Annotated in this window: 38 protein-coding genes; 23 read left to right on the top strand and 15 right to left on the bottom strand. The window is 61.8% G+C overall.

The annotated features are described in order from the left end of the window. The 3 genes from GX181_02235 to GX181_02225 form a co-directional block, all read left to right on the top strand. Nucleotides 1-872 (top strand): tryptophanase (locus tag GX181_02235; GenBank protein ID NLM70766.1); only part of this gene is annotated, 872 nt, incomplete at its 5' end. A gap of 332 nt (nucleotides 873-1204) precedes the next feature. Continuing rightward, nucleotides 1205-2881 carry a right-handed parallel beta-helix repeat-containing protein gene (locus GX181_02230; GenBank protein NLM70765.1) on the top strand — a complete coding sequence of 559 codons (1677 nt, stop codon included), beginning with the start codon at nucleotides 1205-1207 and terminating at the stop codon, nucleotides 2879-2881. Nucleotides 2882-2959: 78 nt separating this feature from the next. Continuing rightward, a complete protein-coding gene (locus GX181_02225) occupies nucleotides 2960-5035 on the top strand; it encodes a hypothetical protein (protein NLM70764.1) in 2076 nt (691 codons plus the stop codon). Nucleotides 5036-5084: 49 nt separating this feature from the next. On the opposite strand, the gene GX181_02220 is transcribed toward GX181_02225, so the two are convergent. Together GX181_02220 and GX181_02215 are read right to left on the bottom strand one after the other, a co-directional pair. Continuing rightward, nucleotides 5085-5552, bottom strand: a complete 468-nt coding sequence (locus GX181_02220; GenBank protein ID NLM70763.1) for a redoxin domain-containing protein — start codon at nucleotides 5550-5552, stop codon at nucleotides 5085-5087. 9 nt (nucleotides 5553-5561) lie between these two features. After that, a complete protein-coding gene (locus tag GX181_02215) occupies nucleotides 5562-5705 on the bottom strand; it encodes a redoxin domain-containing protein (protein NLM70762.1) in 144 nt (47 codons plus the stop codon). Nucleotides 5706-6054: 349 nt separating this feature from the next. Between GX181_02215 and GX181_02210 the strand changes: the two genes are divergently transcribed. The 8 genes from GX181_02210 (at nucleotide 6055) to GX181_02175 (ending at nucleotide 14979) form a co-directional block, all read left to right on the top strand. Then, a complete protein-coding gene (locus GX181_02210; GenBank protein ID NLM70761.1) occupies nucleotides 6055-6282 on the top strand; it encodes a hypothetical protein in 228 nt (75 codons plus the stop codon). Beyond that, the gene (locus GX181_02205) at nucleotides 6252-7640 is read left to right on the top strand and encodes a PTS transporter subunit EIIC (protein ID NLM70760.1); all 1389 of its coding nucleotides are present in this window, start codon (nucleotides 6252-6254) and stop codon (nucleotides 7638-7640) included. The genes GX181_02210 and GX181_02205 overlap by 31 nt, the downstream gene beginning before the upstream one ends. 147 nt (nucleotides 7641-7787) lie before the next feature. After that, entirely contained in the window at nucleotides 7788-8945 is a 1158-nt protein-coding gene (gene nagA, locus GX181_02200; GenBank protein NLM70759.1) for an N-acetylglucosamine-6-phosphate deacetylase, read from the top strand. After that, nucleotides 8917-9642 (top strand): glucosamine-6-phosphate deaminase, encoded by a 726-nt coding sequence (gene nagB, locus GX181_02195; GenBank protein NLM70758.1) that lies wholly within the window; start codon nucleotides 8917-8919, stop codon nucleotides 9640-9642. Before nagA ends, nagB begins: the two co-directional genes overlap by 29 nt. Then, nucleotides 9639-10643 carry a haloacid dehalogenase-like hydrolase gene (locus GX181_02190; GenBank protein ID NLM70757.1) on the top strand — a complete coding sequence of 335 codons (1005 nt, stop codon included), beginning with the start codon at nucleotides 9639-9641 and terminating at the stop codon, nucleotides 10641-10643. The genes nagB and GX181_02190 overlap by 4 nt, the downstream gene beginning before the upstream one ends. A 5-nt stretch (nucleotides 10644-10648) precedes the next feature. Next, nucleotides 10649-11128 carry a PTS glucose transporter subunit IIA gene (locus tag GX181_02185; protein ID NLM70756.1) on the top strand — a complete coding sequence of 160 codons (480 nt, stop codon included), beginning with the start codon at nucleotides 10649-10651 and terminating at the stop codon, nucleotides 11126-11128. A gap of 55 nt (nucleotides 11129-11183) precedes the next feature. Beyond that, nucleotides 11184-13523 carry a hypothetical protein gene (locus GX181_02180; GenBank protein ID NLM70755.1) on the top strand — a complete coding sequence of 780 codons (2340 nt, stop codon included), beginning with the start codon at nucleotides 11184-11186 and terminating at the stop codon, nucleotides 13521-13523. Between the two features lie 79 nt (nucleotides 13524-13602). Beyond that, nucleotides 13603-14979 carry a DUF3754 domain-containing protein gene (locus GX181_02175; GenBank protein NLM70754.1) on the top strand — a complete coding sequence of 459 codons (1377 nt, stop codon included), beginning with the start codon at nucleotides 13603-13605 and terminating at the stop codon, nucleotides 14977-14979. 50 nt (nucleotides 14980-15029) lie between these two features. On the opposite strand, the gene GX181_02170 is transcribed toward GX181_02175, so the two are convergent. Then, nucleotides 15030-17924 carry a calcium-translocating P-type ATPase, PMCA-type gene (locus tag GX181_02170; protein NLM70753.1) on the bottom strand — a complete coding sequence of 965 codons (2895 nt, stop codon included), beginning with the start codon at nucleotides 17922-17924 and terminating at the stop codon, nucleotides 15030-15032. A 188-nt stretch (nucleotides 17925-18112) separates the two neighbouring features. On the opposite strand from GX181_02170, the gene GX181_02165 reads away from it, so the two are divergent. The 4 genes from GX181_02165 to GX181_02150 all read left to right on the top strand — a co-directional run bounded on the left by GX181_02165 (nucleotide 18113) and on the right by GX181_02150 (nucleotide 22572). Then, nucleotides 18113-19714 (top strand): right-handed parallel beta-helix repeat-containing protein, encoded by a 1602-nt coding sequence (locus tag GX181_02165; GenBank protein ID NLM70752.1) that lies wholly within the window; start codon nucleotides 18113-18115, stop codon nucleotides 19712-19714. 213 nt (nucleotides 19715-19927) lie between these two features. After that, entirely contained in the window at nucleotides 19928-21649 is a 1722-nt protein-coding gene (gene ptsP / locus GX181_02160) for a phosphoenolpyruvate--protein phosphotransferase (GenBank protein ID NLM70751.1), read from the top strand. A gap of 6 nt (nucleotides 21650-21655) precedes the next feature. Next, the gene (locus GX181_02155; protein NLM70750.1) at nucleotides 21656-21976 is read left to right on the top strand and encodes a hypothetical protein; all 321 of its coding nucleotides are present in this window, start codon (nucleotides 21656-21658) and stop codon (nucleotides 21974-21976) included. Beyond that, the gene (locus tag GX181_02150; GenBank protein NLM70749.1) at nucleotides 21934-22572 is read left to right on the top strand and encodes a nucleotidyl transferase AbiEii/AbiGii toxin family protein; all 639 of its coding nucleotides are present in this window, start codon (nucleotides 21934-21936) and stop codon (nucleotides 22570-22572) included. Before GX181_02155 ends, GX181_02150 begins: the two co-directional genes overlap by 43 nt. A 39-nt stretch (nucleotides 22573-22611) precedes the next feature. On the opposite strand, the gene GX181_02145 is transcribed toward GX181_02150, so the two are convergent. From GX181_02145 to GX181_02130, 4 genes are all read right to left on the bottom strand, one after another. Continuing rightward, the gene (locus GX181_02145; protein ID NLM70748.1) at nucleotides 22612-24894 is read right to left on the bottom strand and encodes a response regulator; all 2283 of its coding nucleotides are present in this window, start codon (nucleotides 24892-24894) and stop codon (nucleotides 22612-22614) included. Continuing rightward, nucleotides 24895-25944: a methylcobamide--CoM methyltransferase MtbA gene (locus GX181_02140; GenBank protein ID NLM70747.1), complete on the bottom strand. Its 1050-nt coding sequence runs from the start codon at nucleotides 25942-25944 to the stop codon at nucleotides 24895-24897. Continuing rightward, nucleotides 25941-26585: a cobalamin-binding protein gene (locus GX181_02135; GenBank protein ID NLM70746.1), complete on the bottom strand. Its 645-nt coding sequence runs from the start codon at nucleotides 26583-26585 to the stop codon at nucleotides 25941-25943. The genes GX181_02140 and GX181_02135 overlap by 4 nt, the downstream gene beginning before the upstream one ends. 102 nt (nucleotides 26586-26687) lie before the next feature. Continuing rightward, nucleotides 26688-29141, bottom strand: a complete 2454-nt coding sequence (locus GX181_02130; GenBank protein NLM70745.1) for a diguanylate cyclase — start codon at nucleotides 29139-29141, stop codon at nucleotides 26688-26690. A gap of 229 nt (nucleotides 29142-29370) precedes the next feature. Between GX181_02130 and GX181_02125 the strand changes: the two genes are divergently transcribed. Beyond that, nucleotides 29371-30639, top strand: a complete 1269-nt coding sequence (locus tag GX181_02125) for a 6-phosphofructokinase (GenBank protein ID NLM70744.1) — start codon at nucleotides 29371-29373, stop codon at nucleotides 30637-30639. Here GX181_02125 and GX181_02120 read toward each other — a convergent pair. Continuing rightward, a complete protein-coding gene (locus GX181_02120) occupies nucleotides 30633-31589 on the bottom strand; it encodes a D-alanine--D-alanine ligase (GenBank protein NLM70743.1) in 957 nt (318 codons plus the stop codon). The genes GX181_02125 and GX181_02120 overlap by 7 nt on opposite strands. Nucleotides 31590-31731: 142 nt before the next feature. Between GX181_02120 and GX181_02115 the strand changes: the two genes are divergently transcribed. The 4 genes from GX181_02115 to GX181_02100 all read left to right on the top strand — a co-directional run bounded on the left by GX181_02115 (nucleotide 31732) and on the right by GX181_02100 (nucleotide 34658). Next, the gene (locus GX181_02115; protein NLM70742.1) at nucleotides 31732-32163 is read left to right on the top strand and encodes a hemerythrin family protein; all 432 of its coding nucleotides are present in this window, start codon (nucleotides 31732-31734) and stop codon (nucleotides 32161-32163) included. Beyond that, nucleotides 32160-32798, top strand: coding sequence for a chemotaxis protein CheC (locus GX181_02110; GenBank protein ID NLM70741.1), 639 nt, complete (start codon nucleotides 32160-32162; stop codon nucleotides 32796-32798). Before GX181_02115 ends, GX181_02110 begins: the two co-directional genes overlap by 4 nt. Continuing rightward, on the top strand, nucleotides 32785-33273 hold the full coding sequence (locus GX181_02105) for a chemotaxis protein CheD (GenBank protein ID NLM70740.1): 489 nt from the start codon (nucleotides 32785-32787) through the stop codon (nucleotides 33271-33273). Before GX181_02110 ends, GX181_02105 begins: the two co-directional genes overlap by 14 nt. Before the next feature lie 107 nt (nucleotides 33274-33380). Further along, nucleotides 33381-34658: an MATE family efflux transporter gene (locus GX181_02100; GenBank protein NLM70739.1), complete on the top strand. Its 1278-nt coding sequence runs from the start codon at nucleotides 33381-33383 to the stop codon at nucleotides 34656-34658. 175 nt (nucleotides 34659-34833) lie between these two features. Here the strand turns inward: GX181_02100 and murB are convergent, their stop codons facing one another. From murB to GX181_02085, 3 genes are read right to left on the bottom strand one after another with little or no spacing between them, the layout of a single operon-like run. After that, nucleotides 34834-35790, bottom strand: a complete 957-nt coding sequence (gene murB, locus GX181_02095) for a UDP-N-acetylmuramate dehydrogenase (GenBank protein NLM70738.1) — start codon at nucleotides 35788-35790, stop codon at nucleotides 34834-34836. 1 nt (nucleotide 35791) lies between these two features. After that, the gene (locus tag GX181_02090; protein ID NLM70737.1) at nucleotides 35792-39034 is read right to left on the bottom strand and encodes an AAA family ATPase; all 3243 of its coding nucleotides are present in this window, start codon (nucleotides 39032-39034) and stop codon (nucleotides 35792-35794) included. After that, complete coding sequence (locus GX181_02085; protein ID NLM70736.1) at nucleotides 39031-40335, bottom strand: DNA repair exonuclease; 1305 nt, start codon at nucleotides 40333-40335, stop codon at nucleotides 39031-39033. Before GX181_02085 ends, GX181_02090 begins: the two co-directional genes overlap by 4 nt. A gap of 248 nt (nucleotides 40336-40583) precedes the next feature. Between GX181_02085 and GX181_02080 the strand changes: the two genes are divergently transcribed. The 3 genes from GX181_02080 to GX181_02070 all read left to right on the top strand — a co-directional run bounded on the left by GX181_02080 (nucleotide 40584) and on the right by GX181_02070 (nucleotide 43904). Beyond that, the gene (locus GX181_02080; protein NLM70735.1) at nucleotides 40584-41597 is read left to right on the top strand and encodes a ketoacyl-ACP synthase III; all 1014 of its coding nucleotides are present in this window, start codon (nucleotides 40584-40586) and stop codon (nucleotides 41595-41597) included. 95 nt (nucleotides 41598-41692) lie between these two features. Beyond that, nucleotides 41693-42844: an iron-containing alcohol dehydrogenase gene (locus tag GX181_02075; GenBank protein ID NLM70734.1), complete on the top strand. Its 1152-nt coding sequence runs from the start codon at nucleotides 41693-41695 to the stop codon at nucleotides 42842-42844. Further along, nucleotides 42834-43904 carry an HD-GYP domain-containing protein gene (locus tag GX181_02070; protein NLM70733.1) on the top strand — a complete coding sequence of 357 codons (1071 nt, stop codon included), beginning with the start codon at nucleotides 42834-42836 and terminating at the stop codon, nucleotides 43902-43904. Before GX181_02075 ends, GX181_02070 begins: the two co-directional genes overlap by 11 nt. 68 nt (nucleotides 43905-43972) lie before the next feature. Here GX181_02070 and GX181_02065 read toward each other — a convergent pair whose 3' ends face one another. From GX181_02065 to GX181_02050, 4 genes are all read right to left on the bottom strand, one after another. Further along, a complete protein-coding gene (locus tag GX181_02065; protein NLM70732.1) occupies nucleotides 43973-44275 on the bottom strand; it encodes an STAS domain-containing protein in 303 nt (100 codons plus the stop codon). A gap of 27 nt (nucleotides 44276-44302) precedes the next feature. Further along, nucleotides 44303-44770 carry an MOSC domain-containing protein gene (locus GX181_02060; protein NLM70731.1) on the bottom strand — a complete coding sequence of 156 codons (468 nt, stop codon included), beginning with the start codon at nucleotides 44768-44770 and terminating at the stop codon, nucleotides 44303-44305. Nucleotides 44771-44992: 222 nt separating this feature from the next. Then, nucleotides 44993-45400: a hypothetical protein gene (locus GX181_02055; protein NLM70730.1), complete on the bottom strand. Its 408-nt coding sequence runs from the start codon at nucleotides 45398-45400 to the stop codon at nucleotides 44993-44995. 185 nt (nucleotides 45401-45585) lie between these two features. Then, nucleotides 45586-45679 (bottom strand): HNH endonuclease (locus GX181_02050; protein NLM70729.1); only part of this gene is annotated, 94 nt, incomplete at its 5' end.

The raw sequence follows: 45679 nt of genomic DNA, 5'->3' as shown, positions 1-45679 counted from the left end.
GCCGTATTCCGTTCATAATGATAACCGTCACGAACAACTCCGGCGACGGACAGCCGGTAAGCCTGGCCAACATCAGGGAGGTCGGGGCGGTCGCTAAGAAGCACGGCATACCGCTGCTATTCGACGCGGCCCGCATGGCGGAGAACGCCTGGTTCATCAAGAGCCGCGAGAGCGAGTGCGCGAACATGTCCATAGCGGAGATCCTGCTCGCCATGATGGAGAACGCCGACGCCATAACGGTCTCCTGCAAGAAGGACCCGCTTGTGAACATCGGCGGGCTCGTCGCCTGCCGCACCGAAGAGATGTACTACAAGCTAGCCCCCAGGGTCATCCTGTTCGAAGGCTTCGCGACGTACGGCGGCCTGGCCGGACGAGACCTCGAAGCGCTGGCGGTCGGACTGCGCGAGATGACCGACGAACAGCACCTGACCCACAGGATAGCCCAGGTGCGCTACCTCGGCGAGCTTCTGGAGGAAGGCGGGGTCCCCTGCATCCAGCCGATCGGCGGACATGCGGTGTTCATCGACGCCGCCGCATTCCTGCCGCACATACCGCAGGCCTCCTACCCCGCCGACGTGCTGTCGGTGGAGATCTATCGAGAGGGAGCGATACGGGGCGTTGGGCTTGGCGCCCTGGCCTTCGAGAGCAAGGACGAGAAGACCGGCGAGAGGATCTTCCCGAAACTGGAGCTCTACCGATTGGCGATCAATAGACGCACCTACACCAACGGCCACATGGAGTACACGGCGGAGAGTATAGTCAACGTCTTCAAGCGCCGCGACTCCATACGATGGAGACTGGAGATGGTCTACGAGCCGCCGGTGCAGGGGCTTAAGCACTTCCTGGCCCACCTGAAGCCAAAGGACCTGTAGGAACGGTAATCCGAAACAGCCCCCGGACCTCTCAGTCTCGGGGGCTGTTTTTTTCCGACAAATACCATCGGGATATCGATCGACTAGCCTCGCTTCGCGTCGCCTGTCGCCTGCTTACCTCCCGTTGGTCGTTCGGGACGACGGGTATTTGTCATCCCGAGCGCAGCGAGGAATCTCCCGCCGAAGGCGGTCCGCTAATGGGTTCCCTGGTCGCAAGCTCCTTGAGATATCGGCTTTGTAGTATAATCGTATGCATAGGAAAAATCGGACCATCACAGGGGGTTGGACTCCTGTCGGTTGTCCGTTACTCTCTTTTGGAAGGTGGTCTTGGCATGATGAGGTCGTCGATCGGAACCCATAAACGCGCAACTCTGATAGCGCCGCTTCTGGCAGTCTTGCTCTGCCTATTCTCCGCTTCTGCGGTGCAGGCCTACGTTTACAAAGTCAAACCCGGAGGGACGGGCGATGGCTCCTCCTGGGAGAAGGCACTGGGAGAGCGCGGATTCATCGAGACCCTGGAAAAATCCGGAAACGGGCACGAGTTCTGGCTCGCAGCTGGGAGCTACCGCCCCTACTCGGTTCCCGACTCCTCCGAGGATCAAAGAGCGAAGGACGACGATACGCCCGAAAAGACGCCCAGGGAACACTCTTTCTTCTTGAACCCCGGTGTAGCGCTTTTCGGAGGCTTCGCGGGGAACGAGACGGCGCGCAGCCAACGTGACTGGGAGAGAAACCCCACGATCTTGAGCGGAGTCATCGAACTGCCCGAAGGCACTTTATCCAACAGCTACAGCGTGGTGGTGGTCAGCGACGACTTCGGCATCCCCTCCACAATGGACGGCCTAACCATAACGGGCGGCAGGGCAAACGACGAGGGCGATCTGGGCTGCGGCGGAGGGATGAGGATAAACAGCGGCTACACAAGGATAACGAACTGCCATTTTCATGACAACCGAGGCGATCACGGAGGCGGGCTTTATGTAAAAGACGGCGCCCCGATGATAAGGGACACTCTCTTCTCGGACAACGAGGGGAACTTTGGAGGCGGCGTTTATGTCGAGGACAGCAGCCTTTCGATATCGGACTGCTCCTTCGCTAACAACAGGGCGAGGTCGGGGGGAGGGCTTCTAACCTACTGTGCCAAGGAGGACGAGAGTGCCGCTCAAACCGCTGCCCCGTCCATAGAAAAATCGGCTTTCTACGGAAACGTCGCGCTGGAGTCCGGCGGTGGGATGGCAAACTGGAAGAGCAGCCCCGTGATCAAAGATGTCTCCTTTTCAGCCAACAGGTCCATGATCGAGGGAGGAGGGCTGTTCAATTCGGAGTGTTCTCCCAGGATAACCGCCTCCACATTCGACTCCAACAGATCCGAGAACGGGGGAGCTATCACCAGCTTTGACAGCGACCCGGTCATAATCAACTGCACTTTCTACTCGAACAGCGCCGCTGCAAACGGAGGAGCGATTCTGAACGACAAGAGCAGCGTTATAATCGTCAACTCCACATTTACCCTCAACAGGGCGGCCGTTGGAGGGGGGATGTTCAACTTCCAGTGCAGCCCCGTAGTGGCAAACTCCATACTGTGGAGGGACAGCAGCGAGATTCGCTCCGAGGGCGGGACCATGACCGTCTCCTACAGCATCGTCGAGGGCGGTTTCGGAGGCGACGGCAACATAGACGAGGATCCAAGACTCGGCGCTCTGCTCAACAACGGAGGTCATACAGATACCTGCCTGCCCGACCCCGAGAGCCCCGCCATCGACTCGGGCCTTGCCGTTGGAACAAGGATCTCGGGCAATGTGGCGATCCCGGCCACTGACCAGCGCGGAATGGCGAGGCCCAGGGGAGAAGGCGTCGACATCGGTGCCTGCGAGTACTCCGACGAGCCTCCCGGCCCCGACCCAAGACCCGGAGGGGACGGCGGTGGCGGTTGCAACGCCCTTGGCGGAGGCGCGTCAGTCTTGTTCTTCCTCCTGCCCTTGGCTTTCGGACTGACTGGCAGAAAATAGCGCTTAAAACCAGTAAATCGTTGACATATCGACTCTTGCAACCTACACTTGTGAAAAGAAAAAAGGGGGTGCGGACAGGTGTTTCGTACAGTGACTAGAATCTGCATCGTAATAATCGCGGCCGTCTTTCTGCTGCCGATGGGCTGTGTACCCGCGACCGCTGATATCCTCCTTGAGGGAGTGGAAATGGCGCTTGATACGGCAGAGACACCGGATCCCCCCTCTTCGGACGAGACACCCGCGACCAGCTGGGGCAGCCTGTCCGTCGCACTCCTTCCCGAAGACGCCGAGTCCGCGGGAGCCAGGTGGAGCATCGATGGAGGAAAGACGTGGAGGCGCCCGGAGGATACGCTAGTCCTTGAGGAGGGAGATGTAAACATCACCTTCAGCGGAATAATCGGCTGGAAGACTCCCGACCCCATGCAGGTGACTATCTCCGGGGACAGCGAAGCCAGGGCCGCGGGGGTCTACGCTCCTCTGACCGCATCCGTCAAAATCGCGATAGACGGGCCGGCGGAGGCCGAATGGAGCCTGAACCCGGGAAAACCGGGCGGGTACACCAAGTCGGACGGGCTTTTGGAGGGACTTCTTCCGGGCGATTACGTAGTATCGTTCACCGAGGTCGTCGGATGGCTGAAACCCTCCGACATGATGGTCTCCCTTGCCCCCGGCGGCACTGAAGAGCTGTATGCGGCGTACATTCCCACCGGATCGATCACCATCGAGATCGACGGTCCCGAGGAGGCCGGGTGGAGGCTGGACGGACCGTGGCTGAAAAGCGGCGCATCCCTTGACGGGCTGGCCCCGGGCGAGTACACTGTCTCCTTCCGGGCGACCAGCGGATGGAACACCCCCAACGCGGAGACAGTCGTAATCGACGCCGGAGAGGGCATCTTCATATCGGCCTTCTATGCCCGCATCGGCGGGGCCGCCAGGGCCGGCACCAGCACAAGGATCGAGACGCCGGAAGAACAGACTCCTCCCGGGCCGTCTGGTGGATATGTGGTCGTCCCGGATCTTTACGCCTCTTCGCCTCATACTGCTCACATGCCTCCCGACGATGGGCCTGCCATGCCCACGCCTCCCGATCCATTCATACAAGAGACGGACGAGGACCCGGACGTCCCCGAACCCGTCGAGACCGAAGAAGACCAGGTGATCGTCGATGACGAAGCAGAAGTTGACGACCCCGGTAAGATCGAGGACCGACTGGTCGGAAATCCGGGCATCGGGCCCATACAGGAGCCGGAACCTCAAGAGGACGACGAGGACCCGGCCCCCGGCGAGGCGGCGGAGCCGGTCTTCTCTTTGCTCGACTTCAACAAGACAGAAAATGCCAGGCTTGCAAGCTTGATATCCAATAGACGAAGAATCCTCGATCTCGGACCGGGCCAGCGCTCCCAGATACGAGTACTCACGGCTGATCCCATACCTGCTCTTGAATCCAGAGGCATCACGGACGAGGAATTGCTTGTCTTGTCCGGCAAGCTTGCGTCCCTTATCACAAGAGACGCGGAGGGCAACGAGGCGTCGCCTCTGACTCTCATCGCGGACAGCTTCAAGTTCCAGCCCGTAGAGGAAGACCTTGCAGGCAGATTCCTGACCGTCAGCTACACATTGACGGTGTACCACTCCTCTCTTTCGGCCGCCGACCCGAAGCTGGCAGAAAGAATCAAAGAGGCGATAGAGTCCGGAGAGCCCATGAACGAGGTTCTGCTGCGTGAGATCAGGATATTCAAGGCCGTGGGCGAGGGAGAGAACATTCGCCTGTTCGACTTGGTCAAGTGCGCAACGAGATCCGGGCATCCCTTGGGGGCGTTTTTCACCTCGCACACGAGCGGCCCCGGGGTCGAGGGCTTCTTCGACGCGAGGGAGAGAGACTCCGCCTACGTGATCAACTTCCGTGCACTCCTCTTCGACGGCGCGGCGCGCAACCCGGATAAAGCGGTACAGCCGTTCCAAGAGGGATGGTTCATATTCCTGGACGGCCTCAAGGACGGGATCTTCTCGGATCCGATAATCCTCGCCGTCCCCTCCCCGAATTCCGACCCGGAGGAGAATACCAACGGATGCCAGCTCCTGCCCGGGGGCACGGGCACGGGGACGCTTTTGCTGCTTCTGCCCCTCCTGATCGTCGTGCTCCGCCGACCTTGATGAAAAAGACGCCCCTTTGCAAAGGGGCGTCTTTTTTTTCGTGCCGTCTCTACTTCTTTTTGTAGACGTCCTTCGGGGTCCACTCCTTCCAGACGTTGCCGACAAGCTCCGGCCCCGGCTTGAGAACCTTTCCTCCCGGAGTCCAGCCCGACGGGGTGACCTCTCCCCCGCCAGTCTTGCGCACAAGCTGGAACGCCTGGATCTGGCGCAGGGTCTCGTCCACGTTGCGCCCGACCGGAGGGGTAAGCACCTCCATCGCCTGGATCACTCCGTCCGGGTCGATTATGAAGCGCCCGCGAACGTCCACTCCGTGCGCAGCATCGTACACCCCGTAGATCGTCCCTATCGCCCCGCCGCCGTCCGAACCCATGTGGAAGGGAACTCCCCCGGCCTCTATCATCTTGGAGAGCTCCACGTCGTTCCACACCTTGTGGACGAACTGGCTGTCGACGCTCATGGATATAACCTCGGTTCCAAGAGCCTGAAACTCCGCGTAACGGTCGGCGACCGCCGACACCTCCGTCGCTCATACGAAAGTGAAATCGCCCGGGTAGAAGCAGAGCGACACCCACTTCCCCGCGAACTGCGACAGCTTTACGGTCGTGAAACCACCCTTGTAAAACGCAGGCGCGGTGAAATCAGGCGCCTTCATCCCGACTGTTACTCCCATCCGAACGACCTCCTTCTTGATAGTCTCGCCATGGGCGGCGTCCTTTCCGACGCCCTCCACCTCAGGGGCGGGAACAGTGCAACCTGCCTTAGCCTCGCTCACGACTAATCCCCCTTTCTTTTGAATGCAATACTTGTGCCTGCACTAAAGATACCACATTGAAAGTCCATGCGCACGTATTTACGATGGTTAGTATATGATAATTCATTTAAAAGTCAAGGCATTTTAGTTTTTTGCTCCATATTCAAAGTACCGGTCGTATCTGATTGACGCGACCCCGGCCAAGTAGTATAGTCCGCATGACATGTATATGACTATGTGTCGTGGAGGGAGTCCGCAGATTCGCCTGTTGCCTGTTGGAAAAGGCGAGCCCTTCTCTCCCGAGAACGTCCGGACGCCCAAGCGCCGCCCGGCGTTCGTGGAGCCTCGGATAACGGTAGAGTACTCCAAGTGCATCTACAGGGAAAAGAGATTCAAGTACGAGATCTTGTTCGGCATCCAGTGTTTCAAGGGGGCGTCGCCCTCGATAACAATACAGGGAAGGTGTTGCAGATGCTCAAGGGTCTACAGAAACTAGGCAAGGCTTTAATGCTTCCGGTGGCAGTGCTGCCGGCGGCCGCGCTGCTTCTCAGGCTGGGCGCGGACGACGTTTTGGATATTCCTTTTGTGATGCAGGCGGGGGCGGCGATCTTCGACAATCTTGCGCTGCTGTTCGCGGTCGGCATCGCGGTGGGAGTGGCTTTCGACGGGGGCGGCGCGGCGGCCCTCGCGGGAGCTGTAGGCTATTTCACCCTTACCAAGGCGGTCGTCACGATCAACCCCGATATCAACATGGGGGTGCTGGCGGGGATCATCTCCGGAGTGACGGCGGGTCTGCTCTACAACAAGTACCACGACGCCAAACTGCCGGACGTGCTGGGCTTCTTCGGAGGGAAACGGTTCGTCCCGATAGTGGCCTCCATTGCCAGCATCGTGCTGGCCCTCGTGTTCGGCTACGTCTGGCCGCCCGTTCAGGACGCCATCCACAGGGTAGGCGAATGGCTGCTGGGCGCGGGGCTGATGGGCGCCTTCACCTTCGGCACTCTTAACCGGCTGCTCCTGCCGCTCGGGCTGCACCACGTGCTGAACAGCATGGTCTGGTTCGTGTTCGGCGAGTTCACCAACGCGGCGGGTGCCGTGGTAACAGGCGATCTTCACCGTTTCTTCGCGGGCGACCCGACGGCAGGGATCTTCATGACCGGCTTCTTCCCGATCATGATGTTCGCCCTTCCTGCGGCCGCTCTCGCCATGTACACAACGGCCAAGGAAGAGAACAAGAAGGCCGTGTCCGGGATCCTGCTCAGCGTGGCTCTGACATCCTTCCTGACAGGCATAACCGAGCCGATAGAGTTCGCCTTCATGTTCCTCGCGCCCGTTCTCTACGTGGCCCACTCCCTGCTAAGCGGCGTCGCACTGGCAGTATGCACGATGCTGGGGGTGCACCACGGCTTCGGCTTCTCCGCCGGGGCCATAGACTACGTGCTGAACTACGGACTGTCGACCAAGGGGTGGATGATCATCCCGATTGGTCTTGCCTTCGCGGCCGTCTACTACTTCCTCTTCGTCGCGGTTATCAGGGGCCTCAACCTGCTCACTCCGGGTCGCGAGGAGGAGGCGATCGGCGCCACGGCGGCGGCAGTGTCGAAGTCAGACCTCGAGAAGCTGGCCCTGGACTACCTGGCTACCCTGGGCGGCGCCGACAACATCGAGGAGATAGGCGCGTGCATCACTCGCCTTCGCCTCGTGGTTCGCGACGGCAAGCTGGTCCAGGAGGCAAAGATAAAGGCCCTTGGCGCCACCGGCCTGGTTCGCCCAAACTCCACTACTCTGCAGATCGTCATAGGCACGAAGGCCGAGCTGCTGGGCGACGTCATGAAGAGGCTCATGAAGAAGTAGGGAGGCTTCGCCCGTACCGGATGGCGCGGCGACCACCGCGCGGACCGGTAAAATGCCGGAACTTGGGCGGACCGCCCAAACCGGTCGCTATGACGAGCCCTCCCTTCGCGAGCCGGAGGGAGGGCTCTTTGGCGCGGAGGTGGTGGAATGAAGGCGCTTGCAGGGAGTAGAATAGTCGCCGGCAGATCCTGGTTTGACGGTCTGGCGCTGCTGTTCGACGAACGAGTGATCGACTTCGTCCCGGAGGCGGAGATCCCGTCCGGGGCGGAGCTGCTGGACGCAGGCGGTGCATGGATCGTCCCCGGCTTCATAGACGTCCACGTCCACGGGGGGCTCGGATCGGACGCGATGGACGCGGAGGCCGGCTCGCTCGAGACCATCGCGGCGGGCCTGGCGGCTCATGGTGTCACGGCCTTCTGCCCCACCACGATGACGATGTCCTCGGAGCGTATCGAGGCCGCTCTCGACGCGGTGAAGGTTGCTAAGGGGGCGGTATGGAACGGCGCGACAGTGCTGGGGGCCCACCTCGAGGGACCGTTCATCAGCCCCGGTCGCGTCGGTGCCCAGGACGGCACCCATGTTCGACGGCCCGATCCGGGGTTCGTCCGGAGGTGGAGCGATGTCCTTCGACTGGTGACATTCGCCCCCGAGGAAGATGAGGCTTTCTCCCTCCTCAAGGCCCTGCGGGAGGAGGGCATAGTTCCATCTATAGGGCATTCGCAGGCGACCTACGAACAGGCCATGCAGGCATTCGACCGGGGAGCGAGCAGCGTGACCCACCTGTTCAACGGCATGCCACCATTCCACCACAGGGAGCCGGGACTGGTGGGAGCGGCCCTCGACGCCGACGTCTTCTGCGAGCTTATCGCCGACGGAGTCCACTCTCACACGGCGGTCTTCCGCCTGTTGCACAAGATAAAGGGCCTTGACAGGGTCGTGCTGGTGTCGGACGCCATGCGCGGCGCAGGGCTGGGCGACGGGGAGCGGGACCTTGGAGGGCAGAGGGTGATGGTGCGAGGAAGGAGGGCGTTGCTGGCGGACGGGACGATCGCCGGAAGCGTGCTGACTCTCGACGTCGCCATGAAGAATTACGCCTGCTCGGTCGGGCTGCCCCTTTGGGAGGCGGTCAGACTCGTTTCGGCCAACCCCGCGAAGCTTATCGGGGAGAGGCACAGGGGCAGGCTAGAGCCCGGCTATTACGCCGACTTCGCGCTGCTCGACGACGACTGGAGCGTTATAGGGACTTATATCGGAGGCAAGGAGGTCTTCAACCGAAATGCGCATTGTAATCGCAAAGGACTATGACCGGATGAGCCGCATGGCGGCCTGCATACTGGTCTCTCAACTAATTCAAAGGCCGGAGAGCGTGCTCGGGCTGCCGACCGGAGAGACGCCCAAGGGACTCTACAGGGAGCTTGTACGGCTGCACGGGGAGGGGGTCGCGGATTTCTCGCACGCGATCTCGTTCAACCTGGACGAGTACGTCGGCCTGAGGCCCGACGACCCTCAGAGCTACCGCTTCTTCATGCAGGAACACCTCTTCTCCCACGTAAACATCAGGCCGGAGAGCACCCACATCCCCGACGGCACCGCGAGCGACCTGGAGGCGGAGAGCCTGCGCTACGAGGAGGCCATCCGCAAGGCGGGCGGAATCGATATCCTGGTGCTCGGACTGGGGCGCGACGGACACATAGGCTTCAACGAGCCGGGGAGCGAGCTTAGCGTCCACACGCACCTGGCCCGGCTAAGCGACAGCACTATCGAGGCGAACTCGCACTTTTTCGCCGACGGGGAGGTGCCGACGACCGCGATCACGATGGGGGTAGGGACGATAATGAACGCGCGCCGCATACTCCTCCTCGCGTCTGGCCAGTCGAAGGCCGAGCCTGTCCTTGGAATGACGCGCGGGCCGATAACGCCGGAGCTTCCCGCATCCCTGCTTCAGCTCCACCCGGACACGACTGTCATTCTGGACGAGGCCGCGGCCGCCCTCCTGGGATGAGAAAGGAGAAACAGGTGACAAGACGCATTCTGGACGCGAACGCGTCCGACCTGCTCGCCATGAGCGGGCGCGAGCTTCTGACCAGCATAAGGTCCGCCGAGGGGCGCACCCTCGCCGCGGAGGTGATAGCCCCGGCGGCGGCGCTGCTGGGCGACGTGACCAACGCCGAGGTGGCGAGGGCCTTCGGCGCGGACATCATCCTGCTGAACATGTACGACGTGCTCGCCCCGAATATCGAGGGCCTGGAGATAGGCAGCGACGAGGAGTTCTTCCTGAGGACCTACGGGCAGGGGCGTGCGGCGAGCGTCCGGGGCGACGGCGCTCCCTCGGCCATATCGGCCCTGAAGCGGCTCGTCGGACGGCCGATAGCGATAAACCTGGAGCCGGTGGACACGGCGGAGCGCCTCTCCGGGCCGCAGGTCGCACTTCCGGAGGGACGCAGGGCGACGCCCGGGATCGCCAAACTCGCTATAGAGCAGGGAGTGGACATGCTCCTGATAACCGGGAACCCGGCCACCGGCGTGACGACATCCTCGATAGCCGAGTCCATCAGGGGCATACGAGAGGCGGTGGGGGCAGACCCGATCATCGCGGCGGGAAAGATGCACGCGGCCGGGTCGCTCGCGGACGCGGGTGCGGACCTGGTGGACGAGTCTATCATAGAACGCTGGATTGATGACGGCGCGGACATAGTCCTCATCCCCGCCCCCGGCACAGTGCCGGGCATCACGCCCGAGCTGGCGCGTTCGCTCGTCGAGATGATACACTCGAAGGGCGCCATGGCGATGACCTCCATCGGCACGTCGCAGGAGGGAGCGGACGAGAGCACCATCAGGCGTATCGCCCTCTGGTGCAAGTGCAGCGGGGCGGATATCCACCACATCGGTGACTCGGGCTACAGCCCGGGCGTGGCAGTGCCGGAGAATATCCTCGCCTACTCCATCGCGATCCGCGGCAGGCGCCACGCCTGGCGCAGGATGGCGGCCTCGATAGCGAGGTGACGGACTTGTTCGGGCTGGAAGGAAAGCGACTCGAACTGCTGGCTCCCCTCAGCGGGAAGGTCGTGCCGCTGGAGCTGGTTCCCGACCCGGTCTTCGCAGAGAGGATGATGGGCGACGGGGTCGCTCTTATGCCGGACGAGGGGGGGAACGTGCTCGCCCCTTGCGACGGCGAGCTGGCGGCCCTCTTCCCAACCGGGCATGCCTTCGGTATCAGGGGGGCGCACGGCCTGGAGATACTTGTGCACGTGGGGATAGACACTGTCTCCCTCGAAGGCGAGGGCTTCGCCCTGCTGGCCTCCGCGGGGGACACTGTAAAGGCTGGCGAGCCTATAGTCCGCTTCGATCTCGCACTTGTCGCCTCGAAGGCCCCCTCCCTGCTCACGCCGGTGATCATCACAACCGGCGAATTGGTGAAGTCGCTCAGCGCGGCATTCGGCAGGGTGCGCGCGGGAGTGGACGTCCTGCTGACGGTGGAGGCCAAGTGAGGACACGGTAGAGAGGCACGCCGCAGGACGATAAGATAAGAAGGGAGGACGGTAGATGCCGTCGCTATCAAAGAAGATGGGCTACTCCAGGAGGCTCGACGCCTTCTTCAAACACACGGCTGTCGACGCCGTGCTTCTGTTGCTTATCTCCGCCTCGGTGGTCACGGCGGTGCTCTCGCTCTTTATCGACAGTGATTCGTTGGAAACGTGCAACCTCTTTTTCTCGGCGATATTCGCCGTCGAGCTCTCCGCCCGATTCTTCACTTATTCGACGGATAAACGAGAGTACCTGCCCGACTGGTGGATGGACTGGGTGGCCACCATCCCGTGGGACGAGTTTCTATTCTTCCTTTTCCCCGGCGGAGGCGCATCCATGCTGCGACTGCTTCGCCTGCCCCGCATATTCAGGCTGCTTCGCTTCCACAGCATGAAGAGCTCCGAGGCGGCTCGCAGCCTCTCCTATCGGTTCAAGCGGCTGCTGGAGGTCTCGATGCTCCGGCAGGTGATGACCATGATCCTGGTCTCGCTCGGCTTCGTATGGGTCTTCACTGCCATACTGAACGCCCTCGGGGCCGGCTTCGAGCACGGCGACAATCTCTGGTTCTCCCTGATAACGATGATCAGCTCGGACAGCATCTTCGAGGTAAGCGGGCAGGAGACCGCGGTCAAGGTCGCGATCCTGGTCCTTTCCTTTATCGGCATAGTTCTGTTCAACGGCGTGCTGATAGCCATCATCATCGGAAAGCTGATGGAGCGCCTCGACGACCTGAAGAGCGGCCGGGGCGAGGTCCGCGAGAAGGGGCACATCGTGCTGCTCGGCTTCAACGAGTGCGTCCCTCACATAATAGATGAGCTGGAGAGCTACTGCATCAACGAGAGGAAGAGGCTTATAAGGGTGGTGGTCGCAAGGGAGCGCCCGCCCGAGTCGTCCGACCAGATGATAGAGTCCCGGCCTCACGTGGAGGTCATAACCAGGATCGGCAGTTTTCACAACGCCGAGGCGCTCGAGAGGATATCGGCACACAAGGCCCGGGCCGTGATAGTGCTGGGCGAGAGGGCGGCGAACAGCAGGCTCTCGGAGCGACTGAACGACCCGGTGGTAACACGCACGCTCGTCGCGCTGGAGACTCTGCTCGACAGCAAGCAGGGCGGCAGGCACGAGCCGGTGATAGTGCTCAACTACCTGGACCTGAGCAGGAGCTACCATGTCACGGAGTTCCTGCGGCCGTTCGGCAACAGGAGCGTGAAGGTCTTCTTCAACCCGGTCTTTTTCACGGGAAAGCTGATCGCCGCCATGTGCGTAAACCCCTTCGCCGAGGACATATACAACGAGCTCCTCACCCCTGAAGGGAACGAGTTTCACATAGTCGCCCTCCCCGACGGGACGCCGTGGAAGTGGCGCGACCTGATGAATGCCTTCCCGAGGTCGGTCCCGGTGGGCTACAGGGGTCGGGACAACGAGTTCGTCATGGTGCCTCCGCCCGACGACGAGCTGCCGGGCGGCACGGACGTCATCGTCCTGAGCGAGGACTCCTACGACGCGTCGTTCTTCGAGTCCAGGACGAAGCCCTATGCCGACGGAGAGGGCCCGTCGCCCTGGTGCCCGGACGTCCCACCCTCCGGAGATCTGCTTATAGTCGGAGTCAACCCGAGGCTGCCCTTCATCATCGACGAGATGTCGTCGGTGGATGTGTCCGTCACGATCGCGGACAACCAGACCGACGAGGAGTTCAGGGCTTGGTACGACGAGTACTCGAACTCGCCCCTGCCGGGCGGGGTGGCTTTCACCGAGTGCCGCTTCCGCAACGAGGAGGAGATTAATTCCGCGCTGGACCTGCCCTCCTTCGACATGATCGTGCTGCTGGCGGACGGCTACCTGCTTGACTCCGCCACGCCCGACCAGATCGACGCGGAGACGACCTCCAAGCTGCTGATGTTGAGCCACATGATAGAGGAGGCCGTCGAGAAGGACGTCCGCCTTATCGTGGAGACCCTGACCGTGGACTCGGAGGCCGTCGTGCGCAACATAAGGAGCTGCTCGAACGTCATAGCCCCTCTGACGACGGCGAGGCTTCTGACGACCTTCGCGCTTCAGCCGGAGTTCGAGGAGCTCTTCAGAACCATCATCCAGTACGGAGACGTGGATATCGCCTGCAGCCCCGTCGAGGACTCGGTCCCCGGGTTCGAATCGGACAGGACCACCTTCGCCGAACTGCTCGGGGGTTCTCACAACGGCTGCATCCCCCTGGGCTGGGTGGAGCCGGAGCCGCCGGAGACGGGCGCTCATATAGAGCGCAGTGCCCGAAAGGTCGTTCTCAACCCCTCCAAGAAGAGCAGGGTCCCGTGCGGAGCGGACATTGTTTTTCTGCGCAGGCAGGAGTGCGACCGAGCATAGAGAGGTGCGCTCCGTGCTATACTACACATTTGGAAGAGCGCGCAGCCGGCGCGCAAGATCGCATGCGGGAGGGAGATAGATGGCGATCAACCCCGAGCTTGACAAGTTCATTCCCCTGAGGACCGACGACCTGGTCGACGCCCTGTGCGAGGAGTCGCGGACAGAGGCGGACGCCGAGAAGTTCCGAAGGGTGGCGGAGCTGGTGGAGGCTACCTACCACTATGACTTTCACGACACACTTAAGAGGGCGCGCAGGGCGTATCACATATTCAACCCGGACGCCGATACTCTGAAGTTCGGCCTCGACAACGAGTCGCACGACCTCCGGTTCGCAAAAATGGTGGAGGCGTTGAAGGAGCTCCTTCTGGCCGCCAACTACCGGGAGTTCCCAGTAGAGGAACTCAACGAGATAATGACCAAGGCAGCCCCCCGGGGGTTGAATATAAAGGTCAACCTCGACAAGTACGACGAGGTGCTCATCTTCCGCAGGGGAAGCATGTTCGCCCCCAAGCCGAGGACGCCTCTCTCCTGGTGGAGCTCCCTCCGTGGAAAGAAGGAGTCGGTCGAGCCGGAGCTCGAGGAGGTCATCCAGCGGCTTATGATTCTCATCAGGTTGAAGAGCAGCGAGGACGTGGAGGAGTTCTACGAAACCTACGTCAAGACAGCCGCGGAGACCGAGCGAGAGAGGGAAAAACGCATGGCCAGGGAGGCCGTCCAGGGGAAAAAGCCGGAGAAGAAGGCCCCCGCCGATACGGACGAGACTCCCACCATCTTCCTGAAGGCCTTCAAGAACGTCCCTGTCTCAACCCTGCAGACCCTCTTCCCCGACATCACGATACAGATGACACTGGTGGACAAGGGCAAGATACTGCTCCCACTGGCGGCGGGCATCCTCGGAGTGGTGAACCGCGTCATACCCGCCATACTGGTGATAGGCACCCTGGTAACCGCCGTCGTAGCGGGAAGGGCGATCGACTGGGCTCACTTCAAAGAGCAGCTCTTCCCGATACTAGCGGCATTAGTGATAGTCGGCACCATCTCCTTCAAGGTCTTCTCCAAGTACAGGATAACCAAGGACAGGCACCAGGCCAAGCTGATGAAGACCCTCTACTTTCACAACCTTGACAACAACGCCGGCGTATTCGACTTCCTGGTTCACGAGGCCGAGGAGGAGGAGTGCAAGGAGGCGCTGCTGGCCTACTGGTTCCTTCTGACAGAGCGCAACCGGAACGGAACGAGCTTCACTGAGGAGGAGCTGGACGACCGAATCGAGGAATGGCTGAAGGACAGGTTCGGAGTGGAGCTGGACTTCGAGGTCGACGACGCTCTGCGCAAGCTGGAGGACAAGGGGCTTCTGACCAAGGAGGAGGGCGAAAGACTTGTCGTCCCGTCGCTTGACGATACCCTCTTCAGGCTGGACGAGCTCTGGGACAACATATTCACCTACAGCAACTAAAGACCAGGGGCGGCCTCGAGGCCGCCCCTTTCTTGCTTTCGTCGCGGCAGTTACGTCGCCCGAGCGGTCTCTCCGCGACGTGCGAGGAAGCGAAGCGCCTCCCCTATCAGTATCACGGGCGACGTGGCAATTATTATGAGAACCCAGTCCAGGACGGACAGGGGCACAGTGCGGAAGACACCGCCGCCTAACTGCACCATCAGCACCTGTCCGGCGACTATCAGGACGACTATGCCGATGAACCAACGGTTGTCCCTCAGTCCGCTGAACGAAGAGCTGCTCAGCCCCATCCTGCGCGCGTTGAACAGGTTCCACACCTGCAGCATGACGAATACGCTGAAGAAGACCGTCAGCTCGCGCGACGACACTCCGCCTCCCCTGATGAAGAGCAACATCGATGCCATCGCGACGACGAACAGCGCCCCGTAGCCGAATATGCCCCTCGCCATCTCCGGAGTGACTATGAACGAGTCCGGGTTCCTCGGCCCTGCGCGCATCACCTCTGGATGGGGCGGCTCCGTGGCCAGCGCCAGGGCCGCAAAGGTATCCATGATCAGGTTCACCCAGAGCATCTGGATGACAGTTAGCGGCAGCTCTATCCCGATCACCGGCCCCAGCAGGACTATCGCCATCGCCGACACGTTCACCGTCAGCTGGAAGAGGATGAAGCGCTGTATGTTCTGGTAGAGCCCCCTGCCCCACATTATCGCGTTGACTATGCTGGTGAACGAGTCGTCGAGCAGTATTATATCGCTGGCCTCCTTGGCCACGGCCGTCCCTCTCTTGCCCATCGACAGACCGACGTTCGCATGGTTCAGGGCCGGGGCGTCGTTGGTCCCATCGCCCGTGACAGCCACCACCTCTCCCCTCTCCTGCAAGGCCTTGACCAGCTTCAGCTTGTGCGACGGCCTGGCCCTGGACATCACCTTCAGCTCGTCAAGCATCCTCCCGCGGGACTCCGGCCTGTCGACCAGCTCCTCGAACTCGTCCCCGGTGAGCAGAGAGTGCTCGGCCTCCACGCCATCCTCGATCAGGCCGATCTGCCTCGCTATCTCCCGCGCGGTCTCCCGGTTGTCGCCGGTGACTATCTTCACCTCGATCCCCGCCTCCGCGCACGAGCGTATCGCAGCGGGCACGTCGTCTCGCACCGGGTCGGAGATCGCCGCGAAGCCGAGCCAGGTCAGATCGCCGGACAGCTCCGAAGCGTCCCCTTCCGTCCCCTCGGGAATTCGGCGGGAGGCCAGGCCTATCACTCTCATCCCCCTCCTCTGGAAGGAGCGCACCGAGGCCATTATCTCCTCCTTGTGATCGTCGGTGAACAGCTCGCTGCCCTCGAAGAGCAGGATCCGCGAGCATCTCTCCATAAGGATCTCAGGCGCACCCTTGGCGTGCAGGGTCGTCAGCCCGTCGCGCCCCCGGCCCAGCGTCGCCATGAACTTCCTCTCGGTCGAGAAGGGGAGCTGGTCGATCACGTCGAAGGAACCCCTTATCCTCCTGTAGTCCTCCCCACGCTCGTAGAGCCACATCAGCAGAGCGCCCTCGGTCGGGTTGCCCAGCACCTCCGTCTCGCCCGATGACTTGGACAGGTTGGCGGTCGAGTTCGCCGCCATAGCCTCGTAGAGAAGATCGGTCGACGTCGAGTAGGCGGGCACGCTCAGCTCGTGCACCCTCATCCTGTTCTGAGTCAGGGTGCCTGTCTTGTCCGTGCAGATCACGGTGGCCGCACCGATCGTCTCGCACGCGTGCAGCTTGCGCACCAGGTTGTTGGACGCGGTCATCTTCCTCATGCTGTAGGCCAGCGAGAGGGTCACGCTCATTGCCAGCCCCTCCGGCACCGCAACCACTATGAGGGTGATGGAGATCATGAAGAACTGGAGGAACTTCCTGCCCGCGTCGACGTTAAGGTACTCGCCGAGCGACGACGGCAGGACCCCGGCAAGGTAGGACGCGAGGGAGGCAACTACGAAGAAGGCAGCCCCGAAGAGCAACGGCTTGACCCACTGCCAGACTCCCTCCTTCTCGAGCCACTCCGGTCGCCTGCGTTCCCTTCCCAGCAGGTCGATCGCGTCGTAGACTATCGGCAACCACACGCGCACCGAGGCCACCAGGAAGGTCGCGGCCAGCACGAGCGAGAAGATCCACTGTCCCCGATCCATCTCCAGCTCCCCCGACACCTTCGCGTGAAGGCTCAGAGATACGAAGAGCACGGCCGCGACGCCGAATCCGACGACCCCTATGACCTTGCTCAGCCCGTCGAGCCGACGGCTCAACGGGGTGCGCTCGTCCGGGGTCTCGTATGCCTCTTTCGCGGTCCTGCCGATCTCCGTGGCGTCCCCTACCGAATCGATGCGGAAGACCCCGTGCCCGTCCTGGACCATCGTGCCCCTGTAGACGAGGTGCGACGGGTAGGCTGTATTGCTTTGAATCCCCGCGCTCCGGGGGTCGTCCTCCGGAAGCTTGGTGACGGCCGCGGACTCGCCGGTCAGAGTCGACTCGTCCACCTGCAGCGACACGGCCTCCAGCACGGACGCGTCGGCCGGAACCTCCTCGCCGGTCTCCAGCAGCAGGATGTCCCCCACGACCAGGTCCCTCCTCGGCACGCTGCGGTACTCGCCGTCGCGGATCACCTCGAAGCCCACGTCGTCGCTCACCCTGTTGAGTATGTCGAACTCCTTTCCCGCCTTGTACTCGTTGATGAAGGCCATGGTCGTGGCCAGAAAGATCGCGACCACTATGCCGACAGCCTCCAGGTATTCCCCGCGCGCCAGCCCGGCCAGGAAGGCTATGCACGCCGCGATGAGCAGTATTCGTATGACCGGGTCGTCGTACTTCTCCAGGTAGAGCCTCCACCACGGCGCCCGGGCGGGCGGGGTCAGAGTGTTCTCGCCGTGAATCTCCCTGCTTTCAAGGACCTCTCGCGAGGTCAATCCCTCGTACCTTTTCATTCGGCACCTCCGAAAGTGTTTGCTTCCATCGCAACTTATTTATTATACGCTCTTTCGCCCGCCTTGCGTTCCTCGGAAGGAGCCTTTGGACGCGGTGACTTTTACACACTGCCCTGTCGTTATGGTAAAATTCCAAGACGGACTCGGGGACCGAATTCCTTAAAAACGGAGTCGAAGGAGATGATACCATGTGCCACTGGTTTGCCTGCAATAAGCGGACTATTCTTTGGGCGTTCGTTCTGTCGCTGCTCCTGCTCGGTGCGGAGGTCTCGGAGGGGGCGGTTGTCTACGTCAACTCGGTCGCGAGCGGCACAAACGACGGTACCTCTTGGGCCGATGCCTTCGTCAGGCTTCAGGACGGGCTTGCGGCCGCAAGCAACGGCGACGAGGTCTGGGTGGCCGCCGGCGTATACAAACCGACGACCGGCACGGACCGGTACAAGTCCTTCGCTATGAAGACGGGCGTTGCGATTTTCGGCGGCTTCTCCGGGAGCGAGACGTCGAGGGAGCAGCGAGATTGGGAGAGTAACGAGACGGTGCTCTCCGGAAACATCGGCGACCCGGAGGACCACGCCGACAACAGCATACACGTGGTGCGATGCGAAAAAGTCGGCGCGGGCGCGACGCTGGACGGATTCACCGTGACGGGCGGAAATGCGAACTACTCCGGCCCGCTGGAAAATCTGGGCGAACACGGAGGCGGGATGATCATCGTAAATGGAAGCCCGACGATAGCCAACTGTCACTTCACCGGGAACCGGGCGGATAACCTGGGAGGCGGCATCGTCCTCTACCACAACAAGCTCCCGGTAGAGATCAGGGACTGCCTCTTCTCCGACAACACAGCATGGCGGGGAGGAGGTGTCGCGAACCAGTTCACCAGCTCGACCACCTACACGGGATGCCTGTTCCGCAACAATCACGTCGGCCAGATGGGTGGCGGGATGTCGAATGAATCCTGCTCTTCGCTGGAGGTGTCCGGGTGCGGTTTCTTCGGCAACAGCTCGGGAAAAAACGGGGGAGGCATGTACAACTCGGGCTTCCAAAACTCAGACAACAGAATCGAGGAATCCGTCTTCTCCCTTAACACGGCGGCCGAGGATGGCGGAGGCATGTACGTGAATTATGGATTCACCAAGATGGAGATCGCCGGGTGCACCTTTTTCGGTAACAACGCCGAAATTGGAGGCGGCCTCTGGGCGGACATCAACTCCCCGGTAGTGAACTGCACCTTCTCGGCCAACTCGGCCAAGACGGGGGGCGGCATGATGCTCGTCAACAGCAGCAGGCCGGTCATCCTCAACTGCACTTTTGCCGAGAACACCGCCTCCGTCCAGGGAGGGGCGATACACAGCCACAACATGACAAAGACGACCGCGACCAACTGCATCTTCTGGTCGGGCGGCGCCTCCACCGGACAGCTGACCGCCGACTCCTCCTCCACCGTCGAAGTGTCCTTCTCCGTCACTGATCAGCCGGGCGCGGGCAACACGCAGGACGACCCGATGCTCGGCTCCCTTGCGGACAACGGCGGGCCCACCCCTACTCACGCGCTGCTCGAAGGCAGCTCCGCGATCGACGCGGGGATCAACCAGGATGCGCCGCCCGTGGACCAGCGAGGCGTGCCCCGACCGCAGGGGCAAGCGGTCGACATGGGTTCTTACGAGAGCGGAGGCCAGTCCCCCGCACCGACGCCCCCGGGCGCGGGCGGAGGCGGCGGCTGTTTAGTCGGAGACTCGCCCTTCGCCCTGCTGCTGGCACTGCCCCTCCTGCTGCTCAAGTCTCACTGACGGCACCATTCTGCCCGGGGCCTCCCTTTTCGAGAGGCCCCGGCCCCTACCCTTTCGCCTCCCCGGCGAACCTCGCCGCCCCCTTGACGTGACGACGAATCCTCTTTTCCTTTCTCCATTCCTCCCGATGAGGGACATCAAGTTTCCCCCCTAAACCTGCGACAGCGTGTATAATAATATAATACATTTTTGACAGGCAGGTGCGAAAACACGATGAAGGGAATCGGCGTTTCTCCGGGAATTGCAATAGGCAGGGCGGTCATTCACTGGAAAGAGCGGATCGATATTGTGAAGGAGTACGTCGACTACCCGGAGCGCGAGGTCAGGCGATTCCGCAACGCCCTGGAGTTCGCCGGGGAGCAGATCCGCAAGTCCTACTCCAGGGTGCTTAAGAACGTCGGGCCCAACGAGGCGGCCATCTTCGAGGCCCACGGGCTGATGCTGCAGGATCCTGACTTCACGGGACGTATCGAAGGGCTGATAATGGACGAGAACGCTAACGCGGAGTGGGCCGTGAAGCAGGTGGCGGACAGCCTGGTACAGATCTTCGAGGACATGGAGGACGACTATATGAAGGCCCGCTCGGACGACGTCAGGGACATCTCCGAGAGGGTGATCAAGCTGCTTCTGCAGGTGAGCGGGTCGGGAATGACCCGCCTCAGCGAGAGGGGCATCCTGGTGTCGCGCGACTTCACCGCCTCCGACATGTCGCAGATGGATCGGGAGCTGACGTTGGGGGTGATCTCCGAGACGGGCGGCAGGACGTCCCACGCCGCTATAATCGCTCGGACCATGCAGATACCGGCGGTCATGAGCGCGCAGGGCATCTTGGACGCTGTCGATGTAGACGATCTGCTCATCATGGACGGCGAGACCGGGGAGGTCATAGTCAATCCGGACGATGAGACATTGGCCCGATACAGGGAGAAGAAGGAGAGATACGAGTGCTTCATTGAAAAACTCTCCGAGATCCGCGGCAAGGAGACGGTCACGCTCGACGGGGTCAGGGTGGAGCTCGGCGCTAACGTGGGCTCGTCGCGCGACCTCGACGAGGTTATAAAGAACGACGGCGAGGCGATCGGCCTCTACCGCACGGAGTTCCTCTACCTGGAGAGCTCCATGCTTCCCACCGAGGAGGAACAGTTCGAGGCGTACAGGACGGTCGTGGAAGGGATGCAGGGCCGACCGGTGGTCATCAGGACGCTGGACATCGGCGGGGACAAGAAGCTCGACTACCTCTCCATCCCCGAGGAGGAGAACCCCTTCCTCGGCTACCGGGCCATAAGGCTCTGCCTCGACCGGCAGGAGATCTTCAGGGTCCAGCTTCGGGCCATGCTTCGCTCCAGCGCCTTCGGGAGTGTGCGTATTCTCTTCCCGATGATCTCCTGCCTGAGGGAGCTGCGAGAGGCGAAGGCCATGCTGGAACAGGCAAAGGACGACCTGAGGCGTGCTTCCGTACCGTTCGACGAGGAAGTGAAGTCCGGGATAATGGTCGAGGTGCCGTCGGCGGCAATACTGTCCGACCACTTCGCCCTGGAGTGCGACTTCTTCAGCATCGGGACGAACGACCTCATCCAGTACACGGTCGCCGTGGACAGGGGCAACGACAAGCTGGCCCCCCTCTACTCCCCCTACCACCCGGCGGTGCTGCGCCTGGTGAAGACAGTCATCGACAACGGCAAGGCCGCGGGAATACCCGTCGGCATGTGCGGCGAGGCCGCGGGCGACCCGAAGCTCATTCCGGTGCTGCTTGGTATGGGGCTGACCGAGTTCAGCATGAGCCCGGCATCGATACTGCACGCCAGGTGGATACTGCGCGGCCTGAAAAAGGCCGAACTCGAGAGGGCGGCGGAGCACGCATTATCGCTGAAGACGACCGCCGAGGTGGAGGAGTTCTGCGACTCGCTATTGCGCTCCTTCGACCTCTGCCGGTAAGCGGAGATGATCCGCGAGAAGCGCAGGAGCAACCCCTCGGGCCTTCCGGCCTTCCTTCGTCCCCTTTTCTGGGACGCCGACTGGTTGGCCGTGGACATCGAATGCAACCGCACGACGATAATCGAGCGAGTGCTGAACCTCGGCGACGAGGCGCAGCTATCCTGGCTTAAGAGCAACGTGCCGGGCGAGGCGATACGAGAAGTCGTAGTATCCAGCCGCCGCCTGAGCAGGAAAACGGCACGCTGCTGGCAGAACTACTACGGCCTGAAGGAGGAGGAGATGCGGTGTTTTGGGATGTTCTCGATGAACACAGACAATCTCTTCTGAGGGAGATATGCGCCGCCCCCCCCTTTCCGGACGCCTACCTGGCCGGAGGAACAGCGCTGGCCCTGATTTACGGGCACCGCCAGTCGGAGGACTTCGACTGGTTCCTGCCCGGCTCGTTCGACCCGGGCCTGCTGGTGGATGTCCTTCGCCGCTTCGGCCCCGTAAAGATAGCCGAGACTCATTCCGGCACCTTCCACGGCTGGATAGGCGAGGTCCGGGTCACCTGGCTCCACTACCCCAATCCCCTGCTTGAGCCGCTGGTCGTCCCGGACGAACTGCCCGGGCTTTCGATGGCCTCGCCTCTGGACATCGGCCTGATGAAGTGGGCCGCCCTGGCCGACAGGGGCGCGCGAAAGGACTTTCTGGATCTATACGAGCTCTCCCTGAAGGGAATATCGCTGGAGAGCCTGTTCCCGCTCCTGCCGCGCAAGTACCCCGGTGCCAGGCCGAACCTGTATCATATGGTGAAGAGCCTTGCCTTCTTCGACGACGCGGAGAGAGATCCTTGGCCGGTCATGACGAGGAAGACCGACTGGAGCGTACTGAGGCGTCACTTCCTGGGAGAGCAAAAAAGGCTGATGGACAGGTTGGGCTGAGAGTCCTGCACCTGGCATGAACCATCGGCATCCGCCGTTTTAATCCTTCTCCCGGTCCTCGGGAAGCCATTTTTGCAGCATTGAGCGGAGGGCGTCCAGCGTGGCCGGCTTTGCCAGGTAGTCGTCCATCCCCAGCCCGATGTACCTCTCCCGGTCGCCCTCCATGGCGTGGGCGGTCAGGGCTATTATCGGTATGCGTCGGTATGCCGAGTACTCGGGGTCGCTTTTGATCCTGCTCACAGCCTCCGCCCCATCCATGACCGGCATCTGCACGTCCATCAACACCAGGTCGTAATCGGCCCTCCCCAGGGCCTCAAGCGCCTCCGCTCCGTTGGACGCGGAGTCCGCCTCCAGGCCGAGTTTTTTCAGCATGACCAGGGCGACCTTGGTGTTCACGCGACAGTCGTCGACCACCAGCACCCGCGCCCTGGCACCGGCCGAGTCGACATCCACCGGCTCGACGATCGCCGGGGAACGGCTTGCCGCCCTGGCCCCGGTGCCCTTTTCAAGGCGCACCTCCAACCAGAACTCGGATCCCGGCCCGCCGCCGGAATGGGATCCCGGCACGGGGCTTTCGACGCCCACTTTTCCGCCCATCATGCTCGCAAGCTCTCTGGAGATGGCAAGGCCCAACCCGACCCCGCCGAACTTCCTGGTGCTGGAGGGGTCGACTTGGGTGAACTTTTCGAACAACTGTTCCTTCAAGTCCTCGGCCACCCCTATGCCCGAGTCCTTCACTGAGAAGCGGACGAGGACATCGCTGTCCGTCTCCTCGATTGTCTTTACGTGCAGGGAGATCCCTCCCTCGCTCGTGAACTTGACCGCGTTGGCTATGAAGTTCGCCAAGATCTGGCGAAGTCGGTCGAGATCCCCCATCAGGGGAGACGGGACGCATGGATCGACCTCGACTCGGAACCCCAGCCCCTTCTCACTGGCGCGCACCGAGAAGAGAGCGTTAATGTCGTCGGCCAGCGTGCGAAGGTCGAGCTCCTCTGTCACGAGCTTCAGCTTGCCCGCCTCTATCCTGGAGAGGTCGAGGATGTCGTCGATGAGGGTTAGCAGGGAGTCGCCGCAGTTCCTGACCGTCTCGGCGTACTCGATCTGCTCGTCGTCCAAGTCGGTGGAGAGCAGCAGCTCTATCATGCCTATTATGCCGTTCATGGGGGTGCGAATCTCGTGGCTCATATTGGCGAGAAAGGCGCTCTTGGCTACGTTTGCGGCCTCCGCGCGGCATGCCATCTCGTTCACCTGTCTCATGGTCTCCACGAGGGATTTGTTGGTGCGCTCAAGCTTGCGGTAGCTGCGGACGTTCGCAACGGCGAGGGAGAGTATCGGCTGCACCGCGGCCGCGCTGTTGAAGTAGCGCTCCCTGTACTTCGGTACGGCCAGCTCGTCGACCAGGAGATAACCCATGGTCTCCCTCTCGCGGTGCATGCGAAGCAGGAAGCCCCCATCGTCCCCCCACCAGGAACAGGACTCCTCCGTGGACAGCATCCTTTCGACCGCCCCCTCGGGCAGTTCGCGGTATGCGGGGAAGGGGACCGGCTCCCCCGGCTCTCCGTCGAGGACCGGGACATAGGCCTGGAAGGACGGGGCGCAGAGGATGTCGATCACCTCGAACAGGGCGGTCAACATCTCCTCCTCGGCGGTGTGCTGCACCAGCCGGCTCATCATGTCCAGCAGCATGGCGTAGTCGGCGGCGAGGCCGACCGGTTCCGAGGCCGCGGGCGCTTCTCCTCCGCGCGGCTCGAACCTTCGGAGGGCATCGCCCAGGAGGAGCTCGGCCATCTCCAGTCCGACCGGTATTATCTGGAATGGCCGGTCCACGTAGGCGGCCAACTCGGCCATGCTCGGGCCGCAGTCGGGGTACACCTCCGTGTCGAGCAGGATCAAGCGATCGCACGACTCCGCGAAAAAGCTCCTTGCTCCGTCGTCGTCGAACCCCCAACCCTCACCGATCCTCTCCCTCCAGCGCTCCAGCCACCCGGGGGTGATCAGGTAGGCGCCGTCGGCCTGAAGATGCCCGACGAGCGGCGCGGGCATAAAGAGATCAAAACTTCGCCCGATGACCGAGACACTGCGGGGGGATTCAGCACCCGAACTCCTCTCCACCAAGCAGGGGCTGCCGACGACGAGAATACGGTCGTAGCGACTCGCCTCGTCCCTTATCACGTCGTCGAGAGGCAAAGCGGAGGGCGACTTATAAGAGCAGTCACAGGGAAAGGAGGCTACATCGCAGGAGGCCAAGTCCATCCGTGCGACGATCGCCTCCATCTCCCTGCGAAGGGCCCTGCAAGAAAGGATAAGAGTCGTCTTAGCCATCTAGTCCAGCCAGTCGAGCGGATACACTCCCCATCTGCGCACCGCCTCTCCCATGGCTAGGATCACATCGTCGGAGACCTGCCAGGGTATCTCGCCGTGACTGTCGGAGAGGATGAAGCCCCCTCCCCGACCGGCGGCGGCTATCGCACTCTTGACCTCCTCCTCGGCCTTGGCGGGGGACCACCTCCTCATCTCGAGCCCGTTGAGGTTTCCAACCAGGGCGATCCTGCCCTCGGTGAGCCGCTTCAGCTCGCCCAGGTCCTCCTCGCAGCCGGCGGAGAGCACTCCGACACCCGTCTGCAGCACGTAGTCCAGGATGGGGATGCTCCTTCCGGAGGCGAAGTGCATGGCCACAGGACCTCCGATGCGGGAGATCGTGCGCTTGGCGATGTGGAAACCGGTCTCGCGATACCGCTCGCTCGGCAGTATTGTGGGCGACGATATCGGGTCGAAATAGACGACAGCGGTCGAGCCCGCCTCGACCTGCGCCCTGCCCCACTCGACGGTGAACTCCTCGTTGAGCTCCATCAACCGCGCGAAGAGATCCGGCCTCTCGTGGAGCAGTATCAAGTAGTTCTCAAGCCCCATCTGCATCGCAGGGAGCGAGAAGGGGGATATGACCACGCTGAGGATCGGCACCTCGTCTCCGACCTTCTCCTTCATGAGCCTTATGGCATCGAGGGTCTTCAGCAGGGACGGGGAGTCCTTCACCCTCGGAGGCCGAAGGGACATTATCAGCTCCTGGTCCGTCAGAGGCGGCATCCCACAGTTCGGCGGCCCTTCGTCGTAGTAGATGGTCTCGCCGCCCCACGCCTCCACCTCGGCGGACGCATGGAGAAAAGAGTAGAGGCAGTCGTGCCCGAACTTCTCCCTCATCCGGAGCTGGGCCTCGGCCACGTTGGATCCCTTGGAGAAATACTCTTTTATCGAGAGCCCAAGCTCCCTTGCACCGATCATGGTCAGCAGGGGGAACCACGGTACCCTGTCCGGTTCCTTCAGCGAGAGGGCCGTCAGCACCCTGTCCATCGAGGATATTGATTCGCGCTTCATAGCAGATCACCCCCGGAAAACCGAGCAATCATCGACACGACCTCACTGGCGTTCCTGCACATCGCGTCCGCACCTGTCTCGCGCCACAGCTCCGGCTCCAGGCGGAAGGGCGCGCCTCCGACCACGATCTTTACCGGACGCCCCAGGCGGTTCAGCCCGTCGCGCACCCTCCTCACACTGAGAGCGGAGTTGAGCATCAGGGTGGACACCAGCAGCAGATCCACGCCGTCGGCCCCGGCGCGCTCGACCAGAGTGTCCGCATTCGTGCTTCCGTAGTCGAAGAAGGTATGCCCCGCCGCTGTGAGGGTGGCCGCAACCATTCTCTTGCCGAGCATGTGCCTGTCCTCCAGCACCGCCAAGCCTATCCTGGCCTCGCCGTCCGATGGCTCGGCGCACTGCGGCAGGAGCCTGCCTACCAGCTCCTCGCATATCCTTCCGCTCATGTAGACCTGCGAGAGGGAGACCTTCCCGTCCTCCCACAGCCTGCCCAGCCTCTCCATCGCCGGCACCACGTCCTGCTCGACACGGACCGCGACCGGACGCTCGTCCCTCTCGTCGGTGAGAAGCCGCGATACCTCGAGACGGTTCAGAGCTATCAACGCCGCCTCAAACTCGCTCGAACGCACCTCTCCTGATCTCATCACTTCACCTCCGCCAGCGCCTTGAACACTGTTTGTCCATATACTCCGACTATGGGGCCGGATTCGTTCGTCTCGCTATTATACATTGCCGTGCGGGCTCGGTCACGTCTCCTCCCGCGCCTTTTTCTCTCTCTTCTCGGCGTACATTGCCCTATCGGCGGCGGCAAGCAGAGATTTTGCGTCGATACCGTCCCTCGGGTAGAGAGAGACGCCTATGCTGGCGTCTATGCGGATCTCATGACCCATTACGCGAAAGGGCTGCGAGAACAGCCCTCTCATGTTCGACAGGATGCTCTCAAATCCCTTTTCCTGGCTGAAGGCCTCGAACAGGATGACGAACTCGTCTCCCGCCAGCCTAGCGACCGTGTCCTGCTCCCGGTGTGTCTCCCTCATTCTCCTCGCTACCTCTATAAGCAGGGCATCCCCTGTCTCGTGTCCAAAGGTGTCGTTTACCCTCTTGAAAAAATCCAGGTCCACAAAGAGTAAAACCGCCATGGTGCGCTCGCGCCTGGCCCTGGCCAGTGCGATCTCGATGCGGTCCATAAGCAGCGCCCGGTTGGGCAGGCCGGTTAGAAAGTCGTGGTAGGCCATCCGGGTCAGCCTCTCCTGCTCCCTTTTTAAACCTCCTATGTGCCGATAGACCCCGGAATAGTGCTCCGGGTCGCCGTCCCCGTCCGAAACAGCGGAGATGGAGAGCCAGACCGGGTACGTCTCGCCGTCCCTCTTTCTGTGCAGCACCTCGCCGCTCCAACTGCCGGTACATTTCAGCTCTTCGATGAAGGCCCGGCCGAACTGCCCCTCCCTCGCAGCGAAGAGCGACGGTTTATGGCCGCGCATCTCGGCGAGGGTAAAGCCTGTCAGCTCCTCGAGGGCCGGGTTGCAGTCCTGTATGAAGCCCTTGGAATCCACTATCACCACCCCCTCGGATATGGAGCGGTAGAGATGTGCCAGTTTTTTCGATTGCATTTCGCTCTCTGCCAGGGAGGCGGTCTTGATCTCCACGAAGCGCAGCGTAGCACCGCGCCAGTTGAAAAAGAGCCCCGTTAGCAGCGCGACCAGCGATGACACAAGAACCCCCGAGTAGATAGCGACCCTGCCCGCAACCCTCGGATGCATGGCGTGGAACAAGGATCCCGGCCGAGTCTCCAGCTCGAGGACCTGCCCCATCATGAACAGCGGGCGCACGGAACGGAAGAGCGCCTCTCCATCCATTTCCGAGGCGACCTCGCGGGGCAGGGCGAACAGGCTCTGAGAGCTCCCGTCGGGCAGGACGCGGGCGAGCCGCACATCCATCACGCCCTCTCCTACTTCGTCGCTGCCGGACATGGAGCCGCCGAGCATTGCCTCCAGGTTCACCACTATCGCTACGATGCCCACAGTCGAGCCCGAGGGGTCCACGACCATTCTGAGCGCCGCCTTCCTGCACGCGCCGTCACCGTCGGGCAGGACCCCGGAGAGGGTGGAAAGCCGCTCGGCCAACAGGACTCTTACGGCCTCCTCCATGGGCTGCGCGAAGGAGAGATCCTTTCCCTCGGGCAAGAATGGTCGGTCCTCCGGCGTTGAGTAGACAACGACGAAGGAGGGTCGATCGTCGCCATGGACGTACGAAGCCGGGGCCCAGGCTACGGCGTCGATGTATGGCACGCGGGCCAGGTACTCGGCGTACCTGCCGAACTCGTCGCGATCGACATAGTCGCTGCTCTCGAAGAAACGCCCGAGCGCCTCGAGGTACCCGTCCCTCAGTTCTTTGAGCTCCCGGAGGAAAAAGCCGGACTCGAGGTAGGACAGGGTAAAATAGGCACTCCTTTGAGTGCGAAACTCGTACCAGTCGGCCCCTCGCGAAAACAGGCCGGTCAGGACCAGTCCGATTGACAGAGCCCACAGCGACTCCGCGAGCAGGAGGCCGGGCTTTCGCGGTCGGGCGACGGCCCGGCGTCCCGCCTGGATGACGAGAATGAGCAGGACGCCACCGCACAACGGCACCAGCGCCCGTTCCCCCAGGAGCCTGCGGTAGTCCGGGTATTCCGCTTGAAGCATGACGGCGACCCCGGGCTCGCCCTTCCCCGCTGACGCCAAGGGCACGACAGCGGCCCAAAGATTCGAGTCGCCCGCCCTGTAGGGAGAGCTCACTATCGGCTGGCCGGAGCGAAACGCTGTGACGAACTCGTCAAAGGGCGGATGGAAGCGTTCGCCGGGCCCCGCCCCCCCTGTCGAGCGAGCGTCGACCAGGTAGACCGCTCCTCCGTCTTGCGACTCTGCGATAAGGGAGACCGACAGGACGGGCGCAAGCACGGGCAGGATAGAGATAAACTGCTCGGATAGCCTCGTGTATGCGGGGTCCTCCACGTCGGATGGCGTTGCCTGCAGCTCCCTCACGCGCCATGGATTGATCGTCTCGCCAAGCGTCCTGGCCGCAGTCAACAGCTCGGTTCGCTTGAAGTCCAGAGCACGCCTGGCCTCCACCAGGCCGAGCAAGCAACCAACGATCGCCAGCAGTACGCACAGCAAGTTCGTTCCCTTGGTGAAAAACAGACTAGCGCGGGTGATCCTCTTCATCTTGCAATCCCTCTCTCGGCGCCATTGAGCCATGTCAGTGGAGAAGCGGTACAGTAAAGGCCAATATCACTTGAAGAATTCCAATTGGATAGATTCTATCATGGATTTCGACGGCATTCATATACTCCGACCTGCTTTTTGTCGAATGCTTCCCAGGCCCCTCGGCAACGGTTTTTCAGCCATGTGCTAAAATCCCTTTAAGCACGAAGATCTGAAAAGGAGGCCCGATATGACTGTTTCCGGGAAAAACACGCTTGCCATAGTATGCGGGGGAGGTCCGGCGCCGGGCATCAACAGCGTCATCAGCTCCGTAACCATAGAGGCCAGGAAATGCGGGTGGGAGGTTTACGGCGTCTACGACGGATTCGAGCACCTTGGAAAGGGGAAAAGCAAGGTCGTCCCTCTCACCATAGACACGGTTAGCAGGATACACTCCGACGGAGGGAGCATACTGAGGGTGTCCCGCTCAAACCCGACCAAGAGCGATGAGACCCTGAAAAACGTGGTGGAGACGCTCGCAGGCATGGGGGTCACTCATCTTGTCACCATCGGCGGCGACGATACTGCCTACGCCGCGTCGTGCATCTCGGACTACGCCAAGAACAGCCTGGGCCTGTCCATCAAGTTCGCTCACGTGCCGAAGACGATCGACAACGACCTGCCGCTGCCGGAGGGGATCCCGACCTTCGGATTCGAAACCGCTCGCTCCCTCGGCACGCAGATCGTCACCAACCTGATGGAGGACGCGAAGACGACCGGCCGGTGGTACCTGGCGGTGGCCATGGGGCGGGTCGCGGGTCACCTGGCCCTCGGCATAGGCAAGAGCGCCGGGGCAACTCTCACAGTCATTCCGGAGGAGTTCCCGGGCAAGGAGAAGATACCCCTGTCGCTGGTGGTGGACATTATCGCCGGGGCGATAATCAAGCGCTTGGCCTCGGGCAGGGATTACGGGGTGGCCGTGGCGGCCGAGGGGCTGATCGAGAGGATAAGCCTCGAGGACCTCGAGGCGGCCGACTGCATCGAGCGGGACGATCACGGGCACATTCGCTACGCAGAGATCAATTTCTCCGACGTGCTGAAAAAGGAGCTGCTGGCCACTATGCGCGCGCTCGGCCTGAGGATGACCATCAACAACAAGGAGGTGGGCTACGAGGTCCGCTGCGCTCCCCCCAACGCCTTCGACATAGAGTACACCAGGGACCTGGGGTTCGGCGCCTTCGAGTTCCTTCAGAGCGGCGGGACCAACGCCCTGATCTCCATCCAGGACAACCAGATCGTCCCCATACCCTTCGACAGGCTCATCGACCCGGCAACGGGGAAGACTCGAGTGAGACGGGTCAATACCGGTTCGATTCAGTACAGGATCGCGCGCGAGTACATGATCAGGCTGGAAAAGGGAGACTTGACCCCGGGCGGAGAGCTGGAAAACCTCGCCGCCGTGGTGAACATGCCTCCCGCGGCCTTCCGGGAGAGGTTCCAGCACGTGGTCGACTACTGATCGCCGCGGTTTATCGCGAGGGAGGAGCGAACTATCTCCTCGAGCAGCTCGCCGAACGACATGCCGGCCGCGACGGCGGCCTTCGGAACAAGGCTGTTGGCCGTCATGCCGGGGACTGTGTTGACCTCCAGCACATAAGGACGCCCTTCCTCGTCCAGCCTGAGGTCGACTCTGCCGAAGGAGGAGCAGCCCAGGGCAGTGTAGGCGTTGATCGAGGCCCGCTCCACGGCCCCTGCGATATCGTTCGAGAGAGGCGCGGGGATCAGTAATTCCGACATTCCGGGGGTGTACTTGGAGCTGTAGTCGTAGAAACCAGCGACGGGCTGGATCTCTATGACCGGCAGGCAGCGGGGGACGCCGTCCCTCTCGGATATGGTCACCGTCAGCTCCCGGCCGGGGATGTACTCCTCCACCAGCGCCCTCGAGTTGATGGCGAAGGCGTCCTCGAGGGCCTCCGAAAGCTGATCGGCGCCGTCCAGTATCGAGACCCCCACTGTGCTTCCGGAGCAGCAGGGCTTGACCACCAGTTTGCCGCTCCGCTCCAGAAGTAAAGAAAAGCGCGGATCGCCCATCACCTCGCGCACTCCGGTACCTCGCACCACCTCGATCCCTTCGGGCGTGGGGATGCCCTTCATGCCGAAAAGCGCCTTGCTGGCGGTCTTGTCCATTGCGAGGGCGCAGGCCGAGTGCCCCGACCCGGAGAAGGGGGTGCGGCTCATCCCGAGGGCCGCCTGCAGGGTACCGTCCTCGCCCCAGCCGCCATGTAGGGTGATGAAGGCGAACTCTATTGACTCCTGCTTTATTATTGCGGGAAGATCCTCCTTGCGGATGAGATCGACGGACGTCACTTCGAGGCCGCGCTCCGCAAACGCCGCGGTCACCGCAGCCCCGCTTTTAAGCGACACCTCTCTCTCGGGGCCTTCGCCTCCGTAAAGCACTGTTATTTTCACGGTTTATCAAATCCTTCCCTGTCCCTTTGAAAGATGATCAATTATTATACACGCTACCTGCATTTGCCGCCTCGTTTTCTGTTACAATAACAGTGAAGAAAAATTACAGGCACACTCTGCAGCGCGAAGGGAGGATCCGCTCATGGCCGTACAGTGGAGCGACGAGCTTGCAATCGGCATAGGCATAATAGACGACCAGCACAGGAAGCTGATCGAGCGCTTCGCCAGTTTTTCAAAGGCGGTGGACGAGGGCGACATGCGCAAGGTGGAGGAGACAGTGAACTACCTGGTCGGATACGCCATACAGCACTTCGGCGCCGAGGAGCTGATAATGATCCGCAACTGCTACGACCAGTTCAAGGAGCACCGGGACGAACACAGCTGGTTCATCAAGCGGGTGTACGACGCCTATGTTGACCTGGCCGGGAACAAGTCCTTCACTTCGGAGCAGGCCGAGCAGCTCAGGGATATGCTCCTCGAGTGGATACTGGATCATATCATGGTCAAGGACAAGAGGATCGCGATCGCCCTCGACGGTGCCGGATGCACGGGAGAGGAGGACACAGGCTCATGAGCGACCCTATCGGCAAGATGGACGAGATGCGGCTCGACGTGCTCAGGGAGATCGGCAACATAGGGGCGGGCAACGCAGCCACCTCTCTCTCCGCAATGCTGGGCAGGGCGGTGGGCATGAGCGTCTCCAGGGTTCTCCCGATGCGCTTCAACGAGATAATCGAGTACGCCGGCGGGGCGGAGAGGATGATCCTGACAGTCTTCGTTCGAATCGAAGGAGGGGTCTCCGGCAACATGCTGTTCACCATGGACATCTCGGACGCGCAGTCGCTCGTCAGGCACATGACCGGGGCGTCCGAGGAGGACGGTTTCTCCGAGATGGGGCTGTCGGTCCTGAACGAGGTGGGCAACATCATGATAGGCTCCTACATCACGGCCCTGTCCGATTTCCTCGGATTCGAGCTCAACCCTTCGGTCCCCTCGCTCGCGATGGACATGGCGGGGGCGATCCTGGCCTTCTGCCTCACCGAGACAGGGCGAAGCGGCGACACGGCTCTATTGATCGAAGGCGCCCTCTCGATCGATGGAGGGCCGGTGTCGGAGGAAGGAGCGAGCAGGATATTCCTGCTCCCAGACCCCGATTCCTACAACAAGATGTTCACCGCGCTCGGAGTTCCTTCAGATGCGAACGGTTAGAGTGGGGATCGCCGAGGCCGGGGTGGTCGTGAACCCGGACAGCATCACGACGCTGGGGCTGGGCTCCTGCGTGGGGGTCACCATGTACGACGAGAGAAGAAAAATCGGAGGCATGGTGCACGTGATGCTTCCGTCGACCGAGCTTGCCAAGGGAGACAACTTCAACAAGTCCAAGTTCGCCGACTCGGGAGTCCCGGACCTCGTGGACCGGATGGTCCGCTTCGGCGCCGACAGGAGGAGGCTGGTGGCCAAGCTGGCGGGAGGGGCGCAGATGTTCAACATCGGCGGCTCGGGCGACTCCATCCTGAAGATCGGCGCGCGCAACACCGAGGCGTGCAAGAGAGCGCTGGCGAGCCTCGGCATCCCGATCATTTCGGAGGACACGGGAGGCTCGTGGGGGCGCACGATTGTGCTCTTCGCCGATACAGGCATCCTCGAAGTCCGCACGATCGGAAGGACAAAAACCCAAATCTGACATAAAAATCAAACCGGAGGTATTCTGTGAACACCGACAGACACGTACTCGACACGGAGAGGGTCGGCGGGCTGTTGTTGAGGCTCTCTCTGCCGTCGATAATAGGCATGGTCGTGATGGCGTCGTACAACATCGCCGACTCGATCTTCATTGGGCACGGCGTGGGTCCGATGGGACTCGCCGCCGTGATGATCTGCTTCCCCATCCAGTTCCTAGGAGGGGCGATGTCCATAATGGCGGGGATAGGGGGTTCGTCCATTATCTCCAGAAGCCTCGGGGCGGGGGACGTGGACAGGGCGGAGCGGGCCCTGGGGGCGACCACGGCCTTCTCGCTGACCGTAGGCGTGTTCGTGCTCGTCCTCCCGATGCTCTTCATCGACGAGATACTCTCTCTGTTCGGCGCAGGCCCGGACATCCTGCCCCACGCGAGGGACTACCTGTCGGTGATCCTATTCGGCATGCCCTTCCAGATGTTCGGCATGGCGGGCAACCACATGGCGCGAGCGGAGGGGCGGGCCAGGATAGCCATGGCCTCCCTTATGATCTCGGCGATTTTGAACATCATCCTCGACCCCATATTCATCTTCGTACTGGGGCTGGGCGTGTGGGGCGCGGCGGCCGCGACGGTCATCTCCCAGTTCACGATGTTCGTCTGGATCTTCGGCTACTTCATCAGCGGACGGGGCAGCCTGAGGATCAGGCTCCGCAACCTTCTGCCAAGCCTTTCGCTTCTGCGGGAGATCACGGCGATCGGCATGTCCGAGTTCACACGCATGGCGGCGGGAAGCATGTCCATGATCCTGATAAACGCCGCCCTGATCCGCTGGGGCGGAGATCTGCACGTCGCGGTGTACGGAGTGATCCACAGGGGACTGTCCTTCTTCTTCATGCCGATGATGGGGATCGCGCAGGGCTTCCAGCCTATACTGGGGTACAACTACGGTGCGGGCAGGATCAGGCAGGCGCGAACCGCCGTCAGGCTGGCCCTGGTAAGCGCGACCATTCTCGCGTTCTGTGCCTTTTTAACCACTCAGACATTTCCCGCGAAGATATTCGCCATATTCACGACCGACAAGACGCTCATCGCGGAGGGGACGCGGGCCATGAGGATAATCACCGGCGCGCTCTTCCTGATAGGCTTCCAGATGGTCGGATCGGCGATGTTCCAGGCGCTGGGCAAGGCACGCCCGGCCTTCATACTGTCGCTGTCGCGCCAGGTGCTGCTGCTGATCCCCTTTGTCCTGATCCTGCCCGCGCTTTTAAGGTCAACCGACGGGGTGTGGCTGGCCTTCCCTCTGGCCGACTCTCTATCCTTCCTCGTGACTCTATTCTTCTTCCGGAGGGAGATGCGGACCAGCCTGATGGTGGAGGCGGCACCGGCCTGACCCGGCTCCGCGCATAGGGGTACGGCCAAGCACCCGTTCGGCGGAGCATCCGATGCCGTCCTGAAGGCAGATCCCTCACATTCGTTCGGGATGACGAGAGAGCTGTTCGGGATGACGAGAGAGCTGTTCGGGATGACGAGAGGGCTGTTCGGGATGATAATTGTCGTTGCTTGTGCTATTCGCAGGCCTCGGACGCCGGGACCACCTTGCCGTCCGGGTCCACGTAGCGCACCTCGCATGCCAGCCAGGCCCCGATCCTATCGTGGACCCGCCTGCGCACCTCCCCTATCAGGGCAAGGACATCGCGGGATGTCGCGCCACCCGTGTTGACTATGAAGTTCGCGTGGTGATGCGACACCTGGGCCCCGCCGACGGTCAGCCCCTTAAGCCCCGTGTCCTCCACGACCTTGCCTGGAGGGCCGGCGATCTCGTAGACCTCCGGTGAGTTGGTGAAGACGGAGCCGCAGTTGGGAAGCCTGAGAGGGAACTTCCGCCTTCTCTCCTCCATTATCCTCAGAGCCTCCGCCCTGACATCTCTGCGCTCCGCTCGTTCCAGGCTCAGGATCGCCTCCAGGACAATCCACCGTTCGCCTTCGTGTTCGTCCTGAAAGATAGAGCGCCTGTACGAGAAACCGCACTCCTCCGCCGAGAAGACGCGCAGTCGTCCCTCGCGGTTGACCGCCTTGACCGTGATGATGATCTCCCCCACGCTGCGCCTCAGGCTTCCTCCGTTCATCGTGACGAGCCCGCCAACCGAGCCTGGTATGCCCGCAGCATGCTCAAGGCCGGAAAGACCTGCTGCCGCGAGGTTTCTCACCAGTCGAGGCACCCACAAGCCGGCCTGGATCCTGACGCTCTCGCCTTCGATCCAAAGGCCCGAGAAGGGACTGCCGAGCTTCATTACCACGCCCCTGAAGCCCTCGTCGGAAAAGAGCAGGTTCGTCCCCTTGCCTATGACGACTAAGGGAAGATTCTCCTCGCGGGTGAATTGAACCAGCCGAACCACTTGGTCGCAGTCCGAGGGCTGCACGAAGATATCCGCCGGGCCGCCGATCCTCCAAGAGCCGTGGGCGCTCAACGACTCGTCGCATGTTATGGACCCAGCGTCCAGTGAGCGAAGACGGACGGCCAATCTATGCACCGGACGAATCTCCCTCTCGTCTTACCGGGACGAAGTCGGCCTCCTCCACCCTGATGAACGAAGGGGCGTCGTCGTCGGCCGCAGCATCGGCCAGGATGTCGAGAGTACCCTTATGGCACGTGAAGAGCAGCACCTGGTTGTCCTTCGCCGCCTTGCAGATCGCCCTTGCTGCGCCCCTCTGCCTTCCCTCGTCGAAGCGGACCATAAGATCGTCGAGTATCAGGGGCAACGGCTCGGAGTTTCTCCCCCAGAGAGAGGCCAGGGCGAGGCGCATCGACAGGTATACCTGGTCGGCAAGTCCGGAGCTCCACATCATCTCGTCCTTCCTTCCGCGCGCCTGGTCCTTCTCCTCCAGCACGACTGAAAGTCCCTTCTCGCTTCCCTCGGACAGGAGGAGATATCTGTCGTCGGTCATCAGTGACAGGTACTCTCCCGCGGCCCTGATCACCTCCGGCTGGCGCTCCCTCTCGTGCCTGGCCTTCGATACCTCCAGGAAGTGACGGGCCAAAACACAGGAGAGCCACTCCTCCAGGTGAGCCTCGATCTTTCTCTCCATTCCCTTCCTGGCGAACAGGAGCTCGCTCTGGCGCTCGTCGGTACCCATGCGCTCAAGCTCCGACGCGAGGCGTCCTCGCGAGTCCACTAGCTCGTCGACTTCGGATCGCAGCCTGTTAATCCGCTCGCGTATCTCCTCCGCCTGTGACCGGATCTCCTCCGGCCTGCGAAACAGGTACTCCTCCTCCGCCGATCCAAGCGCCTCCTCGGAGCCGAACAGGCCGAGGAGCACCTTCCTCTCCTGCGTCCTGCCCGCAAGAAGCGCCTCCCTCTTGCGCCATTCCTCCGCCAATGCGACGAAGGCCTCCTCGTCCGGCGTACTGGCGGCGGCGAAGAGCTCGCCTAACTTCCTGGCCGCGCCGTCGAACTCCTCCTTGATCTCATCGAGCGAACGCCTCAGGTTTTCCGCCTCCCTGCCGAGGGACTCGGCTGCGCTTCGCGTCTCGGATGCGCGCCTCAGCAGGGAGGAGAAGGCGCGTATCGCCTCAGGAGAGGCCGCCGACGGGGCGGGCTCGCCGATGGAGTCGAATGAGCCCGCAAGCTGCTCCGAGAGTGTGCGTATCTTGTCCGCGACCTCGGATACGTATTCGTTCAGCTCCCCGGCCTCCGCCTCCCGGGAGGAGAGCATGGCCCCCTCGGAGCGCAGCTGCAGAATGCGGGGCACTATCCCCTCGAGATCCCTGGGGCCCAGTTTTTCGTCGAACTTGCGCTCCTCAAGCCACTTGCGCCACTCCTCGTTCAGCTCATCGAGCTCTCTCTCGGTCTTAGAAAGCTCCTCTTCCATGGCAACGCCATCGGCGTCCATCCTGGCGAGCACCGCGGTCATCTGGCGGTTTCTCTCCCCCAGGAGGGTGAATCGCTCCTGCGAGCCCCTGTCCTCCTCACCCTCCTCGACGATGCGCCCCATCGCGCTCTCCGAGCGAGGGGCCTCTATTCCGAGATCCAGGCAGAGCTCGTCCCTCCGGGTCTTCAGCCTCTCTAGGCCCTCCATCCTGCTCTCGATCATTAGTTCATTCTCCTCCAGCCTGGAGCCGAGGTCCTCGAGGCGTCTCTCCCACTGCTTCAGGCCTGCGGAGTACTTCTTCGAGAGGTCCCTGTGGGCGAGCAGGGCCAGCAGGGACGCGGTGAATAGCGCCGCCGAGCCGAAGGCCCACAGGTATTCGGCGGTAAGGAAAGCCTGGAGGGCCGCGCCTATACCCACCAGGAGAAGGAATCCGGAGATCATGCCGACAAGCAGCCCCGGCCTCAGCGGTTTCTGCTCCAGGGCCCGGTCCTTCTCGGCCTGAAGGGCCGATCGGACCTCCTCCATCGATCCGAGCTCGTCCTCCTGGGCACGAAGCTCGTTGAAGGCGCTCCTGAGGCGAGTTATCAGATCCCACCTCTCCGCGGCCCTCTTCGCCCTCTTCTCGACCACTCCCATCTCCCTCTCCAGGGAGGCGGCCTCGGCGCGACGGTCCTCCCGGAGGCGGTTCCACTGGCCGAGGGACTTCTCCCCCTCCCCCTTCTTGCGCTCCAGGGTCTCCTTCCTGTCGGCTGTTCGCCTGGCGAAGGCCACCGCATCCGCCGACACGTCGGAGCTGTTCAGGTGCTCCTCGTTCCACCAGGGGCAGAGGTCGGCTATGTTTCGGAGGAAGTTGTCGCGCGACGGCGGAAGTTCGCGTTCAAGACGATTTTTTCGGGCGAGCGCGGTCCGGAGTCGCTCGACCTCCTGCTCGAGCAGGCGTATCTCCGGCTCTTTTTCAAAGCACAGAAGGAGCGGGTCGCTCAGCAACTCCCCGGCCTCCTCCTCCTTGGCCCGGATATCCGACTCGAGCCTCGTCTTCGCGGAATCGAGACGTCTCTTTTCGTCTTTAAGGCGCTCCAGCCTGTCAAGCCCCCCCTCCGGGAAGGGGGGAAGGTCTCCCGACTCGGCCAGTCGACGCTCTATATCCCCAAGGGCCGCCCTGGGGGCGAGCCCCTTCTCCAGCAGCTCTAAAAACGAAGCACGCTTCAGCATGCCGGACAGCTCCTCGCGCCTGGCCGCCGCCGACCTCTCGGCTTCATCCATCGCCTCGCGCTTCTCCCTCCACGATCCACTCCTGTCTCGAAGCCCTCTCACCTGGTCGTCCGTCTCCCTCATGGAGGCCAGCAGCCTGTTTACAGCGGAGGCGCTCCTGGAGGCGCCCGGACGGTACAGCTCGTTGGCGCGGGCCTCCAGCGACGATAGAAGACCAGGCAGTGAAGCGGAGCCCAGTCCCGAGCCGGCAGCGAAGAACCGGGCCGCTATGTCGGACCTGTTCAGCAGCTCCATCGACTGCATATCCCATAGTCCGATCGCGAACACGCTCTCGTAGACGTCCTTGCTTATGGAGAAAAAATCGGGCGGGAGCGGCAGTGCCTCTCCTTCTCCCGCCGGGGAGATGGTGTTGTTTTTTCCGTCCAGGGTCAGGACATACTCCCTGCCGTCCTCCATCACTATCCTGGCTGTGCCGGCGTGCCGTCCGCCGCCGACCGGCTCGTAGACGTTCCCCTTTTTGCGGGCGTATCTTTCGCGAGGAAACAGGACGCGGCGGAAGAAGTTCATCAGAGTGGTCTTACCGCTCTCGTTGTCCCCGTGAAAGACCGTCAGTCCCTCCGAGAGACCGGCCCCCGCCCCTGAAAAGATTCCATAATTCCGGACAAAGAACTCGCTTATCCTCATTCGTCGTCCTCCCCCTCGAGCAGTCCCTCGAGCGCCAATATGGTTCCCCTGCGCAAAAGCGACGAGATCTCGTCGTCCGAGAGGCCATCGACCCGGTCGAAGACCTCTCGGTGCAGCTTGTCCCTCACTCCGAGGTCTGCGAGAAGGTCCATCAGTCTTCCCCTCAAAGCGCCCCCCTCTTCAAAGGATCGGGCCTCCTGCAGAAAATCCCCCACGAAATGGCTTCCCGCCGAGAGAACCTCGAGGTCGAAGGGGGGAGATGTCTCGTCGGTCACTCCTTCGATGTGTACGAAGTCACCCCGCCCCTCCTCGCCTTGGTTCAGCGTCTCCACCAGGCCTCCGGGACCGGACAGGAAGCCCGGGCGGCGCATCAGGGCGCTCAACCTTCCACGCCCGATCACTCTCGCGCGGACGATCGCGGGACGCCCGTCCGACTCTCGCCTCGCCCTCTCCACGAGGTTCTCGAAGGCGGTCAGCAGCTCCTCGTCCCTCTCCATGCCCTCGATGGAGAGAGACTCCCTGATCCATCGAACAGCATCGCAGGGTATGAACTCCACATCGCCCGAGGCGGGACCGGAGCCCCCGGAGTCCAGGGTCGCCAGGAAGACCCCCTTCTCGCCCGTCTCCCCGATATGCCGCCCCTGGATGTTGCCCGGATAGACGATCAGGGGGGAGCGACAGAGGACCTCCGCGCCGTGCACATGTCCCAGGGCCCAGTAGTCCATGCCGGAGGCCCTGAGGTCGTCCAGAGAGCAGGGCGCGTAGTTTTCGTGCCCCTTTCTTCCACCGACGTTGCAGTGAAGAAGCGCGATGTTCACCCCGTCCGTCCTTCTGCCGTGGAAGCGCAAGGCGAGGTTTTCTTCCACGTCGCGCACGGGAAAGCTGCAGCCGTGCACTGTGCCGGCCCTCTCTCCCCGGATGACAAGAGGTGCCGACTCCACCTCGCGTCCAAACCGGTGAATCAGGGGCGGCAACTCGCGGTCGAGCTCCCAGCCGGAGAGAGGGTCGTGATTTCCGTGGACGACGAACGACGGGATACCCGCGTCGGCCAACCTCTTAAGCTGCTCGACGAAGAACAGCTGCGCCCTTATGCTCCTGTCCTCGCTGTCATATACGTCTCCGGACACGAGAAAGAAGTCCGCCCCCACCTGCAATGCCAGGTCCACCGAGTTGCGAAAGGCGTTGAAAGCGGCTTCCCTGAGGACTCGCGCCAGTCCGGGGGAGGCCTCCGACACCCCGCTGAAGGGGCTGTCCAGGTGAAGGTCGGCGCAGTGAATGAACTTCAACTTGCTGTTTGTCACAGGATTTTTGCTCCTTTCGCCCCGATAATCGGACGGGTTCGTCTGTACAATTCAAGGACATCGGCACCGAACCCTTCCCGACAGGACGCCATCTACTTTATTCCACCCGCATGATCTTTGCAATAGCGACAATGGCCGGGAATTGCAATCCACCGAGCTTCCCGGCGGACTTGTCACCGGCGGGGCACAATGGGATAATGGCACAGCGCCGAACCCGGCGTACATACAGTCATGGAGGCGTTTGAGAGATGAAGGGTTTTGGAGCCGGAATAAGGGCAATATCGTACTACCTTCCGCCGAAGGTAGTGAGCAACAAGGCGCTCGTAGAGGAGTTCGGAGTCTGGACCGAGGACAAGATCAGTCAGAAGACCGGCATAAAAGAGAGACGTGTAGTCGACGGAGAGCTGGTATCCGATCTTGCGACCCGGGCGGGCGAAAAGCTCTTCGAGGAGCATGGGATCGACAGGAACGACATCGACTTCCTGCTGCTGTGCACCGAGTGCCCGGACTACTACCTGCCCGCGACAGCATGCGTCGTTCAGGACAGGCTGGGGCTGAAGAAGACCACCGGTGCGCTCGACTTCAACCTCGGCTGCTCGGGCTTCGTCTACGGACTGGCCCTGGCCAAGGGGCTGATCGGGACCGGCATCGCCAAGAAGGTCATGCTGATCACGGCGGACACTCTGACCCGAACAGTCCACCCGATGGACAAGAGCACCCGCACGATCTTCGGCGACGCGGCCGCCGCCACTCTCATCGAAGGGTCGGACACAGCCAGGATAGGGGAGTTCGTCCTGGGCACGGACGGCTCGGGCATGGACAAGCTCATCATCCCGGCGGGTGCCTGGGCAGCTCCCCGATCGCCCGAGACGGCGGTCGAGCGCACCAACAGGTGGGGGAACACCAGAAGCGCGGAGAACCTGTACATGAACGGGCCGGAGGTCCTGAGGTTCACCCTCGAGACAGTGCCTCCCGCCGTGGAGCAGGTCCTGGAGATCCACTCCCTCAGGATGGAGGACATCGAACTATTCGTGTTTCACCAGGCGACCAGGATGATACTCGAGCACCTGCGAAAGGAGATCGACATTCCGGAGGAGAAGTTCTACGTCAACATCGAAAACAAGGGCAACACCGTGAGCGCCACCATTCCGATAGCACTTCGCGACGCCGCGGACGAGGGCAGGCTGCGCCCGGGGGACAGGGTCATGGTCGTCGGCTTCGGAGTGGGCTTCTCCTGGGGGACGACCATACTGCGCTGGTAACCCATCTACTCTACTTTTCCAATTGTGATGCATTTATGCTAGACTGAAGGGCGGGGGATTCCCCGCCCGACCTTTTTTCAATTCTGGGGGGTGATATGTTGGGTGGCTTTGCTCTGAGGAAGTTCGTGGCTCCAGAGATCCTCTTCGGCGAAGGTGCCATGGAGTATGCGGGGCAGTACGCACATAATCTGGGAGGAACTAGAGTCTTCATTGCCACCGACCCTGGTTTAATCGAGGCCGGGTGGCTTGACCGCGTTGTGGAAAACCTGCGCCAGGAAAGGCTCGACTGCGTGGTCTTCTCCGACATTCGCCCCAACCCGACCGTCTCCATGGTGATGAGCGGGGCGGAGGTCTATGACGAGGAGGATTGCGACCTGGTCCTGGCGCTCGGCGGCGGCAGCCCGATGGACTGCGCCAAGGCGATCGCCGCAGTGCACGCAAACGGCAGCCACGTTCTGGAGTTCGTCGGGATAGACCGTATTCCCAATCCCTCTCCCCCGGTGATCTGCATCCCGTCTACCTCGGGAAGCGCCGCCGATGTCTCGCAGTTCTCCATCATCAAGGACGACGACACCAAGGTCAAGTGCGCGATAATCAGCAAGTCGATGGTCCCCGACCTCTCTCTTACCGACCCCCGGATCACGGTCACGATGGACAGGGGTCTTACGGCCGCCACGGGGCTGGATGCCCTGACTCACGCTGTCGAGGCGTACGTATCAAGAGCTTCCTCCAATCTGACCGACCTGCACGCGCTGCACGCTATCCGCCTGGTAGTCGAGCATCTTCCGAGGGTACTCGACGATCTGTCCGACATGGCCTGCAGGACCGGCATGACCTTGGCCAGCATGCATGCGGGGCTGGCCTTCTCAAACGCGGGACTCGGCGTGGTGCACGCTCTCTCCCACAGCCTTGGAGGGCTGCTGGACCTCCCTCACGGAGAGTGCAATTCCCTCCTGCTCCGCTACGGGGTGGAGAGAAACTACACCGCCGCCCCCGGGCGCTTCGTCGAGATCCTGAGAGCCTTGGGAGGGGGAGAGACGGCTACCGACCCCCTTGACGAGCTGCTGAATCGACTCGACGACCTCAGGTCGAACGCAGGCGTACCGGGCAGGCTGCGCGAGCTCGGGCTGTCGCTCGAGCAGCTGCCGCTGCTGGCCAAATCCGCCGCGGAAGATCCGTGCATGGTCACCAACCCACTTCCGCTGACAGAGAACGATCTGGAGTCGCTTTTACGGAATGCCTATTGAGGGGGATGACGCGCAGCTCCTCGCCCTGATGGGGCTGGGTGCAAAGTCGGGGAAGAAGAGCCACTACCCGGAGCTTAAGAGGCGCCTCTCCGAGCTGGAGCGCATGAGGACGCTTCTGGACCATGCGGGGGACGCCATCATCTTGGTGACCCTGCCGGAGGAGCATCTGGAGTTCTGCAACATGGCGGCGATGAACCTGATGGCCCAGTCCGGCGTCCCGGGCGGAGAGAGACTCAGCGACTGCCTCGCGACCGCAGGCGGCAGGCCTGTATCGCTCAAGGAGCTCTTCCCCAAGCCCCGAAACCATGAGAGCCGCGCCGTGCTCTCGCTGAACTCCACAAACGGTCCGCGCCGCTTCGAGGCGTCCTTCCAAGTGGTCCTCGACGCCGGCCGCGAGTCGGGCATACTTATCCTGAGGGATCAAGAGGAGCAGATCTCTGTACAAGAGCTGTTGGCGCACTCCCTGACCGAGATGGAGGCGGAGAGGATCAGGACGATAAGCCTGACCACCGCACTCGTAGAGATGAAGGACTCCTATACCGGCAAGAACCAGCGAGGCACGGCCAAGCTGGCGGCGGAGATCGGCGCCGGGCTGGGCATGCCCCCATCGAAGGTGGACGAGCTTGTCACGGCTTCGCTGTTGCACGACGTTGGAATGATGGGGATACCGTCGGAGATTTTAAGCATACCGGGGCCGCTTCGCCCGGTCGACAGGCGGCTCATGCAGGAGCACTGCACCATCGGCGGAGACCTGCTGGTCAAGGAGGGGTTCCCCGACGTGATCTCCTCGGCGGTACTGCATCACCACGAACGGATGGACGGCAGCGGCTATCCGGACGGGCTCGCCGGTGACCGCATACCCCCCGCTGCGCGGATCATCGGGCTGGCCGACTCAGTCGAGGCCATGCTCAACCATCGCCCCTACCGCCCCGCGCTTTCAAGGGAGAGCGTCTTGCAGGAGTTAGAAGAAGGACGTGGACAGCTGTTCGACCCGGAGATAACGGACATCTGTCTCTCCCTGCTGCGCGAAGGGTTCTCCTTCTCCGATCCCGGCGATTAGTGAAAGACGGCGCTCATGACCGGCGCCGCCCCTCCAGCATGGAAAGTTGAATTCAAGATAGAATAAGATTAGTGAACCTCGAAAACCAGGTCCAGCCTTGTCAGCTTGAAAAGCTCCTCCACCATCCCGCGAAGGCCCGTCACGCTCATTTTGCCGCCCTTCTGAAGGCACCTCTTGTGGATGGAGATAAGGACTCCGAGCCCGGAGCTGTCGATATAATCGAGGTTGTGCAGGTCGAGAGTCAGGTTCGACACTCCCTCTTCGAGAAGGGCGATCAGCCTCTCTCTTACCTCCGCCGAATCCTCGACGTACATGCTGCCGCTGACGCCGACCCTGGCGCTGTTCCCAGTCTTGTTGATATCGATTCTCATGGTTGATCCTCCTTTTGATCTAGGTTTCTATATTGTCGGACGCCTCTCGGCGGTACCGGCATGACGGCCTCGTAGAAGCACGACCTCGTCTCCGGTGGAAACTCCACCCTCTTTAATTACGCGAAGGAAAAAGCCGACCGTCGGCAGAAGACACCACCCACGGTAATCGTATGAATGCGGCTCTCCAGGCTTCTTCCCCTTCTCCACAACCTCAAGAACCGCGGACTCGCCCAGCGCGATCCTGGCGCCCGGAGCCAGGTCCGGGGGCAGCCCTTCGACGATCAGGTTTTCTGCCAACGATCCCGCGGGAAAGGGGAACCCTGCTTCAAGTTCCGCTTCCCGTATGTCCTCGGCGCGCAGCAGGCTTACCTCCCTCTCCGTCAATCCAAAATGCGAATCACCCTCGACTCCGCCCTCGATCAGGCGAATCGAGTCCACCACCACCTTCGGCTCCTGACGAACGGAGCTTGTGCAGACGGCTGTAACTCTCCCCATAGAGAAAGATTCCCTCCCTCATACATACTCTCCATGCGTATGATAACATGAAAACCGGAAGCGGGGGTAGGAAATAGGATCCCCTTAAATCCACTTTGGACAAGAACGGAACCGATCAGCACCCTATGACATAGGCAAAAATACGACGATCACGCTTACGCGTGCCTTGTGCGGTTCAACAGTCCACAATCCACGAGAAGACGGAACCCGTACGGGATGTCATCAAAGTGCTGTGCCTGGCCGTCTTCTCCACGCTAGCGGAGCCAGGGGCGCGAAGAGGGCCAGCGCCCAGGGGGAGAAGGGATCCGCCGCGCAGCCGCCACCGCCCGATGAGCCGGGCTTCGGGGGAACGGGGGCCTGCTCTTTCTCGTAGGCGCCGATGTCGTATCCTAACCCCTGCGGACGGGAGACGCCGCGCTGGTCGGTTGACGGCGCGCCCGTATTAGTTCCGCTGTCTATGGCGGAGCTGCCCTCGAGCAGGGCGCAGGTCTGTGTCGGGCCGCCGTTGTCCGCCAGCGGGCCGAGCTTGGGATCGGCGTCTGTGTTGCCCTCGCCTGGAAAAATGACGGTATCGACTATGGAATAGATGATTTTCAGTGTGCGGCCCGGTTCCACAAAAACCTGTCCCACGGCGGAACCCGACCCCCATAAGATGGTGTTCGTCACCGTCGGACCGTCCTTTGAAAAAGACTATATAAAACACGGCACAAACCCTTGATATTACTGGGTTTATGCCGTGTTCGACTTCCGTTTTGTCGCTTGTTTGTCGCTTAAATCTGCTAAACGATACTTAAAGATAAGCCGCGATACTCGCATTAAACATCACTCTTGCGCCTGTTACAATCTGCGCAAAGCATTTGACAGTTTGCGGCGGTCGTCCTGCCGCCTTTACTCCACGGGGTTATATGG

This window comes from Synergistaceae bacterium (assembly GCA_012521675.1).
In the GTDB taxonomy this organism is placed as follows: domain Bacteria; phylum Synergistota; class Synergistia; order Synergistales; family Aminobacteriaceae; genus JAAYLU01.
Note: the sequence above shows the minus strand (reverse complement) of the source record. Positions and strands in the feature narration are given on the sequence as shown.

Coding starts and splice junctions, on each gene's coding strand:
- GX181_02230 (NLM70765.1), top strand. CDS start 1,205: ATGATGAGGTCGTCGATCGGAACCCATAAACGCGCAACTCTGATAGCG.
- GX181_02130 (NLM70745.1), bottom strand. CDS start 29,141: ATGAAGAGGATCACCCGCGCTAGTCTGTTTTTCACCAAGGGAACGAAC.
- GX181_02145 (NLM70748.1), bottom strand. CDS start 24,894: ATGGCTAAGACGACTCTTATCCTTTCTTGCAGGGCCCTTCGCAGGGAG.
- GX181_02065 (NLM70732.1), bottom strand. CDS start 44,275: ATGAGAATCGATATCAACAAGACTGGGAACAGCGCCAGGGTCGGCGTC.
- GX181_02060 (NLM70731.1), bottom strand. CDS start 44,770: ATGGGGAGAGTTACAGCCGTCTGCACAAGCTCCGTTCGTCAGGAGCCG.
- GX181_02105 (NLM70740.1), top strand. CDS start 32,785: ATGCGAACGGTTAGAGTGGGGATCGCCGAGGCCGGGGTGGTCGTGAAC.
- GX181_02100 (NLM70739.1), top strand. CDS start 33,381: ATGGTCGTGATGGCGTCGTACAACATCGCCGACTCGATCTTCATTGGG.
- GX181_02170 (NLM70753.1), bottom strand. CDS start 17,924: ATGAAAAGGTACGAGGGATTGACCTCGCGAGAGGTCCTTGAAAGCAGG.
- GX181_02125 (NLM70744.1), top strand. CDS start 29,371: ATGACTGTTTCCGGGAAAAACACGCTTGCCATAGTATGCGGGGGAGGT.
- GX181_02080 (NLM70735.1), top strand. CDS start 40,584: ATGAAGGGTTTTGGAGCCGGAATAAGGGCAATATCGTACTACCTTCCG.
- nagB (NLM70758.1), top strand. CDS start 8,917: ATGCGCATTGTAATCGCAAAGGACTATGACCGGATGAGCCGCATGGCG.
- GX181_02110 (NLM70741.1), top strand. CDS start 32,160: ATGAGCGACCCTATCGGCAAGATGGACGAGATGCGGCTCGACGTGCTC.
- GX181_02155 (NLM70750.1), top strand. CDS start 21,656: ATGATCCGCGAGAAGCGCAGGAGCAACCCCTCGGGCCTTCCGGCCTTC.
- GX181_02075 (NLM70734.1), top strand. CDS start 41,693: ATGTTGGGTGGCTTTGCTCTGAGGAAGTTCGTGGCTCCAGAGATCCTC.
- GX181_02175 (NLM70754.1), top strand. CDS start 13,603: ATGGCGATCAACCCCGAGCTTGACAAGTTCATTCCCCTGAGGACCGAC.
- GX181_02135 (NLM70746.1), bottom strand. CDS start 26,585: ATGAGATCAGGAGAGGTGCGTTCGAGCGAGTTTGAGGCGGCGTTGATA.
- GX181_02070 (NLM70733.1), top strand. CDS start 42,834: ATGCCTATTGAGGGGGATGACGCGCAGCTCCTCGCCCTGATGGGGCTG.
- GX181_02140 (NLM70747.1), bottom strand. CDS start 25,944: ATGAAGCGCGAATCAATATCCTCGATGGACAGGGTGCTGACGGCCCTC.
- GX181_02115 (NLM70742.1), top strand. CDS start 31,732: ATGGCCGTACAGTGGAGCGACGAGCTTGCAATCGGCATAGGCATAATA.
- GX181_02190 (NLM70757.1), top strand. CDS start 9,639: ATGAGAAAGGAGAAACAGGTGACAAGACGCATTCTGGACGCGAACGCG.
- ptsP (NLM70751.1), top strand. CDS start 19,928: ATGAAGGGAATCGGCGTTTCTCCGGGAATTGCAATAGGCAGGGCGGTC.
- GX181_02090 (NLM70737.1), bottom strand. CDS start 39,034: ATGAGGATAAGCGAGTTCTTTGTCCGGAATTATGGAATCTTTTCAGGG.
- GX181_02215 (NLM70762.1), bottom strand. CDS start 5,705: ATGGGAGTAACAGTCGGGATGAAGGCGCCTGATTTCACCGCGCCTGCG.
- GX181_02165 (NLM70752.1), top strand. CDS start 18,113: ATGTGCCACTGGTTTGCCTGCAATAAGCGGACTATTCTTTGGGCGTTC.
- nagA (NLM70759.1), top strand. CDS start 7,788: ATGAAGGCGCTTGCAGGGAGTAGAATAGTCGCCGGCAGATCCTGGTTT.
- GX181_02180 (NLM70755.1), top strand. CDS start 11,184: ATGCCGTCGCTATCAAAGAAGATGGGCTACTCCAGGAGGCTCGACGCC.